We start from the raw sequence: 56125 nt of genomic DNA, 5'->3' as shown, positions 1-56125 counted from the left end.
GTTCGCTGAAGCGGCGGGCGATGTGCCGGGCGAGCGGGAGGTACTCGCGCACCAGCCGGTCTCGCAGCGCGTAGTAGCGCGGCGAGTCACGGCAGGTGCCCGCGAGTTCCTCGAACGCCGCGTGCTGGTCTGGCGTCAAGGCGCACCGCGATCAGACCTGGGGCGGCGGCGTCACGTCGCCGCGCCACGCGCCGGTCTCGGTGCCGCGGTTCTCGATGAACTCCTTGAACCGCTTCAGGTCGCCCTCGACCCGGTGGCCGACGACGCCCAGGGCGGCGCCTGCCTTCTCGGTGAAGGTCTCCGGGTCGTACTCCATCTGGAGGTGAACCCGCGTCGTGTCGTTGTCGAGCCGGTGGAAGGTGACCACGCCACCCTGCGGCGGTCCGTCGACCGTGGTCCACGCGACGCGCTCGTCCGGGTGCTGCTCGGTGATCTCCGCGTCGAACTCCCGGACGACCCCGCCGATCTTCGTGGTCCAGTGGGTCCGAGTCGGCGTGAGCTGGTCGATCTTCTCGACGCCGTCCATGAACGCCGGGAAGGATTCGAACTGGGTCCACTGGTTGTAGGCCGTGCTCACAGGCACGTGGACGTCCACCGACTTCTCAATGGTGGTCACGAAACCTCCTCCTCTTTCACTAGTCGTTCAGGGGGTGAGTACCCGTGTCACGCGCTGTTACACATCGCCTACCTGTCCACACCGGACGGTCACGGAGAGTGGTGAACCACTTGCGATCTGCGCATCACGAAATCGCCCACAGTGGTCAAACCGGCTGTGATCCACGTCATACTGATCGGCATCGAAGCCCTAGGAGGCGCCGGTGCTCGAGGCGAACAACCTTGAGGTTGTCTACGACGACGTGATGCTGGTGCTCCGCGGCGTGAGCCTCAGGGTGCCCAAAGGCCAGGTCGTCGCCCTTCTCGGTGCCAACGGCGCCGGGAAGACGACGCTGATGAGAGCGTTCAGCGGGCTGCTCGACGTGCACGACGGCAAGGTCACCAAAGGCTCAATCACGCTCGACGGTGAACCGATTCACCGTCTGTCACCGGCGAAAATCGCGGACCGGGGCATCAAGCAGGCGCTCGAAGGTCGCAGGATCCTCGCCGAGCTCACCGTCGAGGAGAACCTCAAGGTCGGTGGCCACGCGAGACCCAGAACCCTCAAGCACAACCTCGACCGCTGCTACGAGCTGTTCCCGCGGCTGCTGGAACGGCGAAGACAGAGCGCCGGCTACCTGTCCGGCGGCGAGCAGCAGATGCTCTCGATCGGTCGGGCTTTGATGTCCGAGCCTTCCTACCTGCTGCTCGACGAGCCCAGCCTCGGCCTCGCGCCGCTGCTCGTGCAGCAGATCCGCGACCTCGTCGTGAAGATCAACGAACAGGGCACCACGGTCCTGCTGGTCGAGCAGAACGCCAGCATGGCGCTCTCCATCGCCGACCACGGGTACGTGCTGGAGACCGGCAAGGTCGTCATGGACAAGTCGGCCGCGGCGCTCCTGGCCGACGACGACATCCGCGAGTTCTACCTCGGTCTCGGCACCTCCTCGTTCCGTGCGGTCAAGCACTACAAGCGCAGGAAGCGGTGGCTGTCATGAGCGTGCTGCAGGTCACCGACGTGCGGCTCGCGTTCGACGGCGTGGTGGCCGTCGACGGGGTGTCGTTCGAGGTCGGCGACGGTGAGCTGTTCGCCGTCATCGGCCCGAACGGCGCCGGCAAGACCTCCATCTTCAACGTCCTGAGCGGCGTCTACCGGCCGCAGCGGGGCACCGTGCGGTTCGGGGGAAAGGACCTCATCGGCATGCGGCCGCACCGCATCGCCGCCCTGGGCATGGCCCGGACGTTCCAGAACATCGAGCTGTTCTCCCACCTCACCGTCGTCGACAACCTCATGCTCGGCCGCCACAACCACATGAACTACGGAGCGTTGTCGGCGTTCTTCTGGTTCGGCAGGGCGCGCAGCGAGGAGCTGAAGAACCGGTCGGCCGTCGAGGACGTGATCGACTTCCTGGAGCTGGAGCAGTGGCGCCGGTTCCCGGTCGGGCTGCTGCCGTACGGCGTGCAGAAGCGCGTCGAGCTGGGCAGGGCGCTCGCGATGGAACCCCGGTTGCTCCTGCTCGACGAGCCCGTCGCGGGCATGAACGTCGAGGAGACCGAGGACATGGCCCGGTTCATCCTCGACGTCCGCGAGGAGCTGAACATCCCCATGATCATGGTGGAGCACGACATGGGCCTCGTGATGGACCTGGCCGACCGCGTGATGGTGATGGACTTCGGCCGCCCGATCCGCACGGGTACTCCGGCCGAGGTCCAGGAGGACCCCGACGTCATCCGCGCGTACCTCGGCGAGCAGCACCGGAGCGTGGCGTCATGACGACGACCGTGGCGACTCGAGTGAGGGACAGGGCGGCTCGGACACCGGGTCAGATCGCGTTGCGCGCCAAAGACTTCGGCATCTGGCAGGAAGTCTCGTGGGCGCAGTACTGGGCGAACGTCGAACTCGTCGGCGACGCGCTGCTCGCCCTCGGCGTGCAGCCGGGCGACCGGGTGGCGATCCACTCGGAGAACCGGCGCGAGTGGCTCTACGCCGACCTCGGTGTCGTCGCCGCGCGCGGCATCACGGTCGGGCTCTACCCGACGAACCCGCCGTCCGAGGTCGCGTACCTCCTGTCGCACTCCGGGGCCAGGATCCTCATCGCGGAGGACCAGGAACAGGTCGACAAAGCGCTGGCGGTGCTGGAGGACACACCCGACCTCGAACGGATCGTGTACCTCGAACCGCGCGGCATCAAGGGCCGCTACGACAACCCGAAGCTGCTCGCCTGGGACGACTTCCTGGCACTCGGCGCGCGGTACCGGGACGAGCACGGCGACGAGCTCGCCGAACGCATGGCGCAGACCGAGCCGGACGACGTGATGACGTTGATCTACACGTCCGGTACCACCGGGCCGCCCAAGGGCGCGATGCTCACCGTGGCGAACGTCGAGTTCGCCGTCCACGTGCTGGTGGAGGGCGGCGGTTTCACTTCGCCACCGCCGTCCTCCACCGATGTCACGCTGTCGTACCTGCCGCTCTGCCACGTCGCCGAACGCATCTTCACGACGTGGTTCAGCGCGGCGAGCGGTGTGCAGGTGCACTTCGCCGAGTCGATCGAGACCGTGCAGGCGAACCTGCGCGAGGTGCAGCCGACGATCCTGTTCGGCGTGCCGCGCATCTGGGAGAAGGTGCTGGCGGGCGTCACGATCGGCGTGTCGTCGGCTTCCTGGCTCAAACGTTCCGTCACCCGGTTCTGGTTGCGCAGAGCGGACGGCATCGGCGAAACGCTCGTGCGGACCGGCGGGAAGCACACCGGGAAGAGCCGGCTGATCTACGCGCTGGGCTGGCTGTTCTGCTTCCGCGCGCTGAAGGCCCGCATCGGCATGCGGTACGTCCGGTACGCCGCGTCCGGCGCCGCGCCGATCGCCCCGGACGTGCTGAAGTTCTTCATGGGCATCGGGGTGCCGATGCACGAGGTCTACGGCATGACCGAGAACACCGCCGTGGCAACGGGAAACCGGCCGGGACGGGTCAAGGTCGGCACCGTCGGCGAGCCGCAGCCCGGCATCGAGCTGCGGATCGACGCCGAGACCGGCGAGATCCTCACCCGGCACGGCGGCACGTTCGCGGGCTACTGGCGTGATCCCGACGCCACTTCCCGTGTGGTCACCGACGGCTGGCTGCACACCGGCGACGTCGGCGAGTGGGTCGACGAGACGCACGTGAAGATCACCGACCGGATGAAGGACATCATCATCACCGCGGGCGGCAAGAACATCGCGCCGTCCGAGCTGGAGAACGCGCTCAAGACCTCCCCGTACATCAAGGAAGCCGTGGTGGTCGGCGACCAGCGGGCGTACCTGGTGGCGTTGATCGGCATCGAGTACGAGACGGTCGGCCACTGGGCCCAGCAACGCAAACTCCCGTACACCACCTACCGGGACCTGTCGGAGAAGCCGGAGGTTCTGGAGCTGGTGCAGTCGATCGTGAACGAGGTGAACTCACGCTTCGCCTCGGTCGAGCAGATCAAGAAGTTCCGGATGTTCCCCAAGGAGCTCGACCACGAGGACGGCGAGCTGACCGCGACGCAGAAGGTGAAGAGATCTGCGCTGGGCAAGATGTTCGGCGACCTCGTGGAGTCGATGTACGGCGGAGCCGGGGGAACACGGCATGGATGAGTTTCTTCAGTCGTTGATCCGCGGCCTCGGCACCGGGTCCATCTATTCGCTGCTCGCTTTGGGCTTCGTGATCATCTACAAGTCGACGCAGGTGATCAGCTTCGCGCAGCCCGCCTTCATGCTGGCGGGCGCGGTGCTGGTCTCGTACCTCGCGCCGCAGGTGTCGTTCTTCGGCGCGGTCGTGCTGGCGGCGGCGATCATCGCCGTGCTGGCGCTGGGCGTCGAACGCACGGTGCTGCGGCCGATGGTCGGCAAACCGGTGTTCGTCGTCGCGATCATCACCATCGGCGTGGACGTCGTGGTCAGGGTCGTGACGAACGCGTTCATCGGCCTGGACGTGCGCCAGGTCGGCGACCCGTGGGGCCTCACGACGATGAACTTCCTGGGCGCGGAGGTGCAGCAGCGGTACCTGGTGATGATCGGGACCACCGCGGTCGTCACCGTCGCGTTGTTCGCCTTCTTCCGGTATTCGCGCATCGGGCTCGCGATGCGTGCGGTCGCCTACGACCAGGAAGTCGCGCTGGCGCAAGGGATCTCGGTCGGGTCGGTGTTCGCGCTGTCGTGGGCGTTGGCGGGCGGGCTCGCCGCGCTGGCCGGGGTGTTCGTGGCGACCGGCGCCGGCGTCGACCAGCAGCTGTGGATCGTGGCGCTGAAGGCGTTGCCCGCGATCATCCTCGGCGGGCTGGAGTCGTTGGGCGGCGCGGTCGTCGGCGGGCTCGCGGTGGGGATCGTCGAGTCGCTCTTCGGGACGTACCAGGGCGACTTCGCGCCGTGGCTCGGGCCGAACTTCGCGCTCGTCGCGCCGTACGCGTTGATGCTGCTGGTGTTGCTCGTCAGACCGTATGGGTTGTTCGGCAAGAGGGAGGTGGAGCGGCTGTGAAGGGTCGTCCTGAGCTGTACACCTCCTACGCGCAGGACATGGCGTTCCTGAACACGCGTCCGAAACGCGCGTGGTCGCTGGGTCTCGTCGTGCTCGCCCTGCTGGTGCCGTTCCTCATCACGGACGACCTGCTGCAGCTGCTCGCGACCGGGTTCGTGGCGGCGATCGGCGCGATCGGGCTGAACATCGTCACTGGCTACGCGGGCCAGGTGTCGCTGGGCCACGCGTTCTTCCTCGCGATCGGCGCGTACACCGGTGCGGCTTTGAGCGGTTCCGAGACCGGACGGGTGATCGGGTTCGGCATCACGTCGCTGCCGATCTGGCTGCTGGCCTCGGGGTTGGTGGCCGCGTTCTTCGGCGTGCTGGTGGCGCCGGTGGCAGTGCGGTTGCGGGGGCTGTACCTCGCGATCGTGACGCTGGGGCTGGTCTTCCTGGGAGAGCACGTGTTCCGGGAGTGGACGTCGCTGACGGGCGGACCCGGTGTCGGGCGGCCGGCGGCGATCCCCGAGCTGTTCGGCGTGCGGCTGGACAGGGACAACGCCGTGTTCACCGCGGCACAACAGCTGTACCTGGTCATGTTCGTGCTGCTGGTGATCTTCGGGGTGCTGGCGCGGAACCTGGTGCGTTCGCGGGTCGGGCGGGCGTTCGCCGCGGTGCGCGACCGCGACCTGGCCGCGTCGGTGATCGGCGTGGACCTGACGAAGTACAAGGTCCTGGCGTTCGCGGTGTCCTCGTTCTACGCGGGTGTCGCGGGCGCTTTGCTGTTCGTGATCAACGGGTTCTTCGACCCCGGCTCGTTCAGCCTCCTGTTGTCAGTGCAGTACATCGCGATGGTGCTCATCGGCGGCGCGGGCACCATTTCGGGCGCGATCATGGGCGCGCTCTTCATCACGTTGCTGCCACGCATCACCAGGGAACTGCCCGCGGTGCTGCCGTTCATCAGTGGTGACGCGACCGGCGCGGTCACGGTCTTCCAGGTCGAGGCCGTGCTCTACGGCGTGCTCATCATCGTGTTCCTCATCGTCGAGCCACGCGGGTTGTTCGGCATCTGGGTCCGCGTCCGCAACTACTGGCGCACCTGGCCGTTCTCGTACTGAGGAGAGATTCCGATGTCTGGTAAGAGATTGGCTGTCATATTCGTGGGGGCGCTCGCTCTCGCGGCATGCCGTGGCGGGGACGGCGCCGCGCCGCAGGAGGGCGCCGGTGGCATCAAGGTCGACGTCGGCGTGACGAAGGAGGCGTGTCCCAACGCCGTCGACAAGTCCAAGGGCTGCATCTACCTGGGCACGATCTCGGACCTCACCGAGGGCCCGTTCAAGACGCTGGCCGTGCCGATCACGGACGCGCAGAAGGCGTTCTGGAAGCGCGTCAACGACAAGGGCGGCATCGGCGGCTACGAGGTCGACGTCACCAAGTACGTCAAGGACAACAAGTACAACCCGCAGATCCACAACCAGGTCTACCAGGAGATCAAGGGCAACATCCTGGCGCTCACGCAGACGTTGGGCTCTCCCACGACCGCGGCGATCCTGCCGGACCTCGAGAACACCCAGATGGTGTCGGTGCCCGCGTCCTGGACGTCGTTGTGGGGCTTCGAGGAGGTCGTGCTGGAGTCCGGCGCGAACTACTGCGTCGAGTCGATGAACACGGTCGACTACGCCGTCGACAAGCTGAGCGTGAAGTCCGTGATGGCCGTGCACCTCGCCGGTGACTACGGCGACGACGCGGCGGCCGGTGCGAAGATCGCCGCGGAGAAGCGCGGGCTGACGTTCGAGAACGTGACCACGCAGAGCGGCCAGGACAACCAGGGCGGCGCGATCGACGCCGTGGTGTCGAAGAAGCCCGACCTCGTCGTGCTGACCACCGGCCCGACCGATGCCGCCGTGATCATCGGTCAGGCCGCCGCCCGCGGGTACAAGGGCAAGTTCATCGGCACCTCGCCGACGTGGAACCCCGGTCTGCTGAAGTCGCCGGCCGCGCCCGCGATCAAGGCCCTGTACCTGCAGTCGGCGCCGTGGAAGGCGTGGGCGACCGAGACCGTCGGTCACACCGCGATGCGGGCGGCGCTGCCCGGCGTCACCCCGAACGACGGTTACACCGCCGGGTGGGTGTGGGCGTACCCGCTGAAGGCCGCGCTGGAGAAGGCGGCCGCGAACAAGGACCTGACGCGTGCCGGACTGCTCGCCGCGGTGCGTCAGCTCAACTCCGTGGACTACGAAGGCATGCTTCCTTCGGGTGCAGGTAATTTCTCCGCTTCGCCCCAGGACGCACTGTTCCGTCAGACGCTCATCTACCGCCCGGACGACGCCGCTCCGACCGGAGTGACGCTGGTAGAGGAGTTCTTCACCGGCCAGACGGCAAAAGATTTCAAGTTCGAGAAGCCCTGTTATCAGTGAACCGAACGGGTGACAGGCGATCCTGTCACCCGCCCTTTCTGGCTAGTCTCGCTGGTGAAGCTGGTGTAGGAGGTTGAGCGGTGTTGTCGTGCGTCGAGGTTCGCCGAGCCGCCGGAGGCCTCCGGTTATTCGTCCGGCCCCCGGCCGCGCTGCGCTGGAGCGCGCGGCTGGGGTACGAGCGGGTGTCGGAGCTGCTGACCGCGATTCGTCAGGCCGAGTCGTGCTCGGTGCCCGATGTGGCACTGCGGTACGTGCCTGACCAACGCACCGGTGAGGCGGTGCTGGCCTGCGCCACGGGGTCCGTCGTCCTGGACGCCGATGACGTGTCCGCGCTGCACGACACCCTGCGCGCACACATGCCAGACCGGATGCGCCCCCTCCCCGTCTAGCCCCGCTGTTTGGCGCGAAAAGCACGTTCGGGCCATCTATCGGCCCGAACGTGCTTTTCGCGCCAAAAAGATTCAGTTGACGGGCGCTGGGGAACTGGCCTCGGGAACCAGGATCGCGGGCGTGCCGGTGCCGTCGGCGGGCACGGACCACACGTCGTTGAGGCCGTCGTCGCGCTGGAGGCCGTACGCGACGGTCCTGTCGTCGATCCAGGCCGGTTGGTCGTCGACGCTGCGGGTCTCGGCGAGCTCGGTGATCCTGCGCGTGGCCAGGTCGAGGACGGAGACGCGCCAGCCCTTCTGCGGGTCGCCGTCGACCGCCTTCTTGTAGGCGATGCGGGTGCCGTCCGGGGACAGCGACGGGCACTCGACGTTGTCCGCGTCCGTCAGCGGGCGGACCTTGCGGGCCGCGAAGTCGCCTTCGAGGAGGTAGCGGTGGCCGCCGGTGGACATGGTGGCGTAGAAGCGGTTGTCGTCGGCGGTGAACGTGACGCCCCAGAAGTTCGTGTCGACCGGCCGTTGCGGCATGCCCTCGACGGTGAACTCCTCCAGCGACTGCACCAGCGTGCCGGTCTTGGTGTCGAGGATGCCCGTGCTCGTCGAGAAACCGTTGGCGGCGTAGGAGTGCCCGTCGACGAACAACGTCCACGCCACCATCCGGCCGCTCGCCGACACCCGCGTGCGGTTGGGGAACCCGGTCAGCGGAACCGTCTTCAGCTCCTTGAGATCGCTGTTCAGCACGGCCAGTTCGCCCGCCTTCAACGCGCCGACCGGGCGCAGGCAGGAGATCGTGCCCGCGGCGGAGTAGACGCGGTCGCAGCGTTGTTCGGTGACCTCGCGCGATCCGGCGGGGTCGGTGCGGGACACGGTGGAGAGCTTGCCGTTGCTGAGCACCACGAGCCTCGGGCCGCCGGTGGCCGGGACGGAGTGCGCGGCTTCCTGCGGCGGGGTGCCGGACAGCACTGTGTAGCCGACGGCGACACCGCCGAGCAGCACGGCGGCGATGAGCGTGACCAGCAGGCGGTTCTTCATGAGCGGCGGCGTCCCAGCAGTGCGGCGGTGGTGATCAGGGCGAGGACGACCGCGACGGCGGCGGTCCTGGTGGCTGCTTCCGGGCTCCAGAACTGCCAGGCGAGGCCGAACAGCACCGAGGAACCGAGGTAGGCGAGCGCCTGTCCGCTCTGGATCAGCGCGATGCCGGTGGTGCGCAGGCGTTCCGGCAGGATCGGGCCGGCGAGCGCCATCAGCACGCCGTCCGTGGCGGCGTAGAAGACGCCGTAGAGCAGGACAACGGTGACCAGGAGCGGCCAGCCGCCGAGCGGGCCGTGGAGCAGCAGGTACACGGCGGTCAGAGCGACGTAACCGCCCAGCATGACCTTGAGCCTGCCGATCCGGTCGGCGAGCGCGCCCAGCGGTGCGGCGAGCAGCAGGTAGACCAGGCTCGTGCCGACGGCGAGCAGCGGGAACCAGCCGAACGCCAGCCCTTCCCGCTTCTGCAGCAACAGGTACACGAACCCGTCGCCGACGGTGACCAGGCCGAGCAGTGACGCGGCCAGCACGATCCTGCGGACGGCCGGGTCCTTGAGGAGCGCGAGCTTCAGAGGTTCCTTGCGCTCCACGGGTTCCGGACGATCGCGCACGTAGAGCGCGAGGACCAGCACGCCGAACGCGGCGATGCAGAAGCTCGTGACGAACACGGCGTCGAACGACTGCGCCGAGGCCGCGAGGACGGCCATCGCCACGAGAGGTCCGGCGAACGCGCCGATGCCGTCCATCGCCCGGTGCACGCCGAACGCCCGCCCGAGGTCACCGCTCGGCGTCGAGAGAGTGATCAGCGCGTCCCGTGGTGCCGTGCGCAGACCCTTGCCTGCACGGTCCGCGGTGATCACGAAACCCAGTGCGGTCAGGGAGTTGCCCGCGGCGAGCAGTCCGAGCTTGGCCGCGGCGGAGAGGCCGTAGCCGAAGCCCGCGACCGCCTTGCGCCGGTTCGTCCGGTCGGCCAGGTAGCCGCCGGCGAGCCGCAGGAGCGTGGTGGCGCCGGTGTAGACGCCGTCGATCAGCCCGTACGCGGCCGGGCTGAGCTGGAGGCCGATCACCAGGTACAGCGGCAGGATCGCGGCCACCATCTCCGACGACACGTCGGTGATCAGGCTGACCGTGCCGAGCGCGAAGACGTTGCCGCTCAGCCCTTTCCAGTTCGCTGTCTTGGGTTTGTCGATTGTGGACAGGTACACGTCGGCCTCCAGCAGCCCGTCAGTGACAGTTGGTCGTGCCGCTGTCGGTGTAGGTCTTGCCCGCCTCGGGCACGAACTGCCAGTCGAAGCTGTTGCTGTGCAACGTCAGCTTCAGCACGCCGCGGGTGCCGGTGTTGCGGGCCTCGCTGTTCGGCTTGATCGTGCCGAACCCGTAGGCGCCGGCACCGCCCATGCCCGCGACGAACGTGCGGATGCCGCGTGCGTTGTCCAACGCGCCGTTGGGGTTCTGCGGGGCGAACCGTTCGTACTGGTGGTTGTGCCCGAAGAGCACCACATCTGCGTTGTAGTCGTACAGCGCCTGGAACAGCGGCTTGGTGGCGGTGGAAGGCGCGTGGTTGGCGCCGCTGGTGAACAGCGGGTGGTGCCAGTACGCCGCGGTGCACGGCTTCGTGCTCGCCGCGAGGTCCTGTCGCAGCCACTGCTCCTGCGCGCTGCCCGCGGACATGCTGATGTTGGAGTTCAGCGACACGATGTGCCAGTTGCCGAGGTCGTAGGAGTAGTAACCCCGCCCCGACGGACCGGCCTGCGCCCCGAAGTAGTTGTAGTACCCCGTGGCGCCACTGGTGTGATAGTCGTGGTTGCCCGGTGACGGCCGCGTACGTGCTTTGTGCCGGCCCCACGTGGGTTCGTAGTAGGTGCTGAACTGCGACGCGGTGCCGTCCGGGTAGACGTTGTCGCCCGTCGTCCAGACCGTGCCGGGGATGTTGTCCAGCAACGCGGCCGTGGCGGTGTCGCCGGAACCCGAGTCGGCGATGTCGCCCGCGCCGACGAACACCGGGTCACCGGGCGGCTCGGTGGTGCCACTGGTGACCACGAGCTGCGGCGCGGTGGTCGAACCGCTCTCCCGCGAGTCGTAGTCGGCGCCGTCCGAGTTGCTGGACGTGACGCCGATGCTGAACGTGCCGTTGCCCGTGACGTAGCTGGTCACGTCGACCTCGTACCAGGCGTTGCGCACGACCGCCCCGAGGGAGCCGAGCGTGGCGCCGTCGATGGAGGGCTGGTTGTTCCAGGTGACGCCGGTCTCGGTCCAGCTGACGTTGGTCATGGATCGGAACGTGCCGCCGTTCGGGCTCTGCGCGTCCGAGACGTCGTCGGTGTGGATGCGCAGCTTGGCGTTGCTGACCGCGCCGCTGATGTTCGACACGGTGAACTTGAGGAACGTCCGCTTGGTCGACGAGTTGTCGATGCCGAGCTGGCCGGACGTCCCGTAGTTCGTGCCGGTGGCGGCGCTGTCGACGTAGGTGTCGGCGGTGGGGGTGAACGTGGTGGTGGCTGCTTGAGCCGTCGTGGAGGCGGTGAGGGTGGCCGCCGTGACGACGACCGTGGAGAGCACGGCTAATGGAGCCCTGCGACGTGACATGCCAGCGCACTTCCTTGTTGGCGGACATGGACCGTCGCGAAGGGTAGGGGCCAGAAGCGCTTCACGCGGTGATCGTTTGGCAGCTGTTCGGTGAACGGCTGGGAAATCCCCCTCAGGGGTGGAATCGCCGTGGAGGTATTTCCTCGTCGAATGGATGCTCCTAGAAGGCATGGGAGTCGAGGTCCACGACCCTCGCTGGCTCACCGTCGTGCCGGGAGCCGAGCTCGTGGTCGGGCTGGACGAAGTGGGTGAGTGCGCCGCCGACGGTCACCGGGTGACGGTGTTGATCGACCTCGTCCCGAGCACCGTGCTGAGGCTGCGGGACCTGGCCACCGAGGCGGTGGGGGAGGGCGCGCGCAAGGTGCGTGTGCGTCCGCACGGTGTCGATCGCGTCGACCTCGTCCACGCGGCCGTGGAGCTGAACCGGGTCGCGGAGGAGGACGCCGTGGAGGTCCAGTTCGACGTCACGTCCGCCGCGCTGCTGCGGACGGATCCCGCGGCGTTCGTGCGGGTCGATCCGCTGGTGGTGAAGCGGGACGGGACGGTCGTGCCGATCTGCGCGGGGCTGGAGGTCTACGCGCTCGGCACGCTGGGGTCGTTGGACGACCTGCTGGCGCAGTGGGATCCGCGGCCGGTCAGGGACCTGTGTGAGGTCGCGCTGACCCGCGCTCTGGCCGACACCGGTCCGCTGGTCTCCTGGTACGAGCACCTCACCCGGACAGCAGCCGAGATGCGGGCCGGGTGTTGATCACGCGATCCGCCGGGACACCGCACTCCTCCGCCCGCGCGCAGCCGTAGTTCAGCCAGTCCAGCTGGCCGGGCGCGTGCGCGTCGCTGTCGATCGAGAACGTGCAGCCGGCGTCGACGGCGAGCGACAGCAGCCTGCGCGGCGGGTCGAGCCGCTCCGGCCGTGAGTTGATCTCCACCGCCGTGCCGTGCTCGGCACAGGCCTCGAAGACGCGCTCGGCGTCGAACTGCGACTCGGGGCGACCCTTGCCGACGACCAGGCGGCCCGTGCAGTGGCCGAGGATGTCGACGTGCGGGTTCGCCACCGCGGTCAGCATCCGTTCCGTCATCTCGGCCTTGGGCATCTTCAGTTTCGAGTGGACGCTCGCGACCACGACGTCGAGCCGGGCCAGCAGGTCCTCGTCCTGGTCGACAGAGCCGTCGTCGAGGATGTCGACCTCGATGCCGGTCAGGATCAGGAACGGTGCCAGTTCCACGTTCAGCTCGGCGACGACGTTGAGCTGCTTCTCCAGGCGTTCGCGGGACAGTCCATTCGCGACGGTGAGGCGCGGGGAGTGGTCGGTGAGCACCATGTACTCGTGGCCGAGGTCGCGTGCCGCCTCCGCCATGTCCCTCATCGGGCTGCCGCCGTCGGACCAGTCGGAGTGGACGTGGCAGTCGCCTTTGAGCTTCGCGCGCAGTTCCTCGCCGCCGCTGAGGTCGACGTGCCGCAGCTTCGCGAGGTAGCCGGGTTCGCGGTTCGCGAGCGCGTCCAGGACGACACCCGCCGTCGCCTTCCCGACGCCCTTCAGGTCGGTGAGCGTGCCGAGCTTCGCCCGCTTCTCGACCTCGGCCGGGTCGAGGTCGGCGAGGACGGCGGCCGCGTTGCGGAACGCCTGGACGCGGTAGGTCGGCTCGCCTGCCCGTTCGAGGTGGAAGGCCACCTGCTTCAACGCCTTGACCGGATCCATACCTCGTTCCTACCCCATCCGCACGCCTTCTGCTGGGGTTCCACGGCGGATAAGCGGTGGTCGTTGCCCGCGCGGCGGGTGGCGCCTAGCTTCTGCCCATGATGGAGCTCGTGCCTCTCGGCACCATGACTGCCCAGCTGCGAAAGCCTTACCGGCTCCCGAAAACGCCCGTGGGCGACCGGTTGATCTACGAGGTCGCGTCGGGGGAGTTCGTCGGCGAACGCCTGCGCGGCGTCATGCACGGCACCTCGTCCGCCGACTGGCTGACCATCGGCCCGGACGGCACCGCGACCCTCGACGTGCGCTCGGTGCTGCGCACGCACGACGACGCGTTCGTGTTCCTGCACTACTCAGGACGGGTTGACGTCTCGAATGGCTCCGGTGCCCCGCTGTTCGCGGCCCCTCTCTTCGAAACCGGCGACGACCGCTACCGCTGGTTGAACCGCGTCCAGGCCGTCGCGAAGGGGGTGCTCAACGGTCTGGAACTGACGTACGAGGTGTGCGAGGTGAGGTGAATTTCACCCGACCTTCGGGGGTGTCGATCGGGTCGGCGACTGCGGAAGCGTCTGTCGCTGATCGATGACCGGGAGGGGTACGCGGTGAGGAAGCGTTGGGGCGCGGCGGCTTTGGCCGCCCCGCTGTTCATGTCCCTGGTGGGAACGGCCCAGGCGGCGCCTGGCCCGTTGGACGAGTACTACACGCAGACCGTGGCGTGGGCCGAGTGCCCGGCGGGCTGGGTGTCGCCTTCGACGGGGGTCGAGTGCGCCACGGTGATCGTGCCGATGGACTACAAGAACCCCGGCAACGGCAACCTGGAAATCGCCATCTCGCGCAAGAAGGCGACGGATCCCGCGCGCCGCAGAGGCGTGCTGCTGACCAACCCCGGCGGGCCGGGCGGTTCCGGTCTCGGCGCCGTGCACTGGTTCAACGCGCAGACCGAGGTCCTGAAGATCTACGACGTCATCGGCATGGACCCGCGCGGCGTGGGCCGTTCCACGCAGCTGCGGTGCATCTCGACGTCCTCGGACCAGGAATTTCCCACGCGCCCAACGGATGCGCAGCTCTCGCGGTGGTCGGACTACGCCCGCGCCGTGGAGGCCAACTGCGAGCGCGGCGGCGGCGAGATGCGCCGGTTCGTCTCGACCATGAACACCGCCCGCGACATGGACGTCATCCGCGGAGCGTTGGGGGAGAAGAAGGTCTCCTACGTCGGCTACTCCTACGGAACGCAGCTCGGCGCCGTTTTCGGCTCCATGTTCCCGAAGTCGCTCGACCGCAGCGTGCTGGACTCGGCGCTGGACCCGCTGAAGACGTGGCACGAGCAGGACGTCGACGTGGTGGACGCCATCACCGACAACATGAAGAAGTGGACCGAGTGGACCGCCGCGCGCAACGCCACGTACGGCCTCGGCACGACCCCGGCGGCCGTCCGCGGTGAGCTGGACGCGATCGCTTCGAAGTTGAAGGACGGCCCCTACGGCGGCTACGCGGACGTCTCGTCCTTCGACTACGCGGTGGGCGCCACCCGCTACCGCCGCTCGTGGGCGGCGTTCTCCCGCCACATCGCCTCGATCAAGGCGGGCACGGTCAACCCCGCCGAGGCGTCCGCGATCGTGGCAGCGTTGAAGAAGGGCGACATCGAGCCCACCTCGCCCGGCACGTACCAGGCCGTCACCTGCGAGTGGGACTGGTTCACCGACGTGAACACCTACTACAACGACATGAAGCGCTGGCGGGACACCAACCCCTACGGCGGCACGGTCGACTACATGGCGCCGACCAACTGCACGTTCCGCGCGTTCCAGCGCCCGGAGAAGATCCCGGCCATCACCCGCAAGTACCCGGCGGGCATCGTGGTGAACTCCGACGGCGACACCCAGACCCCGCTCGCCAACGGCAGGGTCATGGCGGAGCACCTGAACGAGCCGTTGATCAGCGTGTCGAACGACGGCCAGCACGGCCACTACGCGTTGCGCCGCAACGCGTGCGTGGACGCGCTGGTGAACAAGTACCTGGTGTCGGGGATCCTGCCGGCGTCGCGCGTGACCTGCGCCGGCACGGACATCGCGGAGAACGTGCCGCCGGGTGCGGCCGCGTTGTCGGCGCAGTCGTCGCGGCCGTTGAGCGAGATCCTGGGCGAGATCGCGGCGGAGACGAAGCCGTTCTGATCGCGGCGGGTCCGCTGATCTGAACGCTTGTCGGACCCGCAGAGTACGTTGGGTTCTACCGATCCGGTGACCCACTCGTGACCGGGGCGGACACGTCCACCGTGTCCGCCCTGTTGGCCTTGAGGCGTCTGCAAGTACCACCAACTCATGATCGAATCGCCGGTAGCTACACCCAACCTGTTCGGCAAGCGCCGAACAGGTTGGGTGTAGTTACGGGTCTGTTGATGTTGGGTTGGTAGTACTTGCAGACGCCACAGCGGGCAGCGGCGCGTTGCTGAGCCGAGCGTCGATGAGGTCCGGAACCGGCTGAAGACGTTGCGACGCAGGGGTTCCCAGCTCGGGGGGACCCTGCGTCAGCGCGTTCTCAGGCGAACCAGGTGCCGCCACCGCTCTGCCGGTACCCCAGCGCCCGGTACACCGCGTCCACCAGCGACTGCCCGCGCACGTTGAGCGCGAGCCCCGGCCCCTGCCTGTTCATCGTGTACCCGAACGAGATCCTCGTCCGCGGGTCGGCGAACCCGAGCGAGCCGCCCATTCCGGTGTGCCCGAACGCCTCCTCGGGCAGCAGCAACCCCTCGCTGTCCTGAGGTGGCAGGTACGTGTTGTCCGTGGCCTTCTGGAACCCGAGCGCGAACCGCGACGGCACGCCCACCACCGCGTCGAGCCCGGCCACCACGACTGAAGACATCTGCGGGAGCTGGGACTCCTCCACCAGCCGCACACCGTTGTACGACCCGCCGAGCGCCAGCGGCCGGTACATGCCGGCCAGGCCGCGGGCGTTCGAGATGCCGCCGATCGCGCCCATCTCCGCGGCGTGTGCGGCGCGGGAGTCGGACTCGCCGGGGGCCATGTAGCCGCCGTTGTTGAGCAGCATCAGGCCCGGCAGCGACTCGGGTTGCGTCAGGGCGGTGACGAACAGCGACGGCAGCAGGACGCCGGGCTGGGTCGGGTCGACCGGGATCGTGTGGGCGACGTGGGGTTCGAGGTCTTCTGGCAGGCCCATCCAGAAGTCCAGGCCGAGCGGGCCCGAGACCTCCTTCTCGAAGAACTGGCCGAGCGTCAGGCCCGTGACGCGGCGGACGATCTCGCCGACGAGGAAGCCGAACGTCAGGCCGTGGTAGCCGTGCCGCGTGCCCGGTTCCCACAACGGTTTCTGCGCGGCGAGCGCCGAGGTGACCAGTTCCCAGTCGTAGAAGGCGCCCGCGGGCAGCGCCGAGGTGGCGGCGGGCAGGCCTGCCTGGTGCGACAGCACGTGGCGGACGAGCGTTGCGTCCTTGCCCTCGGCGCCGTACTCGGGCCAGTACCGGACGACCGGCGCGTTCAGGTCCAGCTCGCCCCTGGACGCCAGGATGTGCGCGCACAACGCCGTGGCGGCCTTGGTGCACGACCACACGTGGACGATGGTCTCCTCTGACCACGGTCGGTCCGTCTGAAGATCGGCGACACCGCCCCAGAGGTCGACGACGGGCTCGCCGTCGAGGGTCACGTGGACGGAGGCGCCGACCTCGCCCCGCTCGGCGAAGTTGCGTTCGAACTCGGTGCGCACTTCCGCGAACTGCGAGGCGCACGTTCCCTGGATCAACATCGACCCTCCTCAGGCGGTGGACCTCCAGGGCATCACCGAGAGCCACCACGTATCAGTAGGGAAGACTCAGCGACTAACGCGCACGGACCAAGAAACCTACCGTGAGTGACTGATCCGGTACGGAAACCAGACCTTGCCGCGCCGAGTCACCCGCGTGGAAGACTCAGCGGAAAGTCCGCCGGGAGGCCGTCATCGTCGACACCCGCTCCGCCCTCGTGGGCAGGGAACCGGAACTGCGCGCCGTGCTCGACTGCGCCGATCACGCGCCCGCGACCGGGCTCGTCGTCGTCCAGGTGACCGGTGAGCCGGGGATCGGCAAGACGTCGCTGCTCGCGGAGATCGCCCGACGGCTCAAGGAGCGCCACGTCGGGGTGCTGGCCTCGGCTTCGGACGTGCTCGGCAAGCGCATCCCGTACGGCGCGGTGGTCGCGTTGATCAGGTCGCTGCCGCCGGACAAGATCCGCGCCGAGGCGTTGGCAGCGCTGGAGATCTCGGTGACCGAGGACTCCGGGGCGTGGTTCGGCCGCGCCTGCGACCGCGTCGTGCGGCTGCTCACCGAGCTCACGGCGACGCGCCCCGCGGCGTTGCTGATCGACGATCTCGACCACGTCGACGACGACTCCCTCGCCCTGCTCACCCTCGTGCTGCGCCGCGTGTCGGCCGCGCCTCTGGTGCTGATCACCACGAGCCGTTCGCACACCAGCGAACCCGGTGCCGAGAGCCTGCTGGACCGTGTCGAGCAGCACGCGGAGGTCGTCCGCATCGACCTGGCCCCGCTGTCGGGCGCCGACGTCACGCGCATCGTCGAGGCCGTCCTCCAGACACCGGTTGATGAAGGACTTGCGCGCGAAGTCCGGCAACGGTCCGACGGCAACCCCTTCTTCGTCACGGAGATCGCGCGGTCGCTCAGAGAGCTCGACCTGGTGACCCTCGACGGCAACCGTGCCCGTCTCGCCGTGTCACCAGAAGCGATCCGGCTGACCCGGCGCGAGGCTCTCCTCCGACGCGTCGCACCGCTGGAGAACGACACACGGCTCGTTGCGCGCGCTGTCGCGGTGTTCCGAAGAGTCCGGCTGGACCAGATCTCTCTCCTCGCGCGTGTCGCCTCACTGCCCGAAGAGACCGTTGTAGCCGCGTTCGACGAACTGCTGCGCGCGCACATCGTCGTGCACGACGACGACCGCGGTTATCGCTTCTCCCACGCCCTCGTCGGCGAGGCGCTCTACCACGAGGTCGGTCCCGCCCAGCGCCGTCACCTGCACTCGCTGATCTCCGCGCGGTTGCTGGACGATCGCGCGCAGGGCCTGCCCGTGGACCTCCTCCAACTCGCCTGGCACCTCGCCGAGTCCGCCGCGCCGGGCGACCGCGCGGCCGTCTCCGTCCTCACCGAGGCCGCCGCGCAGGCCCGCGCCTCCGCGCCCGAAACGGCCGCCGCCCTGTGTGCCCGAGCCCTGCAGTTGTTGCCGCGCAACGCTCCTGAACGTGCCGAGCTGCTCGCGCTGCAGTGCCGGGTGCTCGCCCGCGCCTCACGCCCTGCATCGGCGATCGACCCAGGCCTGGCCGCCCTCGAGTCCCTCGAACCGGGTCAGGAACGCACCCGCGTCGCCACGGCCGTGGTGTCGTCGTTGTTCTCGGTTGGACGCACGGCAGAAGCCATCGAACTGGCAGACGAAGAAGTCGCGCGCGGCGGAGCGCCCGCGTCACTGCAAGCCCAACGGGCCGTGCTGCTCGTCTACAACAACCGCCACGAAGACGCGGTAGCCGAGGTAGCGCGCGTTGAGGCACTACCGCTCAGTTCCCCAGCTGAGGGCGTGATCGTCTTCGAGCACCTCGCGATGCTCACCTCCCTGCTGTTCCAGCACGATCGGACCGTCGAGTACGCGAACAGGGCGCTCGCGTGCAGCGACGGCCAGCCGATGCTGGAGCTGCAGGCGCTGTCGGTCTGCGCCTCGATCACCGCGCTGGCCGGTCTGGTGCACGACGCGTCCTGGCGCGTCCGCCGGGCGGAGGAACTGGCCGGCCAGGTCGGCTCGCACGGGTTCCGGGCGGAGCGGGCCGCGTCCCGGATCGCGCTGGACTGGCTGGGCGGCCACTGGGACACCGCGCTGGACGGCATCGGCCGGTGGCTGCCCGACGTCGAGGCCGCGCAGGCCGACCAGGCGCTCGGCGTTCTCCAGACGATCGAGCTGTCGATCAGGACCTGGCGCGGCGAGCTCGACGTGGCCGCCCGGCTGGCCTCCCTGCCCGCGCCGCAGTCCGTGAACGTCTCACGCCTGCACGCGGTGACTCTGGCCGAATACCTGATCGCGCGCGGCGACGTCGACGAGGCGTACGCGTTGCTCGCGGCCAATGTCGGCGCACGGCTGGAGAGCGCCTATTCGTGCCTGCTCGTCGCACGGATGATCGAGCTCGACCTGGAGCGCGGACGTTCGCACGAGGCCCAGGACGCGCTGGACCGGCTGTCCGACGTGTCCTCCACGAGGGTGTCGCCGTGGTCGCGGACCACGATCCGGCGCATCGGCGGCGTGGTGCGGCGCGATCCCACAGTGCTCAAAGAAGCTGTCTCCGAAGCCGCGCTGGGCGGGCTGGAGTTCGAGAAGGCCCGCGCACAGCTCGCTCTGGGCGAGGTCTCCGACGACGAGGTGCCGGTGCTGGTCGAGGCCTACACGGCGTTCCAACGACTCGGCGCGCACGGGCTGCGGCGTCAGGCGGGAAACAGGCTGCGGGCGTTGGGCGCCAAGGTGCCGCGAGCGCGGTCGAAGGCGCCCGGCCTGCTCACCGAGGCCGAGGAGAACGTGGCACGGCTCGTGCAGCAGGGCATGCGGAACCGCGACATCGCCGCCGCGCTGCACTACAGCCCGCGGACGATCGAGGTCTACCTGTCGCGGATCTACGCGAAGCTGCACGTCTCGTCACGGCTGGAGCTCGCCCGCGCGCTGGACGCCAAGCCGCGTTAGGAAGCCGGTGACCCCGGCGGCACCACGCGCCCGAGCCGTTTGCGCACGCCCTCTTCCTGGTACCGCGCCACGGTCTCCGCCAGCTGCTCGCACGCGCGCTCGATGGCCTGCCGGGCCTGGTTCCGCTCGCTCGTGATCGCGCTCAGGATCAGCCCGGTGAGCGCCACCGAACCGTTGAACGCCTGCAGCACGATCATCGTGGTCAGCAGGTCGCTCGCCACGAAGTGCCCGCTGGCGGCCGACATCACGGCCGCCACGGAGATGATCACAGCGCACGGCGCGGCGATCGCGTGCTGGAACCGCAGCGCCGCCCAGATCAGCATCGGGAACACCAGGAACAGCAACCGCGACTCCGACATCGTCACGAACGACGCGAGCACCGCGGTGACGACCAGCAGCGTGCCTCCCTCCACCATCCTGCGCGGCGAGGCCCGCCAGTGCCGCGGCAGCGTGAGCAGCAACGGCGTGAACACCAGGACGCCCATCGCGTCGCCGGTCCACCACACCGAGATCACCGCCGGCACCTCGTGCCACGGGATCATGCCGTCGATCTTCATCGCCGCTGTGCCGACCGTCGCGCTGATCAGCATCGCCCCCAGCGCGCCCGCGAACACGAGCAGCAGCGCGTCCTTCAACCGATTCAGCCGCTGCTGGAACCCGAACCGGTTCAACAGGTACCAGGCGGCCAGGGGAGCCGCGGTGTTGCCGATGGTGATCATGATGGTGGCACCGATGCCCGTGCCGAGGGTGAGGTTGGTGGTCAACGCGCCGAGCGCGATGCCGGGCCAGATCCTCGTGCCTGACATCAGCAGCGCCGCGACCGCGATTCCCGTCGGTAGCCACAGTGGAGTGACCTGGCCTTTGACCAGTGCCAGGACCAGTCCCACTTTGGCTGTCGCGTAGTAGGCGACCGCGACCGCGAGGATCGTGATGGTGGTGCGCAATGCGGCGTTCACCGGCACATGCTGCACCTGTGTACACACGATCGCCAGACCTCGCGACGGGGCGTACCCACCTGGACTCACTCCGTAGGTAGGTAGCGCTGAACGGCTGATCCCTTAGTTGTTGTGGAAGCCGCACTACAGCCCGTGAACCGCAAATCGTGAGATGAACTGCATGCGCACAGCCGCGGTGGTGGACGAGATACGGGTGGAAGAAGGTGGACGGCGCGTAGTGGTGGTCGCCGGCCGTCTACACCTCCCGATCTCTGCAGGCGTCACCGACGACGAGGCGCTGACACTGGCCAGAGCGGGCACCACGGCGTGGCACCTCCTCCGCACGTGCGCGCACCTCCGGCCGGACGAGTCGATCGTCGTGCACGACGCCACGAGCGAAACGGGCGCGATCGCGGTCCAGCTCGCGCGCAGCTTCGCCGCCGGCCGGGTCATCGCGACCGGCTCCAGCCAGGCCCGCCGCCGCAGGGCGTGCCGGCTCGGCGCCGACGTCGCCGTGGACTCCGACCCGGACGGCCTCGCCGACCGCCTGATCGAGGCCAACGACGGCAAGCAGGTCGACGTCGTACTCGATCCAGGAGGCACCCTGAAGGACTCCCTGGACGCGCTCGCGCCGTTCGGCCGGATCGTTTGCTACGGCGCTGACCAGGACGAATCCGTCATGCTGACCGGTCTGCTCCGCGGGTCGCGCGCGATCATCGGGTTCCGCTTCGAGCACACCCTCGAACGACCGGACATGATCGCGAGAGCGGTCAGCGAGCTGTTCGGGTTGACCTCGGCTGGGCGATTGCGCCCGATGGCAGACGACCAGTAGGCAGTAGCAAGTCGAATAAGGGGACGCATGAGGACCGTATTCACGACCTGCCCGCTCTGCGAAGCGACGTGCGGGCTCGAGCTGACGGTCGAGGGCGACCGCATCACCAAGGTGCGCGGCGACCGCGAGGACGAGTTCAGCAGGGGTTTCATCTGCCCCAAGGGCGCCTCGCTGGGCACGCTCGACGCCGATCCCGACCGGCTGAGCACGCCGCTGATCAAGCGCGACGGCGAGTTCCAGGAGGTCACCTGGGACGAGGCGTTCACGTACATCGACGAACGCCTGAAGGACTTCCCCGACCGCAACTCGGTCGGCATGTACCTGGGCAACCCGGTCGTCCACTCGCTCGCCGGCGGCCTGTACGCGGGCCCGCTGCGCAAGGCGCTGGGCAGCCGCAACGTCTTCACCGCGAGCACCGTCGACCAGATGCCCAAGCACGTCCAGTGCGGGTACGTGTTCGGCAGCATCTTCTCGATCCCGGTACCCGACATCGACCGCACCGACTTCATGCTGGTGCTGGGCGCCGACCCGTTCTCGTCCAACGGCAGCCTGTGGACGGTCCCGGACGCGCCGGGCCGGTTCAAGGAGCTGCAGAAGCGCGGTGGCCGGTTCGTCGTCGTCGACCCGCGCCGCAGCCGCACCGCGCAGGCGGCCGACCAGCACGTGGTGATCCGCCCGGGCACGGACGTGTTCCTGCTGCTGGCGTTGATCCACGAGCTGTTCGCGCAGGACCTGGTCGACCTCAAGGACCTCACGAACCACGTCACCGACCACCTGGTGATCCGCGAGCACGTCGAGCCGTTCGGCCCGGACGCGGTCAGCGCCAGGACCGGTGTCGAGGCGGAGACGATCCGCGAGCTCGCCCGGACCCTCGCTGCCGCCGACCGCGCCGCCGTCTACGGCCGCATCGGCACGACGACGGTCGAGTTCGGCACGGTCGCGTCGTGGGCCGTGGACACGCTCAACGTCCTCACCGGCAACCTGGACCGGCCCGGCGGCGTGATGTGGCCGCTGCCCGCGCACAGCAGGCGCGGCACCGGCCGAGGCAAGGGTTTCGGCATCGGCCGCTGGCACAGCCGGGTCAAGGGACACCCCGAGGTGATGGGGGAGTTCCGGGCCGTCACGATGGTCGTCGAGATCGAGACGCCGGGAGAGGGACAGGTCAGGGCCCTGTTCACGATCGGCGGCAACCCCGCGCTGTCGCTACCCAACTCAGCCCGCGTGAACGACGCACTGTCCTCGTTGGACTTCATGGTCAGCGTCGACCCGTACCTCAACGAGACGACCAGGCACGCCGACGTCATCCTGCCGACGCCGCCGCCGTCCCGCCGCGACCACTACGACATCGCGTTCCTCAACAACTCGGTGCGCAACGTCGTGAAGTACTCACGCGCCGCGATCCCGTTGGAGGAAGGCAGGGTCGACGAGACGGACATCTTCTTCCGGCTCGCGACGATCTTCAGCGGCCTCGGGCCCGACGCCGACCTCGACGCCATCGCCGCGTTCCAGCTCAAGGAGCTCCAGCAGAAGCTCGGCGCCGACTTCGAACCCGAGGGCGAAACGCGCGAGGAACGCCTGCTGGACCTGAAACTCCGCACCGGCGCGTACGGGGTGTCGTTGCGGCAGCTGCTCGAGAACCCGCACGGCATCGACCTCGGCCCGCTCACCTCGCGCCTGCCGGAGATCCTGCGCACGCCGTCCGGGAAGATCGAGCTCACCCCGCAGCCGATCGTGGACGACCTCCCGCGCGTGCTCAGCGCGTTGCACAGCCCCGAGACCGAGCTGGTGCTCGTCGGCCGCCGCCACCTGCGCTCCAACAACTCCTGGATGCACAACGTGCCCGCGCTGGTGAAGGGCAAGCCGTTGTGCACGCTGCTGGTGAACCCCGGTGACGCCGGTCGCCTCGGCCTGCACGACGGCGGGTCCGCCCAGGTCACCTCGCGCGTCGGCAAGATCGAGGTGCTGGTCGAGGTCACCGCCGACATCGCGCCCGGCGTCGTCTCGCTGCCGCACGGCTGGGGCCACGACCAACCGGGGACCCAGTTGACCGTCGCGCGCGAACACGCCGGCGTGAACGTCAACCTCCTCACCGACGACCTCCGCATCGACCCGCTCTCGGGCACCGCCGTCCTCAACGGCACCCGCGTGCAGGTCGTGCCCGCCTGAACCATGAACGGCGCTTTTGTGCACCACAGGTGCACAAAAGCGCCGTTCATCGAGATCCCCCGAGGTGTTAGGAGCCGCCATGACCGCAGGAGTCACCAGCCCGAACGCGGTGCAAGCCGTCCGCCGGATAGCCGACCTGCCGTTCCTCGCGGAGCAGGCTTACGGGGACGCGGTGGCGTGGCGGTTCAAGCAGGACGGGGTGTGGGCGGAGCACACCTACGCCGAGGTCTCCGAGCTGGTGCTGGACCTCGCGTCCGGGTTCGTCCACGCCGGACTGAAGCCCGGCGACCGGGTCTGCGTGCTCGCGAACACCCGTCCTGAGTGGACGGCGGTCGAGCTGGCCGTGCTCGCGGCGGGCGGCATCGTCGTGCCGATCTACCCGTCGAGCGCGCCGGAGGAGATCGCCTGGGTGGTCGGCGACTCCGGCGCGTCGATCGTGGTGGCCGAGACCGAGGCCCAGTGCGTCAAGGTCGAGTCGGTGCGCGCCGAACTCCCTGAGCTCCGAACGATTTTCACGATCGAGCCCGCCGGCGACCGCCCGACGCTGGCCGAGCTGCAGGACACCGGCCGCACCTCCCCGCTGGCCGCCGAGCTCGACGCCCGCCGTGCCGCGATCAGGCCGGAGGACCCGAGCCTGATCATCTACACGTCGGGCACGACCGGCCCGCCCAAGGGCTGCGTGCTGACCAACGCGAACTGGGTCGCGTTGTGCCGGGTCGCGGAGGAAGCCCGCATCGACGCGATGACCGGCACCGTCTACCTGTTCCTGCCGCTCGCGCACGTCTTCGCGCAGATCGTCGTGTTCGGCACCATGTACCGCGGCGGCGCGCTGGCGTACTTCGGCGGCGACATGGCGCAGATCGTGCCGGAGCTCGCCGAGGTGAAGCCGACCTTCCTGCCTTCCGTGCCCCGGATCTTCGAGAAGATCTACACGTTCGTCACCTCCGCCGTGCCCGCCGAGCAGCTCGCGCAGGCCGTGACGCTGGGCCTGGAGGTGCGGCGCAGGCGTGCGGTCGGCGAGCCGGTGCCGCAGGAGATGGCGGCGGCGTTCGAGCAGGTCGACGCCCTGTTCGCCAAGGTGCGCGGAGTGTTCGGCGGCCGGCTCGTGCAGGCGCTGTCCGGTGCCGCGCCGATCTCCCGCGAGGTGCTGCAGTTCTTCCACGCGGCCGGCGTGCCCGTGCTGGAGGGCTACGGCATGACGGAGTCCACCGCCGTCGGCACCATCAACACGTTGGATCGTTTCAAACTCGGCTCGGTCGGCGCGTCCGGCGTGGCGGGCCTCGAGATGAGCGTGGGGGAGGACGGCGAACTGCTGATGCGCGGCCCGCACGTCTTCGCGGGCTACTGGCGCAACGACGAGGCGACGGCTGCCACGATCCAGGACGGCTGGCTGCACACAGGCGACCTCGGGGAGATCGACGCGGACGGTTTCGTCACGATCACGGGGCGCAAGAAGGACATCATCATCACCGCAGGCGGCAAGAACATCGCGCCGGCGAACGTGGAGAACGTCCTGCGCCAGTCCCGGTGGATCTCGCACGCCGTCCTGTACGGGGACCGCAAGCCCTACTGTGTGGCTCTGATCACACTCGACGCGGACGAGATCGTGCCCTGGGCGTCGGCGAAGGGCTTGCCGACCGACGTCGAATCGTTGGTGGGTCACCCAGAAGTGCGAGCGCTGGTGCAGCAAGTCGTCGACGAGGCGAACTCGCACTTCGCCAACGTGTCACAGGTGAAGAAGTTCGTGCTGCTCACCCGCGATCTGTCTCAGGAGGAAGGTGAGCTCACCCCGACGTTGAAGGTCAAGCGCAACGTGGTGCACCGCCTTCACTCTGGGTTGTACGAAGGGCTCTACGAGTAACCCGTACGTACGAGAAATCCAAAAACAGGTACATCCACCCTGGCGGTTTCTCTCCGCTCAGGGCAGAGTGGGACACCAGCGGCGCTTGGCCCCCTCCCCCCTCGGGCCCAGCCGCTTTCGCGGCCCCGGCTCACGGCGTACTCCCCCCAGACGCCTTGCCGGGGCCGCCTTGTACTTGCGATGAACGGCGCTTTCGTGCACCTGAGGTGGACAAAAGCGCCGTTCATCACTTGCGGGGTGGGGTGGTCGTGCCGCGCACGATGAGTTGGGTTTCGGCCACGATCTGGGGGACTTCGGTGTTGTCCGAGTCCAGCCAGTCGAGCAACAGGTTCACCGCCGTGCGCCCCGCCTGCGCCACCGGCATTGCCACCGTTGTCAACGCCGGAGAGCACAGCGCCGCGTACGTGAGGTCGTCGAACCCGGTCACCGACACGTCACCGGGCACGGAGATGCCGCGGTCCCGCAGCCGCGCCAGCACGCCGAGCGCCATGATGTCGTTGTAGGCCACGATCGCCGTCGTGTCCGCCGCCACGGCCAGATCAGCCGCTTGCAGTCCGCCTTCGTAGCGCGGCGCGAACGGTCCGAGGTCCACCAGGTCCACGTCGTGCTGGGCGACGGCCGCCATGAGCCCGCGGCGACGCTCCTGGTTGGACCACGACGTGCGAGGGCCGTTGAGATAAGCGATCCGCCGGTGTCCCAATGCGACGAGGTGGTCGATGACCGCGTGCATCCCACCCGCCGAGTCCATCAACGCGGCGGGCACGCCGGGCAGGCGCCGGTTCAGCAGCACCAGCGACGTCGCGCCCGCCACCTCGTAGATCTGCGAGTCCTCCAGGCCGGGCGCGCACAGCACCACGCCGTCGACCTGCTTCGCCATCGCGTGCACGAGCTTGGCCTCGGTGACCGGGTCCTCGTCGCTGTCCGCCACGAACACCGCGTAGTCGGCCTGCATCGCCCGCGCCTGCACGGCCTTGAGCACGCCCGTGAAGAACGGGTTGTCGAGGTCGGGCACGACGATGCCGATGTTGCCCGTCTTGCCCGTGATCAGCCCCCGAGCCGCCCTGTTGGGCTGGTAGCCGAGCTCCGTCGCGGCGGCCAGCACCCGTGACCTGGTCTCCGGACGGACCAGCTCGGGGGATGTCAGCGCACGCGAAACGGTGGCGACCGATACGTGCGCCCTGCGTGCCACGTCGCGGATGGTGACTGCCACTTGTACCTCACCCTCGTGCCGGTTGAAACAATCATGACGGGTCAGGTGTCAGGACGGATCCTTGAGTCTGGTCACGAGCTGTGTCGGGTTCACGAACCGCAGCGCGATCACGAGCAGCACGAGCATCGATCCTGTGTAGATCACCGCCATCGAGTCGACCATCTGTTGTGGCCGGATGCCCGCCGACGACATCGCCTCGTACAGCGACACGACCAGGGTCTGGCTGGTCGGGCCCGCGGTGAGGAACGTCAGCTCGAACATGCCCACCGTCCGCACGAGCACCAGGATCGACGCCGCGAGGATGCCGGGCACCAGCAACGGCGCCAGCACGCGCGTGAAGATCGCGAACGTGTTCGCGCCGCACATCCGCGCCGCCGACTCGATCTTCGTGTCGATCTGTTCGATGAACGGCGTCATCGTCAGCACGACGAACGGCACGGCGGGCACGAGGTTCGCGGCGATCACCCCGGCCATGCTGCCCGCCAGGTGGAACTTGTACAGCACCGTCGCGAGCGGGATGCCGTACGTCATCGGCGGCATGAGGATCGGCAGCAGGAACAGCACGTTGAGCAGCTTCTTGCCGGGGAACGTGCGCCGCGCCAGGGCGTAGGCCGTCGGGACTCCGATGAGGACGGAGAGGACGACGACCGCGATCGCGACCTGGAACGTCACCACCAGCACGTCCAGCAGCCGGTAGTCGCGCCACGCCTCGCCGTACCACTTGCCCGTGTACCCGTTCGGCAGCCAGGTGCCGAACCACGACTCGGCGAACGAGTTCGTGACGACGGCGCCGACGATCCCGGCGACGTTCAGCATGAAGAAAGCCAGAGCGCCCCAGGTCAGCCACGTGATCGGACGCGCCTTCATCCCTTGCCTCCCGTCGCGCCGCGGTACAGGGTCGTGCGCCAGATCAGCACCACGCCGATCACGATCAGCATCACCAGCGCCATCAGCATCGCGATCGCCGAGCCCATCGCGAAGTCGTTGTCCCGCAACGCCGTCTCGTACGCGGCGATCGACATCACGTGCGTCTCGCCCGCCGGGTTGCCGACCATCACCGCCGACGGGAACACCGAGAACGCGAGCACGAACGAGAGGCAGAACGTGACGGCGAGACCGGGTGCCAGCAACGGCATCGTGATGGTCCGGAACCGTTGCCGTTTCGACGCTCCCAGCGTCGCGGCCGCCTGTTCCAGCGTCGGGTCGATGCCGGACAGGTACGACAGCGTCAGCAGGAACGCGAACGGGAACCCGGTGATGATCAGGCTGAACAGCACGCCCCAGTAGTTGTGGGTGAGCTTCGCCGGTTCGTCCGCGCCCAGTGCGATCCAGATGCGGTTGAACCACCCCGTCGGTCCGAAGAACGCGAGCAACCCCTCGGCCGTCAGCACGGTGCCCAGCGTGATCGGGACGACCAGCAGGGTCGTGAGCGCCCGCTTGCCCCGGAACCTGCCCCGCATCCGGAACGCGATCGGGATGGACGCCAGCACGTTGAACAGCGCGGCCGGCAACCCGAGCCTGAGCGTGATCCAGACGGTCTCGGCGAGGTAGTCGTCGGAGAAGAACGTGACGTAGTTCTGGAACGGGCTGCCGCCGCCCTTCGGCTGGAACGACAGCTGCAGCCCGTACAGGAACGGGTAGACGAACAGCAGCACCACGAACACCGCGCCCGGCACCAGCAGCCACAGCACGCGGTCGACGCCCTTCTCGGCGAGCCGGTGCTTGAGCGACGCACGCTCCAGTGTCGCCGTCATGCGAACACCAGCACACGTTCGACCGGCACCCTCAACCTGATGGCGTCGCCGGGAGCCAGCCGCGAGGTGGTGCGGACGTGCAGCTGCGAGCCGTCTCCCAGCCGTGCTTCGACCGCCTGCTCGCGGCCGTGGTACTCGACGATCTCGACGACCGCTTCGAGCGTGTTGGCGCCGGCCTCGGTGACGACCGTGAAGTCCTCCGGCCGCACCGCCGCCACGGCCTGCGCCCCGAGTTCTTCCCGTTTGACACCAACGAGTTCGACGCCGTCAGCCCGCACGGTCGCCCGTTCGTCGTCCTGCGCCGTCACCGTCACCGGAATCATGTTGCGATAGCCCATGAACCCGGCCACGTACCGGTTGACGGGGTGCGCGTAGACCTCCTCCGGTGAGCCGACCTGCTGCACCTCGCCCAGCCGCAGCACCACGAGCCGGTCGGCGAGTGCCAGTGCCTCCTCCTGGTCGTGCGTCACGTAGACGGTGGTGAGCCCGAGCGACTGGTGCAGCCTGCGGATCTCCGTGCGCATCTCCAGGCGCAGCGCGGCGTCCAGGTTGGACAGTGGTTCGTCCATCAGCACCAGCGGTGGTTCGAGCACGATGGCGCGCGCGATCGCCACCCGTTGCTGCTGACCGCCGGAGAGCTGGGCGGGGAACTTGTGCTGGTGCTCCTCCAGCTGGACGAGCCGGACCGCCTCGTCCACCCGCCGGGTGAGCTCCGGTTTCGGCGTCTTGCGCATGGACAGGCCGAACCCGATGTTGCGCCGCACCGACATGTGCGGGAACAGCGCGTAGTTCTGGAACACCATGCCGAACCCGCGCTTCTCGGGTGGCAGGTCGTCGATGCGCTTGCCGTCCAACGTGATCCGCCCGCCGGTCAGCGGGAGCAGACCGGCGAGGCAGTTGAGCGCCGTCGACTTGCCGCAGCCGGACGGGCCGAGCAGGGCGACGAACTCGCCGCCCTTGATCGTCAGGTCCATGCCCTTGAGGGCAACGGTGTCGCCGAACGCGCGTTGCACGCGATCGAGGTGCAGCTCCGCGAAGCGTTGCCCCGCCACTACTTCTTCCCGATCTCTCGGTCCCACCGCTGGAACGCCTTGACCTGCTGCGCGGCCGGGAGCGAGGTCTCCTTGGGGTTGTCGGCGATCAGCTTGTCGTACTCGGCCCGCCCGAACTTCGCGATCGCGTCCTTCGACTCCTGCGGTGCCATGTCGAGCGTGACGTCCTTGACCGCCGGGCCGGGGTAGAAGTACCCCTTGTCGTACGCCTTCGCCTGCTGCTTGGGGTCCAGCATGAACTTGATGAGCGCCAGGTTCGCCGACAGCACGTCCTGCGACACACCCTTGGGCACCACGGCGTAGTGCGCGTCGGTGACCCAGTGGAAACCCTTGAACGTCGCGATCTTCATGCCCTCCGGCACCGAGCCGAGCACGCGCGGGTTGATGTCCCAGCCGGTGGTGGAGGCGACCATCCACGAGGTGCCGTTCGCGAGGTTCTTCATGACGTCGGTCGTGCCGCCGGGGTAGTTGTCCACGTACTGGCCGAGGTCCTTGAGGTACGCCCAGGTCTTGTCCCAGCCCTTCTCCGGGTCCTTGGGGTCCGAGTCACCGAGCAGGTACGGCAGTCCCATCAGGAACGTCCTGCCGGGACCGGAGTTCGCCGGTCGTGCGTACTGGAACTTGCCGGGGTGCGCCTTGGCCCACTCCAGCAGTTCGGCGGGAGACGACGGGGGCGTGGGGACCTTGGCCGGGTCGTACTCGAGCAGCGGGCCGGCGGGGTAGTAGGTGACGGCCACGCCTTGGCCCTGCGCGAGTTTCTGCATCTCCCAGGCGGGCGGCAGGTAGGTCTTCTCGAGGTCGGGCAGCTTCGCCGAAAATCCGGGGAGCAGTTCGTAGACGAGCTTCTGCTCGATGACGGACGACAATCCGTCGGTACCGGTGAGCACGAGGTGGGTCTGGGAGGTGCCGGAGTTCTGCTCGGCCTTGAGCTTGCCCGGCATGTCCGGCGCGGTCGCCTTGGTGTAGTTGACCTTGCTGACGAAGTCGGGGTTCGCCTTGACGAACTCGTCGATCATGCCTTGGGTGAGCTGCAGGTTGCCGGCGACGTCGAGCACGTTGAGCTCGACCGGTTTCGCCGGCTTGTCCGGGACTGTGGTGGGTGCGTTCTGCGCCTGCGGCATCTCCGGCGCACCGCACGCGGTGACGACCAGCAGGGCGGGGACGACGAGCCGTAACTTCCTTGTCCAGCGCATCTCGGGCTCCCTAACTGACTCTGGACCTGGCGCTCGAAAACGTTTACGGTTTTTCTGTAACACTCGTACACCCGCCGCCGTGTCGAACGCAATGCCGCCGCCCGACCCATTCCCTTACGAAAGTGGGAGGCTCCTGTGGCACCCCGTTCACGGCGGTTGCCGGGCAAGACCGGCATCCTGGCCACTGCGCTCGCAGTGGCGGTGACCTCGCTCGTTTCCGCTGCGCCTCAGGCAGCCGCCGCGGATGTCCTGCTGTCCCAAGGCAAACCCGCGACCGGGTCGGCGTCCGGCGGTGCGAACTACGCGCCGGGCAACGCCTTCGACGGCAACGCGGGCACCCGCTGGGCCAGCAAGTCGAACACCGACCCGGCCTGGGTCCGCGTCGACCTCGGCGCGTCCGCGAACATCAGCCGCGTCCGGTTGCAGTGGGATCTCTCCTGCGCCAAGGCCTACCGCGTCGAGACCTCGGAGAACGACTCGACGTGGACGTCGATCCACAGCACCGCCGACGGCAAGGGCGGCGTGGAGGACCTGACGGTCACCGGGCGCGGCCGGTACGTCCGGATGTACGGCACGACCCGTTGCCGCACCGGCACGTCGTACGGCTACTCCTTGCAGGAGTTCCAGGTCTTCGGCAACTCCGGCCCCGCCGACGTGGAGCCGCCGTCACCGCCGTCCGACCTCGTGGCGTCGGAGATCAAGTCGGACTCGGCGAAGCTGACGTGGAAGGCCGCGGCCGACAACGTCGCAGTCACCTCGTACGACATCTACAACCTCGGCCAGTTCCAGAAAACGGTGCCGGGCAACGCTTTGACGACGGTCATGACGGGTCTCAAGCCGAACGTGAACTACGGCTTCTACGTCAACGCGCGGGACGCGGCGGGCAACGTGTCGCAGGCGTCCAACACCGCGGAGTTCAAGACACCACCCGCGCAGGACGACCCGATCCCGCCGACCGCGCCGAAGAACCTGCGTTCGACGGGCGCGACGGCGAACTCGGTCTCGCTGGCCTGGGACCCGGCCACCGACAACGTGGGCGTGACCCGCTACGAGATCTACACCGGCGCCACCAAGGTCGGTGACGCGACCGGCACGTCCGCGACGATCGGCGGCCGCACCGCCAACACCGAGTACACGTTCACGGTCAAGGCCTTCGACGCCGTCGGCAACGTCTCGCCCGCGTCCAACGCGGTGACCGTCAGGACCCGCTCCGGCGGCGACCAGGTCGGTGCAGTCACGCAGATCGCGACCGACAACGACGTCCCGTGGGGCCTCGCGTTCCTGCCGAACGGCGACGGCATCTACTCGCGCCGAGACGCGCAGGACATCGTGCGGATCACGCCGTCGGGCCAGAAGACCACACTCGGCAAGGTCCCCGGCGTCTCCGGCACCAACGGCGAGGGCGGCCTGCTCGGCATCGAACTGTCGCCGACGTTCTCCGCGGACGGCCTGATCTACGTCTACCACACGTCCTCTTCGGACAACCGGATCGTGCGCGCCAAGATCGAGGGCAACACCCTCACCGGCTGGCAGACGCTGCTGACCGGCATCCCCCGCAACAAGTTCCACAACGGCGGCCGCCTGCGCTTCGGCGCCGACGGCAAGCTCTACGCGGGCACCGGCGACGGCCAGAACGGCAACAACGCCCAGAACAAGCAGAATCTCGGCGGCAAGGTGCTGCGCCTCAACCTGGACGGCTCCGCGCCTTCGGACAACCCGTTCTTCGGCGAGGGCGGCAACGCGCGCTACGTCTGGACCTACGGCCACCGCAACGTCCAGGGCCTCGCCGTGGACTCGCAGGGCCGCATGTGGCAGGCGGAGCTCGGCAACTCGAACATGGACGAGGTCAACCTGCTGCAGAAGGGCGGCAACTACGGCTGGCCGGCCTGCGAGGGCACCAGCGGCTCGTGCGGCGGTTATGTGGCACCGAAGAAGACCTTCTCGGTCGGCTCCGCGTCCCCGTCGGGCCTGGCGATCGTGAACGACGTGCTGTTCCTCGCCGCGCTGCGCGGCGAACGCCTGTACCGCATGCAGATGAACGGCTCGTCGATCGGCACCACGACGTCGCACTTCCAGGGCACGTACGGGCGGCTCCGCACCCCGGAGCCCGCGCCGGACGGGTCGTTGTGGGTGACGACGTCCAACGGTGACAAGGACTCCACGGCCGGCAACAGCAACACGAAGATCCTCAAGGTGGCGCTGAACTAGCGCCTGTATCGAAGTCCGCACCGAGCCCCTGCTGGTTGGCGCGAAAAGCACGTTCGGGCCGATAGATGGCCCGAACGTGCTTTTCGCGCCAAACGCGGCACCGGGTGCTCACTGCTCGTCGGTGACACTCGGACACCGCGTCCGGGGGCGTTCCCTTGTTCAGCGCCGAAGCCCGTCCAGCAGCAACGAGATCAGCCGCCGCGGGTCGTAGCGCGCGTCGTCGTCGCGCCCGATGCACAGGTTCCCGATCCCGCGCATCAGCTCGTACGGCCGCACATCTCCACGGATCTCTCCGGCTTCGGCCGCAGCCTGAAGCAACGACTCGCACACCGGCCCGAGCCGGTCGAGGAAGTACACGTGCAGCGCCTCGAACCCGCTGCTGTCCGACTGCATCGCCCCGGCCAGCCCGTGCTTGGTCACCAGGAAGTCCACGAACAGGTCGATCCACGCTCGCAAAGCCGAGAACGGTGAGTCCGAAGTGGACAAGAGGGAGGGTCCGGCGGAGGCGCACGCCTCGACCTGGTGCCGGTAGACCGCCACGACGAGGTCCGCGCGGGTGGGGAAGTGGCGGTAGATCGTGCCCATGCCGACGCCCGCCTCCGCCGCGATCTCGCGGATCGGCGCGTCGACGCCGGACCTGACGAACACCTCGGCCGCGGCCGCGAGCAGCGTCTGCTCGTTGCGCACGGCGTCTGCCCGCTTGCGTGGTGGCACGCGCACTCCCTCTCGACGCGGTTGACAAAGCGGAACAGTGCTCCGTATCGTTCCGGAACGTCGCTCCACTTAAGGCGACAGACTACTCGAAGGGGAACCAATGACCGTCTTCACGGTGAGCCCTGTCGTGCTCGAAATCCCCGGCAGGCCCGTTGACCTGCAGTTGAAGGTCTCCGCGCCGACCGAGGGAAGCGGGCTGCCGATCATCCTGCTGTCCCACGGGCAGGGCTACTCGAACCACCTGTCCTCGCTCAACGGCTACGCGCCGCTCGCGAACCACTGGGCCGAGCAGGGCTTCGTCGTCCTCCAGCCCACCCACCTGAGCAGCAGGACCCTGAACCTGCCCGCGGACACCCCCGGCGCGCCGATGTTCTGGAAGGAACGCGCCGAGGACATGTCCCACGTCATCGACCGCCTCGACGAGATCGAGAAGGCCGTGCCGCAGCTGCAGGGCCGGCTCGACCGCACGAAGATCGCGGTCGCCGGCCACTCGATGGGCGGGCACACCGCGAGCCTGCTGCTGGGCATGACGACCGACAACGTCAGCCTGAAAGACGAACGCATCAAGGCGGGCGTGCTGCTCGGCTCTACCGGCCGCGGCGAAGGGCTCACGGACGTCGTCAAGGAGAACTACGCGTTCATGCTGACGTCGGACTTCAGCGGCATGACCACCCCAGCGCTCGTCGTGGCGGGCGACAAGGACGGCTCCGAGCACCTCACGACCAACGGCCCGGAGTGGCACACCGACCCGTTCCACCTGTCGCCCGGCCCGAAGGAGCTGCTGATCCTCGAAGGCGGCGAGCACGGGCTCGGCGGCGTCTCCGGGTACGACGTCGCCGAGACCACGGACGAGAGCCCCGAGCGGGTCGCGACCGTGCAGCGGCTCACCACGGCGTACCTGCGCAGCCAGCTGAACGGGACGGACGACTGGCAGCAGGAGGCGCTAGTGGGCGTTGGGTTCGGGGTTCACTCCCGGACGTGACAGGAACTCGAAGTCGCAGCCCTCGTCGGCCTGCGTGATGTGCTCGTAGTACAAGGCGCCATAGCCGCGTTCGAACTTCGGCGGCGGTGCGGTCCACACGGCACGACGCCGTTCCATCTCCTCGTCGGAGATCTCCACGCGCAACACGCGCGCCTCGACGTCCAACGTCACCAGGTCGCCGTCGCGCACGAGCGCCAACGGCCCACCGACGTGCGCCTCCGGTGCCACGTGCAGAACACAAGCGCCGTAAGAAGTTCCGCTCATCCGTGCGTCTGACACGCGCACCATGTCCCGGACTCCCTCTCGAAGCAGCTTGTCCGGGATCGGCAGCATCCCGTACTCCGGCATGCCGGGCCCGCCCTTGGGGCCTCCCCCGGCGAGCACGATCACAGAATCACGAGTCACCTCCAACTGAGGTGAGTTGATCCGTGCCTGCAAGTCCTTGTAGCCGTGGAAGACCACGGCGGGCCCGGTGTGCCTCCACAACGACGGATCTGCCGCCACGTACTTGATCACCGCACCGTCAGGAGCCAGGTTGCCGCGCAGCACAGCCAGTCCGCCCTCGGCTGAGATCGGGTCGTCCAGAGGCCGGATCACCGCCGAGTCGTACACCTCGGCGCCTTCGAGGTCCTCGCCGAACGTCCGCCCGGTCACCGTGATCCGCTTGAGGTGCAACGAGTCTCGCAACCTCGACAGCAACCCGCGCAGCCCGCCCGCGTAGTAGAAGTCCTCCATCAGGAACGATCCGGCGGGCTGAACCGAGGCCAGCACGGGCACCTCGCGGGACAACCGGTCGAAGTCGTCCAGCGACAACGGGATCTGCGACCGCCCGGCCATCGCGATCAGGTGGATGTACGAGTTCGTCGAGCCGCCCAGCGCCAGCACGGTCCGGATCGCGTCCTCGTACGCCTCGGCGGACAGCACGTCGCCGATCGTCAGACCCTCGCGCACCATCTCGACGATCCGCATGCCGGACGCCGCCGCCATCCGGTGGTGAGCCGAGTCGACGGCCGGAATCGATGACGCACCAGGCAAAGTGAGGCCCAGCGCTTCGGCGGCGGCGGTCATCGTCGACGCCGTGCCCATCGTCATGCACGTGCCGGGGGAGCGGGCCAGCCCGGACTGGATCTCCGCCCAGTCCGCGCCGGAGATCGTCCCGGCGCGCTTCTCGTCCCAGTACCGCCACATGTCCGTGCCCGACGCGAGCTTCTCGCCACGCCAGTTCCCCCGCAGCATCGGCCCCGCGGGCACGAAAACCGTTGGCAGACCAGCGGAAGCGGCACCCATCAGCAACGCGGGCGTGGTCTTGTCGCAGCCACCCATCAGTACGCAACCGTCGACCGGGTACGACCGGAGGATCTCCTCGGTCTCCATCGACAGCATGTTCCGGTACAGCATGGGAGTCGGCTTCTGGTACGTCTCCGACAGTGTGGAAACCGGGAACTCCAACGGATAGCCGCCGGCTTCCCACACGCCGCGTTCGACCTGCTGAGCCCGCTCCCGCAGGTGCATGTGGCACGGGTTGATGCCGCTCCACGTGTTGAGGATGGCGATCACCGGCTTGCCGAGGTGCTCGGACGGGTTCATGCCCAGCTGACGCATCCGGGCGTTGTGCGAGTACGCCCGCAACCCCTCGCCGTCGAACCACTCGGCGCTGCGCAGCTTCACAGCATGCTCCACGAGTTCAGCAACACACCAACGGCCGAACGGTCAGCCTCTGACAGAACTGACGCCGGCGGACGCACGTCCCGGCGGCACAACCCGAGCTGCGCCAACGCTTCCTTCACCACCGACACGTTGTTCGCCGACTCGTTCAACGCCCGCAGCTCCTCGAACCCGCGGATGAACTCCCAGATCTCCATCGCCGCACCGAACTCGCCGGCCTGAAGACAGCGGAAGAACTGCACCGACAGCTGCGGCGCCACGTTCGCCAGCCCGGACGTGAACCCCGTCGCCCCGACCGCGAAGTAGCCCGGCGCCGACAGTTCGGCCAGCCCCGCGACCCACGTCAGCCGGTCCAGCCCTGCATCCCGCGCGACGGACGCGAATCGCACCGGGTCCGGCACCGCGTACTTCACGCCCACGACGTTCGGGCACGCGTCCGCCAGCGACGCGATCTGCGCGCCACCGATCCGCGGGTTCCGCACGTACAGGATCACGCTCAGCTCGGGCACGGAGGACGCGATCGCCCGGTGGTAGTCGACCCACCCGTCCAGCGACACGTACGGGTGCACGGGCTGGTGGATCATGACGCCCTGAGCGCCGGCCCGATCGGCGAACTTCGCAGCGGTCACAGCAGTCGCGAGATCGTGCCCGACCCCGGCGATGATCGCGGCACGATCGCCAACGGTGTCCACGGTGATGGAAAGCGCGCGCTCGGTCTCAGCGGCGGACAACGTGTAGAACTCGCTCGTGTTGCCATTCGGCGTCACGACCGACACACCGCCCTCGACCATCCGGTCCACGATCGCGGCGTAGTTCTTCTCGTCGATCGCGCCGTCGGCGTCGAACGGCGTGACGGTGATCGCCACGACGGACGCGAGCCGTTCGGAGAGGTCATCGAACGCCATCGGGAAGCTCCTCAACTACTCGGTCGGCGAAGGTCTGGATGTGGCGGCGGAGGAGTTCGCAGGCGTGCTCGGCCTCGCCCCGCACGGCGGCGGCGAGGATCGCGCGGTGCTCGGCGGCCTCGTCGTCCCAGGTCGGGCAGATGCCCCACCCGGCGACGGTGATCAGCGCGGCCTGGTCGCGCAGACCGTCCAGGATCTCGATCATCAACGGGTTGCCGCACCCGGCGTACAGCGCTCGGTGGAAGCGGCGGTTGGCGAGCGAGCGCCGTGCCAGGTCGGCGACGTCCTCCAGCGCCAGGGCGGCGTCGTCGAACGAGGCGCCCAGTCCGATCGCGCGGCGCAACGCCTCCGGCTCCATGAGCATCCGCACGTCGTAGACGGAGGCCGCCATGGCGGCGTCGACCGTGCGGACCGCGGCGCCCTTGTACGGGCTCATCACGACGAGCCCCGACCCGGCGAGCGTCTTGAGCGCCTCGCGCACCGGAGTCTTGGAGACCTTCAACGCGGCCGCGAGATCTGTTTCCACGAGCGCCTGACCGGGCTTCAGCTTTCCGTTGAGAATCGCTTCTTTGATCGATTCCAGAACGAAGTCCGTGCGAGAGGCGGGAGGCGCTTCCACCCGGTCATACATCATATATGAGACCCTAGGAGCTCTCAGAGGCCCAGGTCAACCGTCTGCTGTGGGATGGGCAACGTCGTTGTATCTGCGTTGAACCAACTTCCTCGCAGGCTCGTTTTGAGGGTGTCGGTCACCGCAACTGGCGCGGGACTGAAGAAGGGGAAAATGAGTGCATCGTTCCGCGTGACCGTGTCCATTGCCGCGTCCGCCAGCGCATGGCACCGAACGTCCTGGACACCAACGAGTTGAACGAGATCGACACCATGCTGATGGAAGAACTGCCACCGGAGGCCGCGCTCAACGGCCCTCCGCAGAACGCGGACCACCTGCTGCTGCGCACGCTGGGCACGGTTCGCGAGGAAAGACATCAGGCCGTGCGACGCCGAGGGCGCATCACGGCCGTGACGTCGACCTTCGTGGTCGCCGGCGTGCTCGCCGGGGGCGTCTGGCTGGGACAGGGCCTGGGTGTCGGCGAGACCGCCGACGCGCTGTTGCAGGGGACCTCGTCGACCGGCGCCCACCTGGCCGTACAGGTCACCGACACCGAGAGCGGCCTGAGACTCGTGGCCACCGTCGACGGCATGCAGGACGGGGAAGCCTGCTGGCTCGTCGTGCACACGAAGGACGGGAGAACCTTCACCGCCGGTTCGTGGAGGGCGCACGACGGTGAGGTGACGCTGGCCGGGTCCGCGATGGTGCGGGCGTGGGACGTGGCCCGGGTCAGCGTGGTCGACCACGACCGCCGGCCGCTGGTGACCGCCAGCTAGCGCGGGCTCAGGTGGCGAAGACCTGTGAGTCGTCGGCGAACGCCTTCACCTCGATGGCGTTCCCCGACGGGTCGCGGAAGAACATCGTCCACTGCTCGCCGGGCTGCCCCGCGAACCGCCGGTACGGCGCGATCACGAACTCCGTGCCCGCCGCCTGCAGCTTGTCCGCGAGCAGCAGGAACGCCTCCTCGGTGAGCAGCACGCCGAAGTGCGGCACCGGCACGTCGTGACCGTCGACCGGGTTGTGCGCCGGCTCGGGGCCGGGGTCGTCGACCAGGTGCGTGACGAACTGGTGGCCGTAGAGGTTCCAGTCGATCCAGCGGTCGCTCGACCGGCCCTCCGGGCAGCCGAGCACACCTCCGTAGAACGCGCGGGCCTTCCCCAGGTCGGTGACCGGCACCGCCAGGTGGAAGCGGGGAATGGTGTTGGTCATTGACGACATCCTTCCACTCGACGGTGGAATTCTGACCCTTCGATCAGCAACCGTGAACGCTCGGACTTCAGACGTGCCACCTGTTGCCCGCCAGGTCCGCTTGGCAAGCTGTAGCCGTGGCTCCGACCAAACCGCTGACGCTCGCAGTCGCGGCGGTCGCGGTCCTCGTGCTCGTGGCCTCGGCCGTTGTGCTCTGCGGCAGCACGTCCAGCGCCGACCAGTACGTCAGCGAACTGGACCAGGTGCGGACCGATCCGGTGACGCCGAGCTTCGTCATCCGCTGCGGCACGAACGAGGAACGGCACCTCAACGCGGACAACCCGGTCGTCTCGCCGGGTCTCCCGTTCGGCGCGCACCACACACACGAGTACGTGGGCAACAAGTCGGCAGACGCGAACTCGACGAACGACTCTCTCGCGGCCGCGCCCACGACGTGCGAGAAGGACGACCGTTCCACCTACTACTGGCCGGTGCTGCGCCTGACCGACGGCACGGGCCACGACGCGCACGCCCAGGGCGGCGGCGTCCACGGCAACACGGGCGTGGTGCTGCAACCGAAGAGCGTCGAGATCCGGTACGAGGGCAGCCCGGTGAGCGCCGTGCTGCCGATGCCGCGGTTCCTGCGCATGATCACCGGCGATCCGGCGGCGTTCACGAACGACTACGGCCCGAACGTTCGCGCGCGGTGGGGCTGTGCTGACAAACCGGGTCGTTACACGACGAAATATCCGTTGTGCGGGCGTGCCACCACGTTGCGCAGCTTCGAGTTCGGCAGCTGCTGGGACGGCAACAACACGGACAGCGCGTCCCACCGCACGCACGTGGTCTTTCCGTCGGCCGATGGCATCTGCCCGCCGAAGACGTTCCCGATCCCGCGCCTGCACGTCATCGTCGGATACGACGTTCCCGCTGGTCGGCCGTTCGCGATCGACAGCTTCCCCGAGGAGATGCGCGACCCGGCGACCGACCACGCGATGTTCATCAACGTGATGCCGGAGCCGTTGATGGCCGAACTGGTCGGGCAGCTCAACCGGTCCCGGTGACAGCAGTAGCATCCTTCAATCTTTTTTCGTCGAAATCTCGTTGAACCGAAGCCCGTTTTTGCTCGTGTGTCGGCTGAGGTCTTGAACAGGACGCCCGCAGGTGGTTTCGCGGGCGGGGAGGAGTGGGTGGATGGCGGCTTTGTTCTCCCGCAAACGGGAGACCGCGGCCGACGAGGCGCTGATCCGATCGCTCTACGAGGAGCACGGTCGGGCTCTGCTGGCGTACGCGACGCGGTTGACCGGCGATCGGGCGGCTGCCGAGGACGTGGTCCAGGAGACCCTCGTCCGAGCGTGGCGCCATCCCGACGCCCTCGTGAACGGCAAGGGATCGGTGCGCGGCTGGTTGCTCACGGTGGCGCGCAACATCGTCACGGACCGGGTGCGTGCGAAGGCCGCGCGTCCTCAGGAGGTGGCCGAGTCACCGGCGACGCCACCGATCGAGCGCGACCACGCCGACCAGGTCGTCGACTCGGTGGTGGTGCTGGAGGCGCTGGACCGGTTGTCGAGCGACCACCGGGACGTGCTCATGGAGATCTACTTCCGCGGCCGCAGCGTGACGGAGGCGGCGGAAGCGCTCGGGGTACCACCGGGCACGGTGAAATCAAGATCGTATTACGCGTTGCGAGCCCTGAGGGAGACGTTCGTCGGTCAACAGGTCGCACTGAAGGGGGTGGCCGGATGACCACGCAGCACGACCCGCAGCTGCTCGGTGCCTACGTTCTCGGAGCGATGGACGAGCAGGAGGTGCGCGAGATGGACCAGCACCTGGCGTCCTGCCCCGACTGCACGCGTGAGCTCGAGGAACTCCGCGCGATGGAGGCCTACCTCGGCGAGGTGCCGCCGGAGGCGATGCTGGACGGGCCGCCCGAGGGCGGCGACTTGTTGTTGCAGCGCACCTTGCGTCAGGTGCGTGCCGAACGAGGCGGCGTCGCACGACGTCGTCAGTTCGCTCTCGGTGCCGCGGCGGCCGTGGTGGCCGCTCTGGTGCTCGGCGCCGGTGTCTTCGTCGGCAAGGCCACGTCACCCGACGTGACGGCCCTTCCCACACCGACGGTGGCGCCGGATCCGGCCGGGACCAAGCTCGCGACGTTCACCGATCCGGTGACCAAGGCGTCGATGACCGTGAAGGTCATCCCCGCGGCGGGCTGGGTGCGGACGAACATCGCGGTCAACGGCATTCCCGAAGGCGAGAAGTGCCGGATCTTCGTCGTGGCGAAGGACGGCAGCCGTCAGGAGGCCGGTTCCTGGGTGGTGTCCAAGAAGGGCGCCGCCGAGGGCGCGAACCTGGACGGAGCCGCGCTCGTGGCGCCGGACGACGTCAAGTCGGTGCTGGTCGAGAACTTCGCGGGCAAGAAGTTCGTCGAGGTGCCGGTTCAGGCGTGACCGAGGGGTGAAGGGGCCGCTTCCGTGCGCGGAAGCGGCCCTTTCTTCACGGCTTGAGCACCACTTTTCCCGCGGTGGCACGGGATTCCAGCGCTTCGTGGGCCTTCGCGGCGTCGCTGAGCGCGAACGGCGGGTTGATCGACGGCACGAACCGCCCGCTCGCGAGGCCCGCCATCGACTCCTCCTCCAGGACCCGCAGCCCGCGGCGCAGCAGGCCTGGCCCGAGCGCGACGGTCGCGGTGAGGCTGTTGGCGAACAACACCTCCGTGCTGATCTTCGTCATCTCCCCGGACGCCCAGCCGTAGATGATCTGCCGCCCACCGGGCCCGAGCGTCTTCAGCGCGGTTTCGCCGACCTCACCGCCGACGGCGTCGAGCACGACCGTCATGTCCTTCAGGCCGTCCGCCCAGCCCGGCCGGGTGTAGTCGATGGCGGCGTCCGCGCCGTTGTCCATCACGTGGTCGAGCTTCTCGCCGCTCGCGAGACCGATCACCTGCGCACCGACGTTGCGCGCCTCCTGCACGAACAACGCCCCCATGCCACCCGCCGCCGACGTCACGAGCACGACGTCGTCCGCGGTGAGCTTCGCGGCGTCGAGGACCGCCACGACGGTCCGCCCGGTGCCGATCATCGCGACCGCGGCCTCGAACGACACGTCGTCCGGCAGCGCGTGCAGCGCGGCGACGTTCGCGACGGCGAGCTCGGCGTAACCGCCGTTGGCCTGGCCGAGGTGCGCGACGACCCGGCGGCCCAGCCACTCGGGTTCGACGCCGCCGCCGAGCACCGTGACGACGCCGGCGACCTCACGTCCGGGCGTCATCGGGAAGTCGACGGGCCCGAACCCGCCCTTGCGGATCGAGGTGTCGACGAGGTGGACGCCGGCGGCGGCCACGGTGATGCGGACCTGCCCGGCGGCGGGTTCCGGGTCGGGAACCTCCTCGAAGAGCAGGTTCTCCGCCGGACCGAACTCGTACTGCCGAATCGCGAACATGCGATCGACGCTACGAACTCGACCTAACTGGAGGTCAAGGGCGCGTCACGGCTCGGCCTTTCCACGTGGCCCAGAGGGTCTTCCGGTCATCCGGCGAGCGACGTTCGACCCTGATCGCCCAGGCCCCGCCAGGAGTCGGATGTAGGGGTGGACACGATGTCGGCGCTGCGGAAGGCACACGAGCTGTTCGTGTGCACGAAAACCGTTCTCCCGTTCGTCCGCCCGATGATCGCCGGCTCGTGGCGGCGGTGCGCCACGGCGCGCGTGAGTTGTGACGACCGACGGCTGCCTCCGGCGCGGATGGGCGCCGACGAGCTGGCGGACTACCGCGCGCAGCATCCGCTGGCGCCGGTGCTGCCGGTGTTCGACGCGTTGCTCCGTGATCCGGCCGACGACTGCGGGCACGTCTTCGCGATCAGCGACGCCGGCGGGACGCTGCTGTGGGTCCGCGGGCGCACCGGTGCCCTCGACCGGGCGGAGCGGATGAACTTCGCCGAGGGAGTGGGCTGGTCGGAGTCCTCGGCGGGCACCAACGCGCCGGGCACCGCCCTCGTCCTGCGGCAGCCGGTGCAGGTCTTCTCCGCCGAGCACTACAACGAGGTGGTGCACCCGTGGTCGTGTTCCGCCGCACCGATTCGTGACCCTGGCAGCGGCCGGATCGTCGGTGTCGTGGACATCACCGGTGACGAGAGCGCCGCGAGCCCCTACGCCCTGGCTCTGGTGCGGGCGGCGGCCGTGGCCGCGGAGACCGAGCTGATCGGCCGCGGGAAGAAGACTCGGCCCGGTGTGCGGATCCGGGCACTCGGCAGGGACGAGGCCGTGCTGGAGGTCGACGGACACGTCCGGACGCTCAGCCCGCGGCACAGCGAGATCCTGGTGGTCCTCGCGCTGGCGCAGGGCGGCCGGTCCGCGGGCCGCCTCGCCGTCGATCTGTCCGAAGTGGACCTCGGTATGTCGACCGTGCGGGCCGAGATGTCGCGCCTGCGGGCGGTCCTCGGTGACGAGCTGCTCGACTCACGTCCTTACGCGCTGTGCCGTCCGGTGAGCGCGGACTTCACCGTCATGAGCACATTGCTGGCTGAGGGACGCGTGCACGACGCGATGGCGATCTACGACGGGCCTCTGCTGCCCTCGTCGGAGGCTCCGTTCGTCCGGGAACATCGCACGGCGCTCGAGCAGCAGCTACGCGGTGCCGTACTGGCCAGTGGCGACGCGAGGTTGTTGCGCCGGTGGGTGAGCGCCGGCTGGGGCGCCGCCGACGTCACCGCGTGGCAGGCCCTCGCCACGCAGCTGCCGCGAGGTTCCGCCGCGCACGGGGCCGCGGCGGCGCGTGCCCGCGGCCTGGTGGACGAACCCGCTTGAACCGCAGCCGGTTGCAGCGTCTTCGCAGCCTCCGCGTGCCTAACGTGAACACCCCTTCGAGGAAAGGAAACCGCGGTGAAAGCAGCGGTCGTCACCACCTTCGGCAAGCCGTTGGAGATCCAGGAGTTGCCGATTCCCCAGCCCGGTCCCGGCCAGCTGCTGGTGCGGATCGAGACGTCAGGGCTCTGCCACACCGACATCCACGCGGCGCACGGGGACTGGCCGGTCAAGCCGCAGCCCCCGTTCATCCCGGGTCACGAGGGAATCGGTCGCGTCGAGGGCGTCGGCGCCGGCATCGAGGACGACTGGGTGGGCAAGAGGGTCGCCATTCCGTGGCTCGGCTCGGCCTGCGGGGACTGCCGGTACTGCGTGTCCGGCTGGGAGACGCTGTGCGAGAGCCAGATCAACAGCGGGTACTCCGTCGACGGTGCCTACGCCGAGTACGCCCTCGCGCACGCCCACGGCGTCGTCGAGGTCCCGGACGCGGTGTCCTCGGTGGACGCGGCGCCGCTGACGTGCGCGGGAGTGACCACCTACAAGGCCATCAAGGTGGCGAGGGTGGTGCCCGCAGAGCGGGTCGCGGTGTTCGGCATCGGTGGCCTCGGGCACATGGCGGTGCAGTACGCGAGACTCGTCGGAGGCCTCGTGACCGCCGTCGACGTCGAACAGGGCAAGCTCGACCTCGCCGGGGAACTCGGCGCGGACCACCTGGTGAACGCGGCGGAGACCGACCCGGTCGAGGCGATCCGCGAGGTCGGCGGCGCCGACGTGGCCGTGGTGCTGGCGGCGTCGCCGAAGCCGTTCGCCCAGGCGTTCCAGTCACTTCGCCGCGGTGGCCGGCTGGTGATGGTGGCGCTGCCCGCGGACGACGCCGCGATCACGGTCCCGATCTTCGAGACCGTGCTCGGCGGCATCTCGGTCATCGGCTCGATCGTGGGTACCCGCGCGGATCTCGCCGAGGTGTTCGCGCTGCACGCGGCCGGTCGTACCAAGGTGATCACACAGACACGCACACTGGACGAGGTCAACGAGTCCTTCGACGACGTGCTCAACGGCCGAGTGCCCGCACGGCTGGTGTTCGAGCTCTGACGGTCCACCGCGAGCTGCAGACGGTCAGGAACCGGTCCGTCGTATCACCCTGACCGTTCACAGCCAACCCGCTACCCATGATCGAGATCCGCCGCGCCCCGTGTTGCGTTTGGCGCGAAAAGCACGTTCGGGCCATCTATCGGCCCGAACGTGCTTTTCGCGCCAAACAACAAGAGGTGACACGCCTACGGAACCTTGAACGTTCAACCTCAGTAGTGAGCGATCATGACGTGCTTCACGCGTGTGTAGTCCTCTAGGCCGTGCAGCGACAGGTCCTTGCCATAACCCGAAGCGCCGAAACCGCCGTGCGGCATCTCGGACGCCACGAGCCCGTGCGTGTTGACCCACACGATGCCGAAGTCGAGCCGGGCGCTCAGCGACGCGACCCGGCCCGTGTCACGGGTCCAGATCGACGACGCGAGCCCCTGCGGCACACCGTTGGCCAGCGCTACGGCCTCATCGTCGTCCGCGAACGACTGCACGGTGATCACGGGCGCGAACGCCTCCTCCTGGACCAGCTCGTCGTTCTGCGCGACCCCGGAGATCACCGTGGGCTCCAGGAAGAAACCCGCAGTCCCGTGCTGCTTTCCTCCACAGTGGACTGTTGCGGTGGAGTGCGCGAGCAGGCCGAGCACGCGGTCGAGCTGGGCCTGGCTGTTCAGCGGGCCGAAGTCCGTGCCGGGCACCTGCGCGGACGCGGCTTTGGCCAGTGCCGCGACGAACTCGTCGTGCACCGCCGAGTGCACGAGCACGCGAGAGGCTGCCGTGCAGTCCTGGCCGGCGTTGTAGAAGGCAGCGCCGACGATGCCCTCCGCCGCGGCGGCCACGTCGACGTCGTCGAACACGAGGACCGGTGCGTTGCCGCCGAGCTCGAGGTGCGTGCGCTTCACGTTCGCGGCGGCGCTGCGGGCCACCTCGACACCGGCACGGGTCGAGCCGGTCAGCGAGACCATGGCGGGAACCGGGTGTTCCACCAGCAGGCGGCCGGTGTCGCGGTCGCCCAGCACGACGTTGAACACGCCCGCCGGCAGGACCTCGGCCGCGAGCGACGCCAGCAGCACGGACGACGACGGCGTGGTGTCGGCGGGCTTCAGCACCACCGTGTTGCCCGCGGCCAGTGCCGGGGCGATCTTCCACACCGCCATCATCAGCGGGTAGTTCCACGGCGTGATCTGCGCGATCACACCGACGGCCTCACGGCGCTGGTACGACGTGTGGCCGGTGACGTACTCGCCCGCGGCGGCGGTGCCCAGCGCGCGGGCGGCACCGGCGAAGAACCGGATCTGGTCCACGCACTGCGGAATCTCCTCGCCGAGCACGACCGATGCGATCTTGCCGGTCTCGCGGATCTCCGCGTCGGCGACCGTGTCCGCGTTCGCTTCGAGGAGATCGGCCAGCTTCAGCAACGCCAGCTGGCGTTCGCCGGGAGTCGTGCGGGACCACGCAGGAAAAGCGGCCTCGGCTGCGCGCACCGCGGCGTCGACCTCGGCGGCACGGGAGACGACGGCGCGCCCGAACTCCTCGCCGGTCGCCGGATCGACCAACGGAGAGGTTTCGTCAGCGGAGACAGGCTTGGCGTTGATGAAGTTCGCGACGATCACGGGTGCTCCAGGTGCGTGGGGGCGAACATGCGCAACACCGCGGGAAGCACGACCACGTGCGGTCCGTCCTCGGCGAAGGCCTTGGCGAGATCTTCACGCAGCGACTCGGGCGTGCTGCGGGTGGCGGGCACCCCGAACGCCTCGGCGAGCGCCACGAAGTCCGGCCGCGCCAGCTCGGTGGCGGTGGCCTGGCCGAACGCGTCGGTCATGTACTCGCGCAGGATGCCGTAGCCGCCGTCGTCGACGATCAGCCACACCACCCGCGAACCGTGCTGAGCCGCCGTGGCGAGCTCGGAGATGCCGTACATCGCGCCGCCGTCACCGGACACCGCGAGCACCGGCCCGTCGACGGCGGCGGCGACACCGAGCGCGGCGGGGAAGCCGTAGCCGAGACCGCCCGCGCCCTGGGCGGAGAACTGCGCGCCACCGCGCGGATCCCACGCCGACCAGGCCCAGTACGCGAGGATCGTCATGTCCCAGCAGGTCGGCGTGCCGTCCGGAACCACCGACCGCAGTGCGTCGAGAACCTGCTGCTCCAGGTCGAGCTCCTGCGCCGCCAGCCGTTCACGAACCTTGCCCAGCAACGCTTTCACGCGTTCTTCCGCGACATCGTCCGCGTCGCGAGCGGTCACTCCGGCGGTCAACGCGCGCAAGGCGTGTCGCGCGTCGGCGTGAATGCCCAGGGCCGGGTAGTTGGACTCCAGCTTGCCGAGGTCCGCCTCGATCTGGATCACCGCACCGCGCGGCCGGAACGTCCGGTAGTTGCTCGACAGCTCGCCGAGCCCGGAACCGACGACCAGCAGCACGTCCGCGTCGGCCAGGAACTCCGTGGTGTGCCAGTCCTCCAGCCACGACTGCGCGGACAGCGGGTGCTCCCAGCCGAAGTTCCCCTTGCCGCCGAACGTGGTCACGACCGGCGCGCGCAGCTTCTCCGCCAGCTCCCGCAGTTCGTCGGAGGCCCTCGAAGCACCACCGCCGGCCAGGATCACGGGCCGGGCAGCCCCGTCCAGCAACCGGACGGCCTCCTCGACCAGCTCCACCCGCGGGTGCAGCTCGCGCACCGACCAGGACACCGAGGTCACCGGCGGAACACCGGCCGGCCCGAGCAGCACGTCCTGCGGAATCTCCACCCACACCGGCCCGAAGGGCGCGGTCAGCGCGCTCTCCCACGCCTCGGCCAGCGCGGACGGGATCTGCGACGCGTGCCGCACCACCCGCGCGTGCTTCACGACGTCCCGGAACGAGGCCAGCTGGTCGGTCAGCTCGTGCAGGTATCCACCGCGCACACCACCGAGCCCTGCCGACGGGATCTGCGACGAGATCCCCAGCACCGGCGCGGAAGCCGCGGCGGATTCCTGAAGCCCGGCAAGGGTTTGCAGCGCGCCGGGCCCGGTCGACACCAGCAACGGCGTCACGGAACCGGTGATCCGCGCGTGGCCGTCCGCGGCGAACGCGGCGTTGACCTCGGTCCGCGACCCGACGTACCTCAGGTCCGACCGGCGAAGCGCGTCGAAGAGCCCCAGCGCGTGCTGGCCGGGAATGCCGAACACGGTGTGCGCGCCGAGCGCTTCGAGCGTCTCGACGACGACGTCACCACCGTTGCGAGTCACACGCCCTCCTTCAGCGCCAGCAGACTCACCAGGTCGTACGCCACGTGCGAAGCCGCGACCGACGTGATGTCCGCGTGGTCGTACGCCGGCGCCACCTCGACCACGTCCGCGCCGACCAGGTTCAGTCCCCGCAACCCTCGCAGGATCTCCAGCAGCTCGCGAGAGGTCATCCCACCGGCCTCGGGCGTCCCGGTGCCGGGAGCGTGCGCCGGGTCCAGCACGTCGATGTCGATCGACACGTACAACGGCCTGTCGCCGATCCGCTGCCGCAACGCGTCCACGGTTTCGTCCACGCCCCGCCGCATCACGTCCGAAGACGTCACGATGCCGAATCCGAGTCGCCGGTCGTCCTCGAGATCCTTCTTGCCGTACAACGGGCCTCGCGTGCCGACGTGCGAGATAGCCTCCGTGTCCAGGATGCCGTCCTCGACCGCGCGCCGGAACGGGGTCCCGTGCGTGTACGGCTCGCCGAAGTACGTGTCCCACGTGTCGAGGTGCGCGTCGAAGTGCAGCAGCGCCACCGGTCCGTGGATCCGCGAGACAGCCCGCAGCAACGGCAGCGCGATCGTGTGGTCACCGCCGATCGTGACGAGCCGCGTGCCCTCGGCCTGCAACTCCGAGGCCGCACCCTCGATCGTCTCGATGGCCTCGCCGATGTGGAACGGGTTGACCGCGATGTCCCCGCCGTCCGCGACCTGGACGCGTTCGAACGGCGACACGTCCAGGCCTGGGTGGTAAGGACGCAGCAACCGGGACGCCTCCCGCACGGCCGAGGGCGCGAACCGCGCTCCCGGCCGGTACGAGACGCCGGTGTCGAACGGGACTCCCACCACCGCGACGTCCGCGTGCGCCACCTGGTCGAGGCGCGGCAGCCGGGCGAAGGTCGCCGGGCCCGCGTAGCGCGGGACCTGCGAGGAGTCGACGGGGCCGATCATGCGTTCACCAGTTCCTCTTCGCTGGATTCCCCTGCCACCCGGCGGTCCCAGTTCGCCAGCACCTCGGGTGACGTGGCGGGCGTCGCCAGGCTGACCACGACGTACGTCACGAGGGACGCGCCGAGGCTGTAGTAGATGGCTTCGTTGGCGTACACGTCCACGAACACCATGAACCCGATTGCCGTCAGAGACCCGGCCGCCATCGACGCCATCGCGCCGAGCCGGGTGCCGCGCTTCCACACCAGGCCACCGATGATCGCGACCAGCAGGCCGCCGACGAGGATGTTGTAGGCGACGGTCAACGCGGCCACGACGTCGTTCAACGCCACCGCGATGGCGATCGCGACGACGCCGATCACGAGCGTGAACATCCGGTTGTTGTGCACGTCGGAATCGGTCTTGCGGCGCCAGATGTCGTTGGACGCCACCGTGGCGCAGGCGATGAGGGCGCCGGACGAGGTGGACATCATCGCGGCCAGCGCTGCGGCCAGCACGAGGCCGCGGACACCCGTCGGCAGCAGGTTCTCCACGATCGTCGCGAAGGCCTCGTCCTTGTTCGCGATGTTCGGGTACAGCGACTTGCCCGCGAGGCCGATCAACGCACCCGCGACGGCGTACACCAGGCAGTAGAGACCGGACGTGATGCCACCCCAGGTGGCGACCTTCGGCGACTTGGCGGTGAACACCCGCTGCCAGATGTCCTGGCCGATGAGGAGGCCGAAGACGTAGATGAGCAGGTACGTGATGATCGTGCTCGCGCCGATGTTGCCGACCTCGAAGAGCGCCGGGTCGTTCAGGCGCTGCTGGATGCCGTCGAACCCTCCCGCGGTGGCCAGGCTGATCGGCAGCAGCAGGAACAGGATGCCGACGGTCTTCACGACGAACTGCACGATGTCCGTCAGCGTGATCGACCACATGCCGCCGAGAACGCTGTACAGCACGACGATGCTGCCGCCGATGATCACGCCGACGCTCTTCGGCAGTCCGAAGAGGACGTTGAAGATGGTCGAGTAGGCGATCGTGGACGTGACCGTCAGCATCAGGGTGTACGCGGCCATCACCAGGCCGGAGATCGTGCTGGAGTTGCCGCCGTAGCGGAGATCCAGCATCTGCGAGACGGTGTAGACCTTGAGCCGCACGATCCTGCGCGCGAACAACGCGCTCAGCAGCAGGATGCCGAGGCCGATCGCGAACACCATCCAGGCGCCGGAGATGCCGAACTCGTAGCCGAGCCCGACACCGCCGATGGTCGACGCGCCGCCGAGCACGACGGCCGACATGGTGCCGGAGTACATGCCGAACCCGAGCCTGCGTCCGGCGACCAGGTACTCGCTCTTGCTGGTGGCGCGGCGCATGCCCCACCAGCCCATGCCGATCATGCCGAGCACGTAGGCGGCGATCACCGCGTAGTCGAGAGCCACTGTGCGACCTCCTTGGGTTGCAGGTCACAGTAGGAACGCGCACTGGCGCTGGTAAGTGGTCGTTCTGCACAATCGACGAGCCATGGTTGTGCAAACCGTCCCACTGAGGGATCTCGTCGCGCGAGTCGATCTCGGGCTGACCGTCCTGTGTGGAGCCGACGCGCTGGACCGGCCGATCCGCTGGGCGCACGTGTCCGAACTGGAGGACCCGACGCCGTACCTGGTCGGCGAGGAGCTGCTGCTCACGGCCGGCGTGCGGTTCCCCGCCGACGTGCCCTCCTACGTCGCCGGACTGATGTCCAGGGGTGTCTCGGCGATCGGGTTCGGTGTGGAGCCGGAGTTCCCGACGGTGCCGTCGTCGCTGGTGGAAGCCTGCGAGGCGCAGGGGATGCCGCTGCTGGAGGTGCCGCCGTCGACGCCGTTCCTCGCGGTGTCACAGGCCCTCGGCGCACTGCTCGCGGAGATCGCCGTGCGGGAGCAGCGGATGCTCGCGGACAGCCAGCGCGCCCTGACCCGCGCCGCCACCCGCGTCCGTCCCGTCGAGTCGGTGCTGACGACGCTGGCGGTGGTGCTGAACTGCCGCGCCGACCTGGTGGACCCGGCGGCGGCACCAGAGGACGTCGCCCCGCTCGTGGGCCGGGTCGCGTCCGGGTCGGGACCTCGTTCGGCTTCCGCCCAGGTGGGTGAAGACCACGTGACGCTCGATCCGGTCGAGGCCGCGGTCCTCGTCGTGCGGCGACCGGCCCCGTTGTCGGCCGCCGAACGGGCCGTGGTGGCGGTCGCGCTCGCGTTGCTCGGGCTGCTGCGGCGGGACGTGGAGAGCGAACGCGGGCAGATCGCCCGGCTCGCGGCGTCGGCGGTGCTGCGCTCGCAGGTGTCCGGGGTGGCCGGGGTGCTCGGGCCGGGGCCGTACCGGGTGGTGGCGGGACAGTCGCGGGCGGACTACGACGTGCTGGGGCAGCGGTACGGGCCGCTGGTGTCGAAGGAGGGGGACGGGTTTCTGGCGCTGGTGCCCGCGGGGGTCGAGCTGACCGGACCGGTCGGGGTCTCGTCGGCGGTACCCGAGTCCGCGATCGACAGTGCCGCGGCCGAGGCCCGTGCGTTGCTGCGGCGTGCCCTCGCCACCGGCGAACCCGCCTTCCCCGCGTCCGAACTGGCCTCCCTCGTGAACCCCGTCGCCGCCCGCGCCTTCGCCCGCCGCGAGCTCGCCGGGCTCCTCGGACGCCCCGAGCTGATCGAGACGCTGAGGGTCTGGCTCGGGCAGCACGGCAGCTGGGACCGGGCCGCGACGGTGCTCGGCGTGCACCGCAACAGCGTTCGGCACCGAATCTCGCACGCCGAACGACTGCTCGGTCGTGATCTTGGTTCGGCCGACGCGAGGGCTTCCCTGTGGTTCGCGCTGATGTGGCTCGATTAATTCCTTTGCGCGACTCCCGCAGTGCCCGTCATCATTGTTCCATGATTGCTGCAGAGGAATGGGCCGGAGCGCCCTCAAAGCTGTGACCTGCTAGTTCACTTTCTTCTCTCTTCTGCGAGCATTTGCTTCTCAATGCTCGTTCCTGGCGTGTTCGTCTAGTGGTCAGGACGTCGGATTCTCAATCCGGAAACACGGGTTCGATCCCCGTACGCGCTACGTGGCCCGGTCTCAGTGGGGTGGACCGGGCCCTCCCGCACCACGGTCCATCTCAGACGGACCCAAAGAATCTTCCCAAAACTTCGCCCGAATGGTCTAGGCGCCAGTTACGCTCTGCGAATGGCTGCGGTCCCCGCCTTCGCACGCTACGAGGTCGACGTACGTCGGCCGAACGCCGCACGGATCCACGACTTCTATCTGGGCGGCGCGCACAACTACGCCGCCGACCGGGCGTTCGCCAAGCAGGCCGTCCGGATCGACCCGGAGCTGCCGCTCGTGGCGAGGGCGCAGCGGACGTTCCTGCGCCAGGCCGTCCGCCACTGCTGGGCGGCGGGCGTGCGCCAGTTCCTCGACCTCGGCTCGGGCATCCCGACGTGCGGTGCCACGCACCAGACGCTGCCCGAAGCCCGTGTCGTCTACGTCGACTGCGACCCGGTGACGGTGGCGTTCGCGCGCGGGTTGCTGCGCGGTGAACCGCGGACGTGCGCGGTGGAGGCGGACCTGCGCCGGCCCGAGCAGGTGCTGAGGCATCCGGGCGTGGTGTCCCACCTCGACCTGCGCGAGCCGTACGCGGTGCTGATGGTCGACGTCCTGAGGTACGTCGACGACGCCACCGGGCCGGGCCGGGTCGTGCGCCGCTACCGGCACGCGTTGCCCGCCGGCGGGTTCCTCGTCGTGTCGCATCCGGCGCCCGTCGAGCAGCTCATGGAGGGCTTGTCGATCGAAGCGCCGTGCGTGGTGCCGTGTGCGTACGCGAGCATCGGGCGCAAGGGCCGTATCTGACGCACGCGCCGTGCCTCCTAACGGAACGTGCGGGAAGCGCTGGAACGAGCGCAGGCGTTGCGGTGGGAGGGCAGGCCGCAGGACGCTGCTTCGGAGCTGCGCAAGGCACTCGCGACCTCGGACGACCGGTGCGAGCTGCTGTACCTGTTGTGGGACTGCCAGTTCGTGCTGGGCGACCGGGCCGCCGCGTTCGAAACCCTCCTGGAGGCCAAGGGACTGGCCGAAGGGCCGATGGTCGCGCGCATCGCCGTCGCCGAGGCCAGCTGGCTCATGTCGGAGGGCGAGCACGCACGGGCGGTGCGGCAGCTCGAGTCGATCGAGACGGACGATGACGCTGTTCGTGCGTATGCGTTGAGCGTGCGTGGTGTGTGTGAGGCGTTCCTCGGCGATGTGGAACGTGGCATCGCGACGCTGGAAGACGCGCGCACGGCCGCGCATCGCAGCGGTTCCATCCGTGAGCTCACCAGAGCCGTGGGGAACCTGACGTACCTGCTCGGCAGTGCAGGGCAACACGAACGCAGCGCGCGCATCGGCAAGGAAGCATTGACACGGCTGAGGATCCAAGGTCTCGCGCCGACGTTCAGCGCGGTGATCCGCTACAACCTCGCGACCAGCCTGCTCGCGCTCGGACGGTGGCGGGAGCTCGACGCGCTCGACGTCCCGGACGTCGTCCCCGGCAACAAGGCCGCGCGAATCCTGCTGTGCAAGGCGGAAGCCGCTGCGTTGCGCGGCAGGGACCCGGACGACCTGATCGAGGAGGCGGAGAAGACCTTCGACGGGCCGGACGCCCTGTTCGCCGCCCAGTGCGCCCACACCAGAGCCGTTGCGGCCAGGGCGAAGGGGCAGCACCGCGCGGCCGTCGAACTGTGCAGGGAAGCCGTCGTCGACCCGCCGGAGGCGTTGACCCACGGCGAGGTGTTGCGGCTGTGCGCGGAAGGTCTCGGCGCCGCACACGACCTCCAGACGGCGGCCGGCAGGGTGACCAGGCTCGACGATCCGGAAGCGACGGAACAGGAACTGCTGGCCCGCCTGCCCGTGCCGCGCGGGCCGGAGGACGAGGTGTGGCGCCGGGTCGCCTTCGCGGAGGCCGGACGGGACTCGTGGCGCGAGATCGCCGCCGAGTGGGACCGGCTGAAGATGCCGTACCAGGCCGCGTACGCGCGAACCCGTTGCGGTGAACCGGAAGCGCTGCGCCACGCCGACCGCGCGGCGCACCGCCTCGGCGCACTGCCGTTGACGAGGATGATCGCCAGGATGGCACGCCGGCAGCGCATTCCGTTGCTGCACGAGGACAAACCACGCCTCGGCACGCTGACACCGCGCGAGCGCGAGGTCCTGGAACTGCTGGGATGGGGCCGCACCAACAAGGAGATCGCCAGGGAACTGGTGCTGAGCGTGCGCACGGTCGGTCTGCACGTCTCGCACGTCCTGGCCAAGCTGGGCGCCGGCAACCGTTCCGAGGCCGCACGCATCGCCCGCGACCAAACCTAGGTATTGCGACAGATGTGCACCGGGGTGCGGCTGAGTTCTCCTTGACGGGCAACAAAACCCCCGACCCAGGAGAACCAGATGAACCTCAAGCGCTTCGCGGCCGTGATGTCACTTGCGGGCGGAATGGCCGCCGCCACCGCGGGCACGTCGCACGCGCAGACCGCCATGGCCGGCGGGTGTGAGCTGCGCGTCATCGAGGTGCGGGCGCTCGACCTGCAGGAGACCCCCACCGACGAGATCTACCTGCGGGTCGGTGACGAGAGAACCGGAACACGCACCTTCACCGAAGGTCAGACGAGAGAAGCGACCGAGCTCGGAAACGCCGACCAGATCACCGAGTTCATCGCGCCCGGCGGTTTCGTCGTGGTCTCGGTCGTCGAGGACGACCCCGTCGCCGACACCGTCATCGGCTCGTTCCGCGTGCCGTGCCGCAGCGCGTCCGTCGAACGCGACGTCGCGGGCGCCGGCGCGTTCTACCGGGTCTCGTACGTCGTGACCCAGTTGCCGTAACAGAATTCCGGGGCGCCGAGCGGTGGGCGCGGCGTCCCGGAGCCCACCACGAGGAGTCCGCATGAACCCGACCGATCCACCCACCACCACCGAGGTGTGGGCGGTGCTCAACGTCGACGAGTTCCAGTTCCGGCTGGTCAAGCCGTGGAACCTGGACACGCTCGCCGCCGCCCTGCGCAACGCCGCCGCACGCGGCACGCACGTCGAGGTCCGCGCCTACAACGAGCAGAACGCCGAGACGACGGTCCTCGTCAACCCGTCCCGGGCGCGCGTCGTCCACCTCGGCAAACGCAACGTCGTGGTGGTGCGCAACGGCATGCCCGACGTGTCGCTGAACGGTTTGGCCCAGGCCGAGCCGGGGTAGTCAGCCGGGCGACAAGAACGGAGCCTGGAGGGCGTCATGACCCACCGCGTCACTGTCAAGGTCGCCGGTCTGCAACCGGTGCAGGTGCTGGCCGCCCTGGCCGGCATCGCGTTCATCGTGTTCGGCGTCGTGGGCTTCACCCGCACGGGGGTGGGCGACTGGTCCACCCACTCGTTCGTGCTCGGGTTCTCCGTGAACCCGTTGCACAACCTGGTGCACGTGGCCGTCGGCGTGCTCGGCCTGCTCATGGCTCTCGGCTCGGGGCTCGCCCGGATGTTCGGGTGGCTGCTGTTCCTGGGCTACGGCGCGCTCTTCGTGTGGGGCCTGATGATCACCGGCGTGCTCGCCCGCAACCCGTTCGAATGGGCGGGCAACCCGCTGGCGGTCAACACGAACGACAACTGGCTGCACCTCGGTATCGCTCTCTTCGGCCTGCTGCTCGCGGTGCTGCCCGCGCGCCGCAAGCTGATCGAGGAGGAGGACGAGCCCGTCCTGCCCGAACAGCGCTCGGCGGCGTTCCGCGACTCCGACGACCGGCGGATCGAGCAGATGGATCCGACGGTGAGCACCGGAACGACCCAGCCGATCACCAAGGAACAGGCGGTCGTCGACCCGAAGACCGAACGCGTGAGCAAGGACAAGATCAAGCACTGAGGTTCTGAACGCGTCTGCAAGTACCACCAACTCGAAGTTGGTGGTACTTGCAGACGCCGTTTCTCC

51 protein-coding genes and 1 tRNA gene (1 of these 52 running past the window's edge) are annotated in these 56125 nt (G+C 68.8%); 29 read left to right on the top strand and 23 right to left on the bottom strand.

What is annotated here, in order from left to right; genetic code table 11:
* Positions 1 to 139: the start of a SigB/SigF/SigG family RNA polymerase sigma factor gene (locus tag ACFOWZ_RS31560; RefSeq protein ID WP_382377564.1), read on the bottom strand. Its footprint begins 581 nt before the window's first position; only the first 139 of its 720 coding nucleotides appear in the window; it begins with the start codon at positions 137 to 139; the stop codon falls past the left edge of the window.
* 12 nt (positions 140 to 151) lie between these two features.
* A complete protein-coding gene (locus ACFOWZ_RS31555; protein WP_030468898.1) occupies positions 152 to 616 on the bottom strand; it encodes an SRPBCC family protein in 465 nt (154 codons plus the stop codon).
* A 202-nt stretch (positions 617 to 818) separates the two neighbouring features.
* Between ACFOWZ_RS31555 and ACFOWZ_RS31550 the strand changes: the two genes are divergently transcribed.
* The 7 genes from ACFOWZ_RS31550 (at position 819) to ACFOWZ_RS31520 (ending at position 7874) form a co-directional block, all read left to right on the top strand.
* Entirely contained in the window at positions 819 to 1592 is a 774-nt protein-coding gene (locus ACFOWZ_RS31550; RefSeq protein WP_382377563.1) for an ABC transporter ATP-binding protein, read from the top strand.
* Positions 1589 to 2368: an ABC transporter ATP-binding protein gene (locus ACFOWZ_RS31545; RefSeq protein ID WP_382377562.1), complete on the top strand. Its 780-nt coding sequence runs from the start codon at positions 1589 to 1591 to the stop codon at positions 2366 to 2368. The genes ACFOWZ_RS31550 and ACFOWZ_RS31545 overlap by 4 nt, the downstream gene beginning before the upstream one ends.
* A complete protein-coding gene (locus ACFOWZ_RS31540; protein WP_382377561.1) occupies positions 2365 to 4209 on the top strand; it encodes an AMP-dependent synthetase/ligase in 1845 nt (614 codons plus the stop codon). The genes ACFOWZ_RS31545 and ACFOWZ_RS31540 overlap by 4 nt, the downstream gene beginning before the upstream one ends.
* Positions 4202 to 5089, top strand: coding sequence for a branched-chain amino acid ABC transporter permease (locus ACFOWZ_RS31535; protein WP_382377560.1), 888 nt, complete (start codon positions 4202 to 4204; stop codon positions 5087 to 5089). Before ACFOWZ_RS31540 ends, ACFOWZ_RS31535 begins: the two co-directional genes overlap by 8 nt.
* Positions 5086 to 6186, top strand: coding sequence for a branched-chain amino acid ABC transporter permease (locus ACFOWZ_RS31530; protein ID WP_030468903.1), 1101 nt, complete (start codon positions 5086 to 5088; stop codon positions 6184 to 6186). Before ACFOWZ_RS31535 ends, ACFOWZ_RS31530 begins: the two co-directional genes overlap by 4 nt.
* 12 nt (positions 6187 to 6198) lie before the next feature.
* Positions 6199 to 7485, top strand: coding sequence for an ABC transporter substrate-binding protein (locus ACFOWZ_RS31525; protein ID WP_382377558.1), 1287 nt, complete (start codon positions 6199 to 6201; stop codon positions 7483 to 7485).
* A gap of 182 nt (positions 7486 to 7667) precedes the next feature.
* Complete coding sequence (locus tag ACFOWZ_RS31520) at positions 7668 to 7874, top strand: hypothetical protein (protein WP_382377557.1); 207 nt, start codon at positions 7668 to 7670, stop codon at positions 7872 to 7874.
* Positions 7875 to 7946: 72 nt separating this feature from the next.
* Here ACFOWZ_RS31520 and ACFOWZ_RS31515 read toward each other — a convergent pair whose 3' ends face one another.
* From ACFOWZ_RS31515 to ACFOWZ_RS31505, 3 genes are read right to left on the bottom strand one after another with little or no spacing between them, the layout of a single operon-like run.
* Positions 7947 to 8903 carry a TolB family protein gene (locus ACFOWZ_RS31515; RefSeq protein ID WP_382377556.1) on the bottom strand — a complete coding sequence of 319 codons (957 nt, stop codon included), beginning with the start codon at positions 8901 to 8903 and terminating at the stop codon, positions 7947 to 7949.
* Positions 8900 to 10105, bottom strand: a complete 1206-nt coding sequence (locus tag ACFOWZ_RS31510) for an MFS transporter (RefSeq protein ID WP_382377555.1) — start codon at positions 10103 to 10105, stop codon at positions 8900 to 8902. Before ACFOWZ_RS31510 ends, ACFOWZ_RS31515 begins: the two co-directional genes overlap by 4 nt.
* Before the next feature lie 19 nt (positions 10106 to 10124).
* Entirely contained in the window at positions 10125 to 11459 is a 1335-nt protein-coding gene (locus ACFOWZ_RS31505) for a CBM96 family carbohydrate-binding protein (RefSeq protein WP_382377554.1), read from the bottom strand.
* Positions 11460 to 11655: 196 nt separating this feature from the next.
* On the opposite strand from ACFOWZ_RS31505, the gene ACFOWZ_RS31500 reads away from it, so the two are divergent.
* A complete protein-coding gene (locus ACFOWZ_RS31500) occupies positions 11656 to 12234 on the top strand; it encodes a hypothetical protein (protein ID WP_382377553.1) in 579 nt (192 codons plus the stop codon).
* On the opposite strand, the gene ACFOWZ_RS31495 is transcribed toward ACFOWZ_RS31500, so the two are convergent.
* Positions 12197 to 13183 (bottom strand): PHP domain-containing protein, encoded by a 987-nt coding sequence (locus tag ACFOWZ_RS31495; protein WP_382377552.1) that lies wholly within the window; start codon positions 13181 to 13183, stop codon positions 12197 to 12199. The two genes, ACFOWZ_RS31500 and ACFOWZ_RS31495, sit on opposite strands and share 38 nt — an antisense overlap.
* A 98-nt stretch (positions 13184 to 13281) precedes the next feature.
* On the opposite strand from ACFOWZ_RS31495, the gene ACFOWZ_RS31490 reads away from it, so the two are divergent.
* Positions 13282 to 13698: a DUF3237 domain-containing protein gene (locus tag ACFOWZ_RS31490; RefSeq protein ID WP_382377550.1), complete on the top strand. Its 417-nt coding sequence runs from the start codon at positions 13282 to 13284 to the stop codon at positions 13696 to 13698.
* Between the two features lie 84 nt (positions 13699 to 13782).
* The gene (locus tag ACFOWZ_RS31485; protein WP_382377549.1) at positions 13783 to 15351 is read left to right on the top strand and encodes an alpha/beta fold hydrolase; all 1569 of its coding nucleotides are present in this window, start codon (positions 13783 to 13785) and stop codon (positions 15349 to 15351) included.
* A gap of 364 nt (positions 15352 to 15715) precedes the next feature.
* Here the strand turns inward: ACFOWZ_RS31485 and ACFOWZ_RS31480 are convergent, their stop codons facing one another.
* Complete coding sequence (locus ACFOWZ_RS31480; RefSeq protein ID WP_382377548.1) at positions 15716 to 16936, bottom strand: serine hydrolase domain-containing protein; 1221 nt, start codon at positions 16934 to 16936, stop codon at positions 15716 to 15718.
* Positions 16937 to 17151: 215 nt separating this feature from the next.
* On the opposite strand from ACFOWZ_RS31480, the gene ACFOWZ_RS31475 reads away from it, so the two are divergent.
* A complete protein-coding gene (locus ACFOWZ_RS31475) occupies positions 17152 to 19893 on the top strand; it encodes an ATP-binding protein (protein ID WP_382377547.1) in 2742 nt (913 codons plus the stop codon).
* Here ACFOWZ_RS31475 and ACFOWZ_RS31470 read toward each other — a convergent pair.
* On the bottom strand, positions 19890 to 20849 hold the full coding sequence (locus ACFOWZ_RS31470) for an MASE1 domain-containing protein (RefSeq protein WP_382377546.1): 960 nt from the start codon (positions 20847 to 20849) through the stop codon (positions 19890 to 19892). The two genes, ACFOWZ_RS31475 and ACFOWZ_RS31470, sit on opposite strands and share 4 nt — an antisense overlap.
* A gap of 160 nt (positions 20850 to 21009) precedes the next feature.
* Between ACFOWZ_RS31470 and ACFOWZ_RS31465 the strand changes: the two genes are divergently transcribed.
* The 3 genes from ACFOWZ_RS31465 to ACFOWZ_RS31455 all read left to right on the top strand — a co-directional run bounded on the left by ACFOWZ_RS31465 (position 21010) and on the right by ACFOWZ_RS31455 (position 25687).
* Positions 21010 to 21660 (top strand): quinone oxidoreductase family protein, encoded by a 651-nt coding sequence (locus tag ACFOWZ_RS31465; RefSeq protein ID WP_382377545.1) that lies wholly within the window; start codon positions 21010 to 21012, stop codon positions 21658 to 21660.
* Between the two features lie 27 nt (positions 21661 to 21687).
* The gene (locus tag ACFOWZ_RS31460; RefSeq protein WP_382377544.1) at positions 21688 to 23826 is read left to right on the top strand and encodes a molybdopterin oxidoreductase family protein; all 2139 of its coding nucleotides are present in this window, start codon (positions 21688 to 21690) and stop codon (positions 23824 to 23826) included.
* A 79-nt stretch (positions 23827 to 23905) separates the two neighbouring features.
* Positions 23906 to 25687 (top strand): AMP-dependent synthetase/ligase, encoded by a 1782-nt coding sequence (locus ACFOWZ_RS31455; protein WP_382377543.1) that lies wholly within the window; start codon positions 23906 to 23908, stop codon positions 25685 to 25687.
* 226 nt (positions 25688 to 25913) lie between these two features.
* Here ACFOWZ_RS31455 and ACFOWZ_RS31450 read toward each other — a convergent pair whose 3' ends face one another.
* From ACFOWZ_RS31450 to ACFOWZ_RS31430, 5 genes are read right to left on the bottom strand one after another with little or no spacing between them, the layout of a single operon-like run.
* A complete protein-coding gene (locus ACFOWZ_RS31450; protein ID WP_382377542.1) occupies positions 25914 to 26897 on the bottom strand; it encodes a LacI family DNA-binding transcriptional regulator in 984 nt (327 codons plus the stop codon).
* Between the two features lie 48 nt (positions 26898 to 26945).
* Positions 26946 to 27764 (bottom strand): ABC transporter permease, encoded by an 819-nt coding sequence (locus tag ACFOWZ_RS31445; protein ID WP_382377541.1) that lies wholly within the window; start codon positions 27762 to 27764, stop codon positions 26946 to 26948.
* Positions 27761 to 28651, bottom strand: coding sequence for an ABC transporter permease (locus ACFOWZ_RS31440; RefSeq protein WP_382377540.1), 891 nt, complete (start codon positions 28649 to 28651; stop codon positions 27761 to 27763). Before ACFOWZ_RS31440 ends, ACFOWZ_RS31445 begins: the two co-directional genes overlap by 4 nt.
* Entirely contained in the window at positions 28648 to 29703 is a 1056-nt protein-coding gene (locus tag ACFOWZ_RS31435; protein WP_382377538.1) for an ABC transporter ATP-binding protein, read from the bottom strand. The genes ACFOWZ_RS31440 and ACFOWZ_RS31435 overlap by 4 nt, the downstream gene beginning before the upstream one ends.
* A complete protein-coding gene (locus ACFOWZ_RS31430; protein ID WP_382377537.1) occupies positions 29703 to 30896 on the bottom strand; it encodes an extracellular solute-binding protein in 1194 nt (397 codons plus the stop codon). The genes ACFOWZ_RS31435 and ACFOWZ_RS31430 overlap by 1 nt, the downstream gene beginning before the upstream one ends.
* A gap of 135 nt (positions 30897 to 31031) precedes the next feature.
* Between ACFOWZ_RS31430 and ACFOWZ_RS31425 the strand changes: the two genes are divergently transcribed.
* Positions 31032 to 33104 (top strand): PQQ-dependent sugar dehydrogenase, encoded by a 2073-nt coding sequence (locus tag ACFOWZ_RS31425; protein WP_382377535.1) that lies wholly within the window; start codon positions 31032 to 31034, stop codon positions 33102 to 33104.
* A gap of 159 nt (positions 33105 to 33263) precedes the next feature.
* On the opposite strand, the gene ACFOWZ_RS31420 is transcribed toward ACFOWZ_RS31425, so the two are convergent.
* Positions 33264 to 33818: a TetR/AcrR family transcriptional regulator gene (locus ACFOWZ_RS31420; protein ID WP_382377534.1), complete on the bottom strand. Its 555-nt coding sequence runs from the start codon at positions 33816 to 33818 to the stop codon at positions 33264 to 33266.
* A gap of 100 nt (positions 33819 to 33918) precedes the next feature.
* On the opposite strand from ACFOWZ_RS31420, the gene ACFOWZ_RS31415 reads away from it, so the two are divergent.
* Entirely contained in the window at positions 33919 to 34800 is an 882-nt protein-coding gene (locus tag ACFOWZ_RS31415; protein ID WP_382377532.1) for an alpha/beta hydrolase family protein, read from the top strand.
* Here the strand turns inward: ACFOWZ_RS31415 and araD are convergent.
* From araD to ACFOWZ_RS31400, 3 genes are read right to left on the bottom strand one after another with little or no spacing between them, the layout of a single operon-like run.
* The gene (gene araD, locus ACFOWZ_RS31410; protein WP_382377531.1) at positions 34762 to 36468 is read right to left on the bottom strand and encodes an L-arabinonate dehydratase; all 1707 of its coding nucleotides are present in this window, start codon (positions 36466 to 36468) and stop codon (positions 34762 to 34764) included. The genes ACFOWZ_RS31415 and araD overlap by 39 nt on opposite strands.
* On the bottom strand, positions 36465 to 37370 hold the full coding sequence (locus ACFOWZ_RS31405; RefSeq protein WP_382377530.1) for a dihydrodipicolinate synthase family protein: 906 nt from the start codon (positions 37368 to 37370) through the stop codon (positions 36465 to 36467). Before ACFOWZ_RS31405 ends, araD begins: the two co-directional genes overlap by 4 nt.
* Entirely contained in the window at positions 37357 to 38004 is a 648-nt protein-coding gene (locus ACFOWZ_RS31400) for a GntR family transcriptional regulator (RefSeq protein WP_382377529.1), read from the bottom strand. Before ACFOWZ_RS31400 ends, ACFOWZ_RS31405 begins: the two co-directional genes overlap by 14 nt.
* 200 nt (positions 38005 to 38204) lie before the next feature.
* Between ACFOWZ_RS31400 and ACFOWZ_RS31395 the strand changes: the two genes are divergently transcribed.
* On the top strand, positions 38205 to 38756 hold the full coding sequence (locus ACFOWZ_RS31395) for an anti-sigma factor (protein WP_382377528.1): 552 nt from the start codon (positions 38205 to 38207) through the stop codon (positions 38754 to 38756).
* A gap of 7 nt (positions 38757 to 38763) precedes the next feature.
* Here the strand turns inward: ACFOWZ_RS31395 and ACFOWZ_RS31390 are convergent, their stop codons facing one another.
* A complete protein-coding gene (locus ACFOWZ_RS31390; protein ID WP_382377527.1) occupies positions 38764 to 39189 on the bottom strand; it encodes a VOC family protein in 426 nt (141 codons plus the stop codon).
* Between the two features lie 116 nt (positions 39190 to 39305).
* On the opposite strand from ACFOWZ_RS31390, the gene ACFOWZ_RS31385 reads away from it, so the two are divergent.
* The 3 genes from ACFOWZ_RS31385 (at position 39306) to ACFOWZ_RS31375 (ending at position 41615) form a co-directional block, all read left to right on the top strand.
* Complete coding sequence (locus ACFOWZ_RS31385; protein ID WP_382377526.1) at positions 39306 to 40232, top strand: DUF1996 domain-containing protein; 927 nt, start codon at positions 39306 to 39308, stop codon at positions 40230 to 40232.
* 130 nt (positions 40233 to 40362) lie between these two features.
* Complete coding sequence (locus ACFOWZ_RS31380) at positions 40363 to 40914, top strand: sigma-70 family RNA polymerase sigma factor (protein ID WP_109637237.1); 552 nt, start codon at positions 40363 to 40365, stop codon at positions 40912 to 40914.
* A complete protein-coding gene (locus ACFOWZ_RS31375; RefSeq protein WP_030468933.1) occupies positions 40911 to 41615 on the top strand; it encodes an anti-sigma factor family protein in 705 nt (234 codons plus the stop codon). The genes ACFOWZ_RS31380 and ACFOWZ_RS31375 overlap by 4 nt, the downstream gene beginning before the upstream one ends.
* Positions 41616 to 41661: 46 nt before the next feature.
* Here the strand turns inward: ACFOWZ_RS31375 and ACFOWZ_RS31370 are convergent, their stop codons facing one another.
* Positions 41662 to 42606, bottom strand: coding sequence for a zinc-binding dehydrogenase (locus tag ACFOWZ_RS31370; RefSeq protein WP_382377524.1), 945 nt, complete (start codon positions 42604 to 42606; stop codon positions 41662 to 41664).
* A 156-nt stretch (positions 42607 to 42762) separates the two neighbouring features.
* Here ACFOWZ_RS31370 and ACFOWZ_RS31365 point away from each other — a divergent pair, with 156 nt between their 5' ends.
* Together ACFOWZ_RS31365 and ACFOWZ_RS31360 are read left to right on the top strand one after the other, a co-directional pair.
* Positions 42763 to 43968 carry a GAF domain-containing protein gene (locus tag ACFOWZ_RS31365; protein ID WP_382377522.1) on the top strand — a complete coding sequence of 402 codons (1206 nt, stop codon included), beginning with the start codon at positions 42763 to 42765 and terminating at the stop codon, positions 43966 to 43968.
* Positions 43969 to 44043: 75 nt separating this feature from the next.
* Positions 44044 to 45057: a zinc-dependent alcohol dehydrogenase gene (locus tag ACFOWZ_RS31360; RefSeq protein ID WP_382377521.1), complete on the top strand. Its 1014-nt coding sequence runs from the start codon at positions 44044 to 44046 to the stop codon at positions 45055 to 45057.
* 209 nt (positions 45058 to 45266) lie between these two features.
* Here ACFOWZ_RS31360 and ACFOWZ_RS31355 read toward each other — a convergent pair whose 3' ends face one another.
* Genes ACFOWZ_RS31355 through ACFOWZ_RS31340 form a run of 4 tightly spaced genes read right to left on the bottom strand, consistent with a single transcriptional unit; the run spans position 45267 to position 50624 of the window.
* Complete coding sequence (locus ACFOWZ_RS31355; RefSeq protein ID WP_382377519.1) at positions 45267 to 46658, bottom strand: aminobutyraldehyde dehydrogenase; 1392 nt, start codon at positions 46656 to 46658, stop codon at positions 45267 to 45269.
* On the bottom strand, positions 46655 to 48268 hold the full coding sequence (locus ACFOWZ_RS31350; protein ID WP_382377517.1) for a thiamine pyrophosphate-binding protein: 1614 nt from the start codon (positions 48266 to 48268) through the stop codon (positions 46655 to 46657). Before ACFOWZ_RS31350 ends, ACFOWZ_RS31355 begins: the two co-directional genes overlap by 4 nt.
* Positions 48265 to 49203: an agmatinase gene (speB, locus tag ACFOWZ_RS31345; protein ID WP_382377516.1), complete on the bottom strand. Its 939-nt coding sequence runs from the start codon at positions 49201 to 49203 to the stop codon at positions 48265 to 48267. The genes ACFOWZ_RS31350 and speB overlap by 4 nt, the downstream gene beginning before the upstream one ends.
* A complete protein-coding gene (locus tag ACFOWZ_RS31340; protein ID WP_382377515.1) occupies positions 49200 to 50624 on the bottom strand; it encodes a sodium:solute symporter in 1425 nt (474 codons plus the stop codon). Before ACFOWZ_RS31340 ends, speB begins: the two co-directional genes overlap by 4 nt.
* Positions 50625 to 50706: 82 nt before the next feature.
* On the opposite strand from ACFOWZ_RS31340, the gene ACFOWZ_RS31335 reads away from it, so the two are divergent.
* The 7 genes from ACFOWZ_RS31335 (at position 50707) to ACFOWZ_RS31305 (ending at position 56059) form a co-directional block, all read left to right on the top strand.
* Positions 50707 to 52041 carry a PucR family transcriptional regulator gene (locus tag ACFOWZ_RS31335; RefSeq protein WP_382377514.1) on the top strand — a complete coding sequence of 445 codons (1335 nt, stop codon included), beginning with the start codon at positions 50707 to 50709 and terminating at the stop codon, positions 52039 to 52041.
* A 144-nt stretch (positions 52042 to 52185) separates the two neighbouring features.
* Positions 52186 to 52257: transfer RNA gene (locus ACFOWZ_RS31330), tRNA-Glu, on the top strand.
* A 120-nt stretch (positions 52258 to 52377) separates the two neighbouring features.
* Positions 52378 to 53040, top strand: coding sequence for an SAM-dependent methyltransferase (locus ACFOWZ_RS31325; RefSeq protein WP_382377512.1), 663 nt, complete (start codon positions 52378 to 52380; stop codon positions 53038 to 53040).
* 27 nt (positions 53041 to 53067) lie between these two features.
* Positions 53068 to 54531 (top strand): LuxR C-terminal-related transcriptional regulator, encoded by a 1464-nt coding sequence (locus ACFOWZ_RS31320; RefSeq protein ID WP_382377511.1) that lies wholly within the window; start codon positions 53068 to 53070, stop codon positions 54529 to 54531.
* 78 nt (positions 54532 to 54609) lie between these two features.
* Positions 54610 to 55041, top strand: coding sequence for a hypothetical protein (locus ACFOWZ_RS31315; protein WP_382377510.1), 432 nt, complete (start codon positions 54610 to 54612; stop codon positions 55039 to 55041).
* 61 nt (positions 55042 to 55102) lie between these two features.
* The gene (locus ACFOWZ_RS31310; RefSeq protein WP_382377509.1) at positions 55103 to 55405 is read left to right on the top strand and encodes a hypothetical protein; all 303 of its coding nucleotides are present in this window, start codon (positions 55103 to 55105) and stop codon (positions 55403 to 55405) included.
* 36 nt (positions 55406 to 55441) lie between these two features.
* Positions 55442 to 56059 (top strand): DUF4383 domain-containing protein, encoded by a 618-nt coding sequence (locus ACFOWZ_RS31305; protein WP_051783859.1) that lies wholly within the window; start codon positions 55442 to 55444, stop codon positions 56057 to 56059.
* Positions 56060 to 56125: the final 66 nt, after the last annotated feature.

Origin of the sequence: Lentzea rhizosphaerae (assembly GCF_042649515.1) — a bacterium.
Lineage (GTDB): Bacteria > Actinomycetota > Actinomycetes > Mycobacteriales > Pseudonocardiaceae > Lentzea > Lentzea aerocolonigenes.
Note: the sequence above shows the minus strand (reverse complement) of the source record. Positions and strands in the feature narration are given on the sequence as shown.

What these genes read in the sequence shown, in the direction of transcription:
- ACFOWZ_RS31545 (WP_382377562.1), top strand. Translation starts at nt 1,589, where the DNA reads ATGAGCGTGCTGCAGGTCACCGACGTGCGGCTCGCGTTCGACGGCGTG.
- ACFOWZ_RS31540 (WP_382377561.1), top strand. Translation starts at nt 2,365, where the DNA reads ATGACGACGACCGTGGCGACTCGAGTGAGGGACAGGGCGGCTCGGACA.
- ACFOWZ_RS31535 (WP_382377560.1), top strand. Translation starts at nt 4,202, where the DNA reads ATGGATGAGTTTCTTCAGTCGTTGATCCGCGGCCTCGGCACCGGGTCC.
- ACFOWZ_RS31525 (WP_382377558.1), top strand. Translation starts at nt 6,199, where the DNA reads ATGTCTGGTAAGAGATTGGCTGTCATATTCGTGGGGGCGCTCGCTCTC.
- ACFOWZ_RS31515 (WP_382377556.1), bottom strand. Translation starts at nt 8,903, where the DNA reads ATGAAGAACCGCCTGCTGGTCACGCTCATCGCCGCCGTGCTGCTCGGC.
- ACFOWZ_RS31500 (WP_382377553.1), top strand. Translation starts at nt 11,656, where the DNA reads ATGGGAGTCGAGGTCCACGACCCTCGCTGGCTCACCGTCGTGCCGGGA.
- ACFOWZ_RS31495 (WP_382377552.1), bottom strand. Translation starts at nt 13,183, where the DNA reads ATGGATCCGGTCAAGGCGTTGAAGCAGGTGGCCTTCCACCTCGAACGG.
- ACFOWZ_RS31490 (WP_382377550.1), top strand. Translation starts at nt 13,282, where the DNA reads ATGATGGAGCTCGTGCCTCTCGGCACCATGACTGCCCAGCTGCGAAAG.
- ACFOWZ_RS31480 (WP_382377548.1), bottom strand. Translation starts at nt 16,936, where the DNA reads ATGTTGATCCAGGGAACGTGCGCCTCGCAGTTCGCGGAAGTGCGCACC.
- ACFOWZ_RS31465 (WP_382377545.1), top strand. Translation starts at nt 21,010, where the DNA reads ATGCGCACAGCCGCGGTGGTGGACGAGATACGGGTGGAAGAAGGTGGA.
- ACFOWZ_RS31460 (WP_382377544.1), top strand. Translation starts at nt 21,688, where the DNA reads ATGAGGACCGTATTCACGACCTGCCCGCTCTGCGAAGCGACGTGCGGG.
- ACFOWZ_RS31455 (WP_382377543.1), top strand. Translation starts at nt 23,906, where the DNA reads ATGACCGCAGGAGTCACCAGCCCGAACGCGGTGCAAGCCGTCCGCCGG.
- ACFOWZ_RS31445 (WP_382377541.1), bottom strand. Translation starts at nt 27,764, where the DNA reads ATGAAGGCGCGTCCGATCACGTGGCTGACCTGGGGCGCTCTGGCTTTC.
- ACFOWZ_RS31440 (WP_382377540.1), bottom strand. Translation starts at nt 28,651, where the DNA reads ATGACGGCGACACTGGAGCGTGCGTCGCTCAAGCACCGGCTCGCCGAG.
- ACFOWZ_RS31430 (WP_382377537.1), bottom strand. Translation starts at nt 30,896, where the DNA reads ATGCGCTGGACAAGGAAGTTACGGCTCGTCGTCCCCGCCCTGCTGGTC.
- ACFOWZ_RS31415 (WP_382377532.1), top strand. Translation starts at nt 33,919, where the DNA reads ATGACCGTCTTCACGGTGAGCCCTGTCGTGCTCGAAATCCCCGGCAGG.
- ACFOWZ_RS31405 (WP_382377530.1), bottom strand. Translation starts at nt 37,370, where the DNA reads ATGGCGTTCGATGACCTCTCCGAACGGCTCGCGTCCGTCGTGGCGATC.
- ACFOWZ_RS31400 (WP_382377529.1), bottom strand. Translation starts at nt 38,004, where the DNA reads ATGATGTATGACCGGGTGGAAGCGCCTCCCGCCTCTCGCACGGACTTC.
- ACFOWZ_RS31395 (WP_382377528.1), top strand. Translation starts at nt 38,205, where the DNA reads ATGGCACCGAACGTCCTGGACACCAACGAGTTGAACGAGATCGACACC.
- ACFOWZ_RS31390 (WP_382377527.1), bottom strand. Translation starts at nt 39,189, where the DNA reads ATGACCAACACCATTCCCCGCTTCCACCTGGCGGTGCCGGTCACCGAC.
- ACFOWZ_RS31380 (WP_109637237.1), top strand. Translation starts at nt 40,363, where the DNA reads ATGGCGGCTTTGTTCTCCCGCAAACGGGAGACCGCGGCCGACGAGGCG.
- ACFOWZ_RS31375 (WP_030468933.1), top strand. Translation starts at nt 40,911, where the DNA reads ATGACCACGCAGCACGACCCGCAGCTGCTCGGTGCCTACGTTCTCGGA.
- ACFOWZ_RS31370 (WP_382377524.1), bottom strand. Translation starts at nt 42,606, where the DNA reads ATGTTCGCGATTCGGCAGTACGAGTTCGGTCCGGCGGAGAACCTGCTC.
- ACFOWZ_RS31365 (WP_382377522.1), top strand. Translation starts at nt 42,763, where the DNA reads ATGTCGGCGCTGCGGAAGGCACACGAGCTGTTCGTGTGCACGAAAACC.
- speB (WP_382377516.1), bottom strand. Translation starts at nt 49,203, where the DNA reads ATGATCGGCCCCGTCGACTCCTCGCAGGTCCCGCGCTACGCGGGCCCG.
- ACFOWZ_RS31335 (WP_382377514.1), top strand. Translation starts at nt 50,707, where the DNA reads ATGGTTGTGCAAACCGTCCCACTGAGGGATCTCGTCGCGCGAGTCGAT.
- ACFOWZ_RS31325 (WP_382377512.1), top strand. Translation starts at nt 52,378, where the DNA reads ATGGCTGCGGTCCCCGCCTTCGCACGCTACGAGGTCGACGTACGTCGG.
- ACFOWZ_RS31315 (WP_382377510.1), top strand. Translation starts at nt 54,610, where the DNA reads ATGAACCTCAAGCGCTTCGCGGCCGTGATGTCACTTGCGGGCGGAATG.
- ACFOWZ_RS31310 (WP_382377509.1), top strand. Translation starts at nt 55,103, where the DNA reads ATGAACCCGACCGATCCACCCACCACCACCGAGGTGTGGGCGGTGCTC.
- ACFOWZ_RS31305 (WP_051783859.1), top strand. Translation starts at nt 55,442, where the DNA reads ATGACCCACCGCGTCACTGTCAAGGTCGCCGGTCTGCAACCGGTGCAG.